General features: G+C 71.2%; 34 protein-coding genes and 3 tRNA genes (1 of these 37 only partly in view). 21 read left to right on the forward strand and 16 right to left on the reverse strand.

Features of this window, described 5'->3' with window-relative positions; genetic code table 11:
• From BLV24_RS18975 to BLV24_RS19005, 7 genes are all read left to right on the forward strand, one after another.
• Window positions 1–125, forward strand: the 3' portion of a protein-coding gene (locus tag BLV24_RS18975; protein ID WP_092684788.1) for a thiamine pyrophosphate-dependent enzyme. It extends 2,284 nt beyond the left edge of the window; only the last 125 of its 2,409 coding nucleotides appear in the window; its start codon lies beyond the left edge, outside the window; it ends in the stop codon at window positions 123–125.
• Entirely contained in the window at window positions 122–772 is a 651-nt protein-coding gene (locus BLV24_RS18980; protein ID WP_092684790.1) for an RraA family protein, read from the forward strand. Before BLV24_RS18975 ends, BLV24_RS18980 begins: the two co-directional genes overlap by 4 nt.
• A 16-nt stretch (window positions 773–788) precedes the next feature.
• On the forward strand, window positions 789–2,222 hold the full coding sequence (locus BLV24_RS18985) for an FAD-binding oxidoreductase (RefSeq protein WP_218133472.1): 1,434 nt from the start codon (window positions 789–791) through the stop codon (window positions 2,220–2,222).
• 228 nt (window positions 2,223–2,450) lie between these two features.
• Window positions 2,451–3,509, forward strand: coding sequence for a TRAP transporter substrate-binding protein DctP (gene dctP / locus BLV24_RS18990; RefSeq protein WP_092684792.1), 1,059 nt, complete (start codon window positions 2,451–2,453; stop codon window positions 3,507–3,509).
• A gap of 171 nt (window positions 3,510–3,680) precedes the next feature.
• On the forward strand, window positions 3,681–4,382 hold the full coding sequence (locus BLV24_RS18995; protein ID WP_218133473.1) for a TRAP transporter small permease: 702 nt from the start codon (window positions 3,681–3,683) through the stop codon (window positions 4,380–4,382).
• Between the two features lie 53 nt (window positions 4,383–4,435).
• Window positions 4,436–5,788 carry a TRAP transporter large permease gene (locus BLV24_RS19000; RefSeq protein WP_092684855.1) on the forward strand — a complete coding sequence of 451 codons (1,353 nt, stop codon included), beginning with the start codon at window positions 4,436–4,438 and terminating at the stop codon, window positions 5,786–5,788.
• On the forward strand, window positions 5,788–7,068 hold the full coding sequence (locus BLV24_RS19005; protein WP_092684794.1) for an MFS transporter: 1,281 nt from the start codon (window positions 5,788–5,790) through the stop codon (window positions 7,066–7,068). Before BLV24_RS19000 ends, BLV24_RS19005 begins: the two co-directional genes overlap by 1 nt.
• Before the next feature lie 98 nt (window positions 7,069–7,166).
• Here BLV24_RS19005 and BLV24_RS19010 read toward each other — a convergent pair.
• Window positions 7,167–7,241 (reverse strand) — tRNA-Thr (locus BLV24_RS19010).
• Between the two features lie 177 nt (window positions 7,242–7,418).
• On the opposite strand from BLV24_RS19010, the gene BLV24_RS19015 reads away from it, so the two are divergent.
• The 5 genes from BLV24_RS19015 (at window position 7,419) to BLV24_RS19035 (ending at window position 11,461) form a co-directional block, all read left to right on the forward strand.
• Window positions 7,419–7,661 (forward strand): hypothetical protein, encoded by a 243-nt coding sequence (locus BLV24_RS19015; RefSeq protein ID WP_092684796.1) that lies wholly within the window; start codon window positions 7,419–7,421, stop codon window positions 7,659–7,661.
• Window positions 7,662–7,909: 248 nt separating this feature from the next.
• Entirely contained in the window at window positions 7,910–8,716 is an 807-nt protein-coding gene (locus BLV24_RS19020; protein WP_092684798.1) for an SDR family oxidoreductase, read from the forward strand.
• Window positions 8,717–8,894: 178 nt separating this feature from the next.
• The gene (locus BLV24_RS19025; protein WP_245710663.1) at window positions 8,895–9,806 is read left to right on the forward strand and encodes an SDR family NAD(P)-dependent oxidoreductase; all 912 of its coding nucleotides are present in this window, start codon (window positions 8,895–8,897) and stop codon (window positions 9,804–9,806) included.
• A 98-nt stretch (window positions 9,807–9,904) separates the two neighbouring features.
• Window positions 9,905–10,282: a Zn-ribbon domain-containing OB-fold protein gene (locus tag BLV24_RS19030; protein ID WP_092684802.1), complete on the forward strand. Its 378-nt coding sequence runs from the start codon at window positions 9,905–9,907 to the stop codon at window positions 10,280–10,282.
• A gap of 3 nt (window positions 10,283–10,285) precedes the next feature.
• Window positions 10,286–11,461 carry a thiolase family protein gene (locus tag BLV24_RS19035; RefSeq protein WP_092684804.1) on the forward strand — a complete coding sequence of 392 codons (1,176 nt, stop codon included), beginning with the start codon at window positions 10,286–10,288 and terminating at the stop codon, window positions 11,459–11,461.
• Between the two features lie 88 nt (window positions 11,462–11,549).
• Here BLV24_RS19035 and BLV24_RS21760 read toward each other — a convergent pair whose 3' ends face one another.
• Window positions 11,550–12,422, reverse strand: coding sequence for an IclR family transcriptional regulator (locus tag BLV24_RS21760; protein WP_176954835.1), 873 nt, complete (start codon window positions 12,420–12,422; stop codon window positions 11,550–11,552).
• A gap of 230 nt (window positions 12,423–12,652) precedes the next feature.
• On the opposite strand from BLV24_RS21760, the gene BLV24_RS19050 reads away from it, so the two are divergent.
• The 3 genes from BLV24_RS19050 (at window position 12,653) to BLV24_RS19060 (ending at window position 17,548) form a co-directional block, all read left to right on the forward strand.
• Window positions 12,653–14,179, forward strand: a complete 1,527-nt coding sequence (locus BLV24_RS19050) for a class I adenylate-forming enzyme family protein (protein WP_176954836.1) — start codon at window positions 12,653–12,655, stop codon at window positions 14,177–14,179.
• Between the two features lie 100 nt (window positions 14,180–14,279).
• Window positions 14,280–15,452: an acyl-CoA dehydrogenase family protein gene (locus BLV24_RS19055; RefSeq protein ID WP_092684808.1), complete on the forward strand. Its 1,173-nt coding sequence runs from the start codon at window positions 14,280–14,282 to the stop codon at window positions 15,450–15,452.
• Window positions 15,453–15,757: 305 nt separating this feature from the next.
• Entirely contained in the window at window positions 15,758–17,548 is a 1,791-nt protein-coding gene (locus BLV24_RS19060) for a tetratricopeptide repeat protein (RefSeq protein ID WP_092684810.1), read from the forward strand.
• A 126-nt stretch (window positions 17,549–17,674) separates the two neighbouring features.
• On the opposite strand, the gene BLV24_RS19065 is transcribed toward BLV24_RS19060, so the two are convergent.
• From BLV24_RS19065 to BLV24_RS19110, 10 genes are all read right to left on the reverse strand, one after another.
• A complete protein-coding gene (locus BLV24_RS19065; RefSeq protein ID WP_092684812.1) occupies window positions 17,675–19,318 on the reverse strand; it encodes a CTP synthase in 1,644 nt (547 codons plus the stop codon).
• Window positions 19,319–19,495: 177 nt separating this feature from the next.
• A tRNA-Val gene (locus tag BLV24_RS19070) sits at window positions 19,496–19,571 on the reverse strand.
• A 57-nt stretch (window positions 19,572–19,628) separates the two neighbouring features.
• Complete coding sequence (locus tag BLV24_RS19075) at window positions 19,629–20,186, reverse strand: amino acid synthesis family protein (protein ID WP_092684814.1); 558 nt, start codon at window positions 20,184–20,186, stop codon at window positions 19,629–19,631.
• A 300-nt stretch (window positions 20,187–20,486) separates the two neighbouring features.
• Window positions 20,487–21,134, reverse strand: coding sequence for a mismatch-specific DNA-glycosylase (locus BLV24_RS19080; protein WP_218133474.1), 648 nt, complete (start codon window positions 21,132–21,134; stop codon window positions 20,487–20,489).
• A gap of 13 nt (window positions 21,135–21,147) precedes the next feature.
• Window positions 21,148–23,571, reverse strand: coding sequence for an endopeptidase La (gene lon / locus BLV24_RS19085; protein ID WP_092684816.1), 2,424 nt, complete (start codon window positions 23,569–23,571; stop codon window positions 21,148–21,150).
• A gap of 547 nt (window positions 23,572–24,118) precedes the next feature.
• Entirely contained in the window at window positions 24,119–25,390 is a 1,272-nt protein-coding gene (clpX, locus tag BLV24_RS19090; RefSeq protein WP_092684818.1) for an ATP-dependent Clp protease ATP-binding subunit ClpX, read from the reverse strand.
• A gap of 195 nt (window positions 25,391–25,585) precedes the next feature.
• A complete protein-coding gene (locus BLV24_RS19095) occupies window positions 25,586–26,218 on the reverse strand; it encodes an ATP-dependent Clp protease proteolytic subunit (protein WP_092684820.1) in 633 nt (210 codons plus the stop codon).
• Between the two features lie 496 nt (window positions 26,219–26,714).
• Window positions 26,715–28,064 (reverse strand): trigger factor, encoded by a 1,350-nt coding sequence (tig, locus tag BLV24_RS19100; RefSeq protein WP_092684861.1) that lies wholly within the window; start codon window positions 28,062–28,064, stop codon window positions 26,715–26,717.
• Window positions 28,065–28,190: 126 nt separating this feature from the next.
• Window positions 28,191–28,275 (reverse strand) — tRNA-Leu (locus BLV24_RS19105).
• A 262-nt stretch (window positions 28,276–28,537) separates the two neighbouring features.
• Window positions 28,538–30,145: an NAD(P)H-hydrate dehydratase gene (locus tag BLV24_RS19110; protein WP_245710664.1), complete on the reverse strand. Its 1,608-nt coding sequence runs from the start codon at window positions 30,143–30,145 to the stop codon at window positions 28,538–28,540.
• Between the two features lie 264 nt (window positions 30,146–30,409).
• Between BLV24_RS19110 and BLV24_RS19115 the strand changes: the two genes are divergently transcribed.
• The 5 genes from BLV24_RS19115 (at window position 30,410) to BLV24_RS19135 (ending at window position 36,010) form a co-directional block, all read left to right on the forward strand.
• The gene (locus BLV24_RS19115; RefSeq protein WP_092684822.1) at window positions 30,410–30,748 is read left to right on the forward strand and encodes a P-II family nitrogen regulator; all 339 of its coding nucleotides are present in this window, start codon (window positions 30,410–30,412) and stop codon (window positions 30,746–30,748) included.
• A 100-nt stretch (window positions 30,749–30,848) separates the two neighbouring features.
• Complete coding sequence (glnA, locus tag BLV24_RS19120; protein ID WP_092684824.1) at window positions 30,849–32,258, forward strand: type I glutamate--ammonia ligase; 1,410 nt, start codon at window positions 30,849–30,851, stop codon at window positions 32,256–32,258.
• Window positions 32,259–32,621: 363 nt separating this feature from the next.
• Entirely contained in the window at window positions 32,622–33,851 is a 1,230-nt protein-coding gene (locus tag BLV24_RS19125) for a S8/S53 family peptidase (protein WP_092684827.1), read from the forward strand.
• A gap of 166 nt (window positions 33,852–34,017) precedes the next feature.
• Window positions 34,018–34,302, forward strand: coding sequence for a putative quinol monooxygenase (locus BLV24_RS19130; protein ID WP_092684829.1), 285 nt, complete (start codon window positions 34,018–34,020; stop codon window positions 34,300–34,302).
• Between the two features lie 1,036 nt (window positions 34,303–35,338).
• The gene (locus tag BLV24_RS19135) at window positions 35,339–36,010 is read left to right on the forward strand and encodes a TetR/AcrR family transcriptional regulator (RefSeq protein WP_092684831.1); all 672 of its coding nucleotides are present in this window, start codon (window positions 35,339–35,341) and stop codon (window positions 36,008–36,010) included.
• An 81-nt stretch (window positions 36,011–36,091) separates the two neighbouring features.
• Here the strand turns inward: BLV24_RS19135 and BLV24_RS19140 are convergent, their stop codons facing one another.
• From BLV24_RS19140 to BLV24_RS19155, 4 genes are all read right to left on the reverse strand, one after another.
• Window positions 36,092–36,985, reverse strand: coding sequence for a haloalkane dehalogenase (locus tag BLV24_RS19140; protein ID WP_092684833.1), 894 nt, complete (start codon window positions 36,983–36,985; stop codon window positions 36,092–36,094).
• Window positions 36,986–37,359: 374 nt separating this feature from the next.
• Window positions 37,360–38,730: an HlyD family type I secretion periplasmic adaptor subunit gene (locus tag BLV24_RS19145; RefSeq protein ID WP_092684835.1), complete on the reverse strand. Its 1,371-nt coding sequence runs from the start codon at window positions 38,728–38,730 to the stop codon at window positions 37,360–37,362.
• Complete coding sequence (locus tag BLV24_RS19150) at window positions 38,727–40,910, reverse strand: peptidase domain-containing ABC transporter (RefSeq protein WP_092684837.1); 2,184 nt, start codon at window positions 40,908–40,910, stop codon at window positions 38,727–38,729. The genes BLV24_RS19145 and BLV24_RS19150 overlap by 4 nt, the downstream gene beginning before the upstream one ends.
• Window positions 40,907–43,234 carry an ABC transporter transmembrane domain-containing protein gene (locus tag BLV24_RS19155; RefSeq protein ID WP_143040365.1) on the reverse strand — a complete coding sequence of 776 codons (2,328 nt, stop codon included), beginning with the start codon at window positions 43,232–43,234 and terminating at the stop codon, window positions 40,907–40,909. The genes BLV24_RS19150 and BLV24_RS19155 overlap by 4 nt, the downstream gene beginning before the upstream one ends.
• 163 nt (window positions 43,235–43,397) lie before the next feature.
• On the opposite strand from BLV24_RS19155, the gene BLV24_RS19160 reads away from it, so the two are divergent.
• Window positions 43,398–44,257 (forward strand): cadherin repeat domain-containing protein (locus tag BLV24_RS19160; RefSeq protein ID WP_143040366.1); only part of this gene is annotated, 860 nt, incomplete at its 3' end.

Below are 44,257 nucleotides of genomic sequence, written 5' to 3' on the forward strand. Positions count from 1 at the left end.
GCCGCCCGGCCCGCCTCGTCTCGCGCCCCGCCGCCGCCTCTCCGGCGGTCGGCTGGCACGCCTGGCACGACGCCGAGGAAAAGGCGCTGATCGACGAAGCCCTGGACATGGAGACACCCCGATGAGCGTTCCCGACACGGTGCTGGAGGTCCTGCGCGGCCTCGCCACCCCCACCCTGGCCAACGCCATCGACGAGACCGGGGCGGGCGGCGTCCTGCTCGGCCTTCACGCCGCCGGGCCGGGCCTGCGATGCGTGGGCCGCGCGGTGACGGCGCGCGAAGTCACCGGGCCGTTCGGATCGTTCCCGGTGGAGGATTTCAAGGTCGGCCACATGATCGACGCCGCCGGTCCCGGCGACGTGATCGTGGTGGCCAATGGCGGCGCCCCCGTTTCCACCTGGGGCGGCATGGCGAGCTACGCCGCGAAGCTGAAGGGGATCGAGGGCCTGATCGTCGACGGCGGCGTGCGCGACCGCGAGGAGATCCAGGAATTCGGCTTCCCGGTCTTCTCCGCCCACATGGTCCCCACGCCTGGCAAGACCCGTATCCGCATCGAGGCCATCGGCGAACCCGTCGTGGCCTGCGGCATCCCGGTGAACCCGGGCGACATCATCGTCGCCGACGGCACCGGGGTCGTGGTCCTGCCCGCCGACCGGGCCGAGGAGATCGCGCGCCTCGCCGCCGGTTATGCCAAGGACGACGCGCAGGCGATGGAGGAGATGCGAGGCGGCCTCTCCTTCCGCGAGGCGCTGGCGAAATTCGCCAAGATCTGAAGGACGGACGCCCCCCATGCAGGACATGACCCCGCCCCGCCCCGTCCCCGCCGAGGTGCTCGCCCGGCTGAAAGCCGTCACCGGCCCCGCCGGCTACCTGGACGACCCGGCGGCGATCGAGCCCCATTGCCTCGCCTGGCGCGACGGCTGGCGGGGGGAGGTTCCCATCGTCATGCGCCCGATCTCCACCACCGAGGTGGCCGAGATCGTGAAGATCTGCGCCGAGACCGGGACCCCCATCGTCACCCAGTCCGGCAATACCGGCCTGACCGGGGGCGGGCAGCCGCATATGGGGGGCGCGGAGATCGTGCTGTCGCTCGACCGCATGACGAAGATCCGGGAGATCGACCCGCTGAACGACTCGATGACCGTTGAGGCGGGCGTGATCCTCAAGACCGTGCAGGAGGAGGCCGCGAAGGTCGACCGCCTGTTCCCGCTGTCGCTGGCCGCCGAGGGCTCGTGCCGGATCGGGGGGAACCTGTCGACCAACGCCGGCGGCGTGCAGGTGCTGCGCTACGGCAACGCCCGCGCGCTGGCGCTGGGGGTGGAGGTGGTGACGGCGGACGGACAGGTCTGGGACGGGCTGCGGGCGCTGCGCAAGGACAATGCGGGCTACGACCTCAAGCAGGTGTTCATCGGGGCGGAGGGCACGCTGGGGATCATCACCGCCGCGGTGCTGCGCCTTTATCCCAAGCCGGCCGATTCAGCGGTGGCGCTGGTGGCCACGCCCTCCTGCGCCGCGGCGATCGAGCTGCTGGCCGCGATGAAATCCGCGATGGGCGAGGCGGTGACGGCCTTCGAGCTGATGCACCCGATCTGCTTCTCGCTCGCGGCCGAGACCATGGGCCATGAAGACCCGCTCCCCGGCGCCGGCTGGCGGGTGCTGATGCAGCTCGACGGTCCCGGCCCGGACGGAACCCTGCGCGACGGGCTGGAAGCCGCGCTGGCCGAGGCGCTGGAAGCCGGCCTCGCCACCGACGCGATCATGGCCGCGAGCCTTGAGCAGGCCGCGCGCCTCTGGCGGATCCGCGAGGATCAGGCCGAGGTCCAGCAGCGCGCCGGGGCCGGGATCAAGCACGACATCTCGGTCCCCGTCTCCCGCATCCCGGAATTCGTGGAGGTGGCGGACGCGGCGCTCGACGCGCTCTATCCCGGTTTCCGCCCCTGCACCTTCGGCCATGCGGGCGACGGCAACCTGCATTACAACCCGATCCGGCCCGAGGACTGGACCGACGCCGCCTGGAAGGCCGAGACGCCGGCGATCAACCGGCTGGTGCATGACCTCGTGGCCAGGATGAACGGCTCGATCACCGCCGAGCACGGCGTGGGCCGGCTGCGCAAGGATGAGCTGGGGCGGCTCAAGGACCCGATCGAGCTCGACCTGATGCGGCGCCTGAAGACCGCCTTCGACCCGGAGAACCTGCTCAATCCGGGCAAGCTGCTGCCCTGACCCCGGCGCCGGTCAGGACGACCCTTTCGCCGGTCGTTTCGGGGGCTGACCTGCGCGAAACCCCCTCGGAAACGAGCGGATCCCGCCTTCGGGCGGGCGGGAAATGCGTCGGCGAACGGTTGACTATCGGGCGCCCGCCTGTCTCTGTTGATGAAGGCCCGCGCATGGGAGTGGCGGGCCGGGGAGCAAGACGCCCGCAGAGCGTCCTGGTCGAAACAGGGAGGTTTCATGATCCATCGCCGCTTCACGCGGAAGGGCGCCCGCGGCGTCCTCGCCGCCGCCCTCGCAGGTCTCATCGTTCCGGCGCTCGCGCCCGCGGCGCAGGCCGCCAATGTCGATGGACCCTCGGTCTTCTGGAAGTTCTCCTCCTGGGGGAACCCGCGCGCCTTCACCGCCGGCTTCGAGCATCTCGCCGCCCGGCTGGAGGAAGAGACCGGCGGCCAGTTCAAGATGCGCGTGTTCCACGGCGAGCAGATCTCCAAGGCCAAGGAGAACCTCGACGGGCTCAAGGCCGGCGCCTTCGAGGCGGCCGCCTTCTGCAACTTCTACCATCCGGGCAAGAACCCCGCCCTGATGGTGATGACCATGCCGTTCCTGCCGATCCCGGATTTCGACACGGCCTGGAAGGTGCGCAACGGGCTTTATGAGCACCCGATCCTGGCGGACGAAATGGCCGCCTGGAACGCGGTCTACTACGCCTCCACCAACCTGCCGCAGTATGAGTTCATGGGGGCTGGCGACGCGCCGAAGGCGCCCGAGGACTTCAGCGGTCTGCGCGTGCGCGCCGGCGGCGGCATCGGCGTCGCCATGGAGAAGATGGGCGCGATCCGCCAGTCGATGCCCGCCACGGAGGTCTACACGGCCATCCAGCGCGGCACCATCGACGCCGAGAGCCTGCCCTACACCTACGCTCACGGCGCCTACAAGATCCACGAAGTGGCGGACTGGTTCACCTCGAACATGTCGCCGGGCACCTCCGACTGCCCGATCGTGTTCTCCAAGACGGCGTACGAGGCCCTGCCCGACCAGTACAAGCAGCTGCTCGAGGACCTGAAGCCCGAGGTGAAGGACGTCTACAAGGCCGCCTACGCCGCGGCGGACGAGAAGAACCTGCCCCTGTTCCGTGAGAACCTCGAAGAGGTGGTCTACACCGACGAGCAGCTCGCCGCCTTCCGCGAAGTCGCCGGCAAGCCGGTCTGGGACGAGTGGGTGGCCGAGAACCAGGACAAGTTCGACGCGCAGGGCGTGCTCGACCTGGTGATGCAGCTGGCCGACGGCGAGAGCTGATCGCCCGAGCCCTTCCGGCCGGGCGGCGCGGCTGAAGCCGCCGCCGCCCGGCCGATCCGATTTCGTTCATCTCCAACATCGCCGGACAGGCGCGCCCGACGCCCGACCCGACTGTCGACGACAGGTCCGGCCGGCCCCGGCGTCCCCCGGCGCCGACGCGAAAGGAACCCCATGGCGGGCGTGGGAACGGCCGGGACTCATCCCGGCGGCGCAGGAGGCGGAAGCCTGCTGGGCAAGGTCTCGGACCAGCTCGCGAAGCTGGAGGACCTGCTCAATATCGTGGCCGCGATCACGATTTTCGTGCTGATGCTGGGCACGACGATCTCCATCGCCTGCCGCATCTCCGGCTTCCCGATCCCCGGCTACCTGGACATCTCCGAACAGGCCATCGCCATCTTCGCCTTCTTCGGCGCGGCCTACGGTCAGCGCCTGGGCGCCCATATCCGCATGGAACTGGTGATCGGCGCCCTGCCCGGCCGCCTGCGCTGGATGATCGAGGCGCTGGCGACCTTCGTCGGCTTCCTGCTGATCCTGGTGCTGATCCGCTATTCCTGGGACTTCTTCCTCAACGCCTATCTGATCGGCGACTCCACCGTCGACATCGAGTTCCCGACCTGGCCCGCCAAGCTGCTGGTGCCCATCGCCTTCTCGGTCTGGGCCGCGCGCCTGGCGCTGGAGACGGTCGGCTATCTGCGTCTGGCGATCTGGCCCTCGGCCGTGCCGGTGGCGGTCCCCCTTCAGCTTTCCCCCGCCGAGGAGGCCGAGCGCGAGATCCGCGAGGCCGGCATCGCCCGCGAGGAGATCGAGGCCGTGGCCCGGACCTCCGGCGGCGCCTCCGCCCACAGCCCTGACCGCAAGGAGCGCGGCGAATGAACCTCACCGCTCTGTTCAACGGCCAGCCGGACGCGATCTTCGGCATCGGCTACATGGACCCGACCGAGGTCGGCATCCTGTGCATGGGCCTGCTGCTGGTTCTGGTGATCTGCGGCGTGCGGGTGGTGTTCGCCGCCGGCATCGTCGGGCTCGTCGGGCTGGTGGAGCTGATCGGGTGGAACGGCGCGGCCTCCGCGGTCGGGCAGATCCCGTTCTCCAAGTCGGTCAGCTTCGTGCTCGGCCTGCTGCCGATGTTCATCCTGATCGGCTATCTGGCGTTCCACGCCGGCATGACCAAGCAGCTCTTCGCCGCGGCGCGGGCCTGGATCGGCTGGGTGCCCGGGGGGCTCGCGGTCGCTTCGGTCTTCGCGGCGGCGGGCTTCGCGGCGGTGTCGGGGGCCTCGGTCGCCACGGCGGCCGTGTTCTCCCGCGTCGCCATCCCCGAGATGCTGGAGGCCGGCTACAACAAGCGCCTCGCCGCCGGCGTGGTGGCGGCGGCGGGCACGCTGGCCTCGCTGATCCCGCCTTCGACCATCCTGGTGATCTACGCGGTGATCGTGGAGGAATCGGTCGGCGCGCTGCTGCTGGCGGGCTTCCTGCCCGGCATCTTCTCGGCCGTGGTCTACGCGCTGATCATCGTCGGCTGGGCGATGATCAACCCCGACGCCGGCCCCGCGGTGAAGGGCATCGGCTGGGGCGAGCGGTTCCGCACCCTGCCCGGCCTGCTGCCCATCGCCTCGGTGGTGGTGATCATCGTCTCGGCGGTCTACGGCGGCTGGGCGACGCCCACCGAGGCCGGCGCGCTCGGCGCCTTCGTGGTGCTGGTGGTGGCCTGGATGAACGGCATGCGCTGGCCCTCGCTGAAGGCCGCGCTGATGGAGACGTCGAAGCTCGTCGTCATGATCTTCTCGCTGATCTGGGGCGTGCTGATCTTCGGGCGGTTCCTGGGCTTCTCCGGCCTGCCGGAGGCCTTCGCCACCTGGATCCTGAGCTTCGACACCGACCCCTACCTGATCCTCGGCGGGATCCTGATGGGCTATGTCGTGCTGGGCATGTTCATGGACGCCATCGGGCTGCTGCTGCTGACCCTGCCGGTGGTCTACCCGGCGGTGATGGCGCTGAACGGCGGGGCCGACGTGTCGGCGGCGGACAGCGCCTTCGGGCTTTCGGGCGGGCAATGCTCGGTCTGGTTCGGGATCATCGTGGTGAAGATGGCGGAGGTCTGCCTGATCACGCCGCCGATCGGGCTGAACTGCTTCGTGGTCAACGGCGTGCGGCCCGACATCCCGCTGACGGATGTGTTCAAGGGCATCTTCCTGTTCTTCATCGCCGACGCGGCCACGATCGTGCTGCTGATCCTGTTCCCGCAGATCATCACCTGGCTGCCGGACCTGATGTACGGCTGATGGGCGATCCCGAGACGGGAGCCGGCCCCACATCCGGCCCCGCTGCGGCGGGGCCGGCGGGAACGCGGGAACTGGCGGGCGCGGGCCTCGCCGTGGTGGCGCTCTGCTTCGGCATGAACATGCTCGCCCGCGGCCTGGGCGAGAGCTTCGCGGTCTTCCTCCTCCCCGTCACCGAGGACCTGGGCTGGAGCCGCGGGGCGTTCTCTTCGGTCTATGCCATCTACATGATCTCGCAGGGGCTGGCGGCGCCGCTGGCGGGCGCGCTGTTCGACCGGTTCGGAGCGCGGGCGGTGTGGATCCCCTCGCTGATGCTGTTCGGGGCGGGGCTGATGATCGCCTCGGTCATGGACGCGCTGTGGATGGCGGTGGTGGGGCCCGGCATCATGGTGGGGATCGGCGTGGCCGGGACCGGCATGGCCATCGGCGCCGGGCTGATCGCGCGCTGGTTCCGGGCCGAGCTGACGCTGGCCATGGCGGGCGCCTATGCGGGCCTGTCGGTGGGCATGATCACCGTCGCCCCCGCCGCCGCGCTGGTGATCGAGACCGAGGGCTGGCGCATGGCCTATCGTATCATGGGGCTGGCGTTGCTCGCCGCCGGGCCGATCCTGCTGATCGCCCTGCCCTGGGCGCGGATCGGGGCCGGGCGCTGGCCGGCGCGGCGCCGGCCGGGCGGGTTGTTCCCGCCCCTGCGCATCCTGCGAGAGCGGGCGTTCCTCGGCCTGTTCGTCGCCCTGTCGATGACCGCCGTGTGCACCTGGTCGGTGCTGCTGCAACTGGTCGCCTACCTGACCGAGCTCGGCTATTCCCCGCTCGCCGCCGCCACCGCCTACGGCGTGGTCGGGGGCCTGTCCATCGTGGGGATCCTGGCGACGGGCTGGCTGGCGGACCGCTTCGGCCGGCGCCCGGTGCTGACCGCCAGCTTCGCGATGAGCGGGCTGGGGGTGGTCGTCCTGTGGGCCCTGTCGGCGGCGCCGGGCATGGCGCTGCTGGTCGCCTTCATCGCGATCTTCGGCTGCAACATGGGCTCGCGCGGGCCGGTGGTGACGGCGCTGGTGGCGCGGCTCTACCCCGACAATGTGGGCGCGGTGTTCGGGATGATCACCATCGGGCTGGGGCTGGGCTCGGCGCTCGGCGGTTTCGCCTCCGGCCTGCTGCATGACCTGACGGGCGGCTACGGGGCGAGCTTCGCGCTCGCCATCGCCGCGGCCGGGCTGGGGCTGGCGCCGTTCTGGCTGGTCCCCTCCATCGGCGAGGACCGGCGGGGCGCGCTGGAGGACTGAGCCGTCCTGCGCGGCGCGCGCGAAAACGCCTGACGGCGGTGACATCATGTCGAAGGGAGTTGCGGCCGCTGAGGGGGCGTCACGCCTCTTGAGAAGCGTGGTGCCGCAGGGGAGGATTGAACTCCCGACCTCACCCTTACCAAGGGTGCGCTCTACCACTGAGCTACTGCGGCGGCTGCGGGGCGGGTAATGCCGCGTTCGGCGGCCGAGCGCAAGCCCCCTTCGCGACCAATTCTCATCCCCGGCGCGGCGTCATCCCGCCGCCCCCTTTCCGGGCCGGGCGCGGGCGCGGGCGGCGGGCCCGCCGCGGGACGCTGGACCGCCGGGCCGGGCGGCGCTAGACCCGAAGCATGACCGATGACGCCGATCCCAGGCCCACGCCCCGGGCCAGCTCCACCCGCGCCGTGCCCGGCTCGAAACCGGACCCGAAATCCGACCGCGAGGCCCGGCTCGCCGCCGCCCTGCGCGCGAACCTGCGTCGCCGCAAGGACCAGGGCCGCGCCCGCACCGCGGCCGAGATCGCGGCGGAGACCGAGGGGGAAACCGCGGGGGAAACAGGCGATCGTCGCGAATCCGACGACGAGACCGGCTGAGAACGCCGCTCGGGCGCCGCGCCCGCGACGATCCGCCCTCCCTTCGCGATGGGTCCCGGAATCACCTCCCCTGCTCGCCTTGCGCAATGTTTGGACCGCATAGCGGAACAAATCCCGTTGCGCTGCCGCGCCCGCGCCGCGATAGTGCGCGCGAAGGCAACCGGCGGCGGCTCGCGTCCCGCACGTCCCGGACAAAAGATGGAGGAGACCCGGATGACCCCCACCCGCCCCCCGCGGAGCGCCGCCGCATGAGCGCCCCCAGCTTCGACTTCACCGGCAAGACCGTGTTCGTGGCCGGCGGCACGTCCGGCATCAACCAGGGCATCGCCGAGGCGTTCGGACGCGCCGGGGCCTCGGTCGCGGTGTTCTCCCGCTCCCAGGACAAGGTCGACGCCGCCGTGGCCCGGCTGGAGGCGCTGGGCGCCCCGGCCTTCGGCGCCGCCGGCGACGTGCGCCAGCCCGAGGCGGTGGAAGCGGCCCTGAAGGGCTGCCACGAGACATTCGGCGAGATCGACGTGGTGGTGTCGGGGGCTGCGGGCAACTTCCTCGCCCCCGCGCTGGACATGTCGCCCAACGCCTTCAAGACGGTGATCGACATCGACCTGCTGGGCACCTTCAACGTGCTGCGCCTGTCTCACGCCTATCTGCGCAAGCCGGGCGCGTCGCTGATCACCATCTCGGCCCCCCAGTCCACCGCGCCCACCGCCATGCAGGCCCATGCCTGCGCCGCCAAGGCCGGCATCGACATGCTGACCAAGGTGCTGGCGCTGGAATGGGGTGAGCATGGCATCCGGGTCAACGCCATCGTCCCCGGCCCCATCGGCGGCACGGAGGGCCTGGACCGGCTGGCGAACTCGCCCGAGGCGATGGAGCTGATGCTGTCGCGCACGCCGCTGGGCCGGGTCGGCACGCTGGATGACTGCGCCAACATGGCGATGATGCTCGCCGCCGACCTGACCTCCTACGTCACCGGGGCGATCATCCCGGTCGATGGCGGGCGCACCATGACCGGCGGCGGCTCCTACGGGTCGAAGGTTCCTCCGCGCAACGCCTGACGGCGACGCGCGGACCACGCGGGCGCGGCCGGTCCCCGGCCCCGCCCGCCCGACGGGGACCCCGGTCCCCGCGTTGACGCAAGGGGCGCTCAGATGTCGCCGAGCCCGGATATTCTCCCTGCCGGCCGGTTATGACAGAGTGCCCGACACACCCCATCCAGGGAGCATGGAGAGACACGTGAGCGGAATGGTCGAGGGCAAGGTCGTCGTGGTCACCGGCGCCGGCGGCGGCATCGGGCGCGATATCGCGCTGGCGATGGGCAAGAGCGGCGCCAAGGTCGTGGTCAACGACATCGGCGCCTCGCTGACCGGCGAGGGGCATGACGCGGGTCCGGCCCAGCAGGTGGTGGAAGAGATCAAGGCCGCCGGCGGCGAGGCCGCGGCCAACACGGATTCGGTGTCCGACCCCAAGGGCGCGGCCGGCATCATCCAGACCGCGGTCGACGCCTTCGGGCGCGTCGACGGCGTGGTCAACAACGCCGGCATCCTGCGCGACCGCTTCTTCCACAAGATGTCGGAGCCGGAATTCGACGCGGTGATCAAGGTGCATCTCTACGGCGCCTATTACGTCTCGCGCGCCGCGGCGAACCTGTTCAAGGACCAGGAATCGGGGGCCATGGTGCACATGACCTCGACCTCCGGCCTGATCGGCAATTTCGGGCAGGCCAACTACTCGGCCGCCAAGCTCGGCGTCGCCGCCCTGTCGAAGTCCATCGCGCTCGACATGCAGAAGTTCAACGTGCGGTCCAACTGCATCGCGCCCTTCGCCTGGAGCCGGATGCTGGACTCGATCCCCGCCAAGAACCCCGAGGAGGAGGCCCGGATCGAGCGCATGAAGAAGATGACCACGGCCAAGATCGCGCCGCTGGCCGTCGCCCTGCTGTCGGACAAGTCCGACGTCAACGGCCAGATCTTCGCCGTGCGCTCCAACGAGATCTTCCTGATGAGCCAGCCGCGGCCCATCCGCTCGATCCACAACGCCGAGGGCTGGACCCCGGAGACGGTGCTCGAGCATGCGATCCCCGCGCTGAAGGGCAGCTTCTTCCCGCTGGACCGTTCGGGCGACATCTTCACCTGGGACCCGGTCTGACCCCGAGCCCCCGCCGGGCGCGTCCCGGCCAATGACAAGGGACGCCCGCCGCATCGACGGCGGGCGCCGCAAGACAAATGCCTGGAGGAGACCGGCAGATGAGCGAAATCGGAAAAGAGAAGGAATTCCGGGAGGCGATGGCCGCCGGCAAGTGGCGGATCCAGAAGTCCCCCTCGACCGACGCCTATGTCTATTACCCGCGCGAGATCGCGCCGGGCACCGGCGCCGACGACCTGGAATGGGTCGAGCCCTCGGGCCTGGGCACGATCTACACCTACACCGTGGTCAACCGGCGCGCCGAACAGGGCGGGCCCTACAACGTGATCATGGTCGATCTGGACGAAGGCCCGCGGATGATGTCGCGGCTGGAGGGCGTCGAGAACGACGCCATCGAGATCGGCGCGCGGGTCAAGGCGCGCCTGTCCGAGATCGGCGGCCAGCCCGCCGTTGTGTTCGACCTGGCGACGGGAGCCTGATCCATGGCCAAACCCTCTGATCTGCGCGGCAAGGCCGCGGTCGTCGGCGTCGCCACCTACGGGTCGGGCGAAGCGCCGGGCAACACCGAGATGGACCTGGCTATCAAGGCCTCCAAGCTCGCCATCGAGGACGCCGGCCTGACGCTGGCCGATATCGACGGCATCGCCACCTGCTCGACCTCCAACGCCATGTGGCCCCTGTCGGTTATCGAGCATCTGGGGATCAAGCCGTCCTTCATCGAGGGCACCTGCATCGGCGGGTCGTCCTTCGTGGAGCACATGCTGCCCGCCGCGATGGCGCTGGAATACGGCATCTGCAACGCGGTGCTGGTCTGCTACGGCTCGGTCCAGCGCACCGGCGAGATGGACCGCAAGGCGATGGCCAAGGCCCGCGCCACCATGGCCGCCTATGACTACGAGACGGTCTATTCCCCGCCCATGCCCGTGGGCGCCTACGCCATGGCGGCCCAGCGCCACATGCACCAGTACGGCACGACGCGCGAGAACCTGGCCGAGGTCGCGGTGGCCGCCCGCAAATGGGCGAACCTGAACCCCGAGGCCTTCATGCAGGGCGACCTGTCGGTGCAGGACGTGCTGGACGCGCGCCCGGTGTCGAGCCCCTTCACGGTGCGCGACTGCTGCCTGGTGACGGATGGCGGCGGCGCCTTCGTGATGACCCGGGCGGATCGCGCCAAGGACCTGAAGAAGAAGCCGGTCTACATGCTGGGCGCCGGAACCGCGGCCTGGCATCAGAAGATCACCAACCTGCCCGACCTGACCGTGACCTGCGCGTCGCAGTCGGGCAAGGAGGCCTTCGCCATGGCCGGGATGACCCCGGCCGAGGTGCAGCACCTGATGCTCTACGACGCCTTCACCATCAACCCGGTGCTGTTCCTCGAAGATCTCGGCTTCTGCCCCAAGGGCGAGGGCGGGCGGTTCGTGTCGGACGGCAGGATCGCGCCGGGCGGCTCGCTGCCGCTCAACACCAATGGCGGCGGCCTGAGCTGCGTGCATCCGGGGATGTACGGCGTCTACACGGTGATCGAGTCCGTGCAGCAGCTGCGCGGCGAGGGCGGCGCCCGTCAGGCCGGCCAGATCGACGTGTCGCTGGCCCATGGCAACGGCGGCGTGCTGTCGAGCCAGTGCACCGCGATCCTGGGCACCGACGCGGCGCTCTGATCCCGCGGGACGACCTCCGAAACGCGAAGGGGCGGGCCGCATGGCCCGCCCCTTTTTCGTGGGCGCTCATGCTTCGGCACGCGCCGCCCTAGCGCATCGGCGCGCGGCTGAGCCCGCGGGCGAGGTGCACAAGGCGGGGGCCGAAATCCTCGACCATCTGCTCGGGCGCCAATGCGAAGGCCGGGCCGCCCACGGTCAGCGCCATGCGCGTGGTCCCGTCCAGGTCCGCGATCGGCGTCGCCACCGCGCGCACGTCCTCGCGCCATTCCCGGTCCACGTAGCAGAAGCCGCGTTCCCGGATCTCGGCGATGGAATCGAGGATGCGGGGCTTGAGATCCGCCCAATCCGGCCCCAGCCGCCCGGCGAAATGCTCGAACATCGCCTCGCGCTCATCGTCTTCGAGCGAGGACAGGTAGGCCCGCCCCGCCGCCGATTGCGTCATCCCCACCCGGCTGCCGATGTCCAGCAGCAGCGCGTCCAGCGCCGAGGACGAGCAGGCCGAGACGTAGATCATCATGTCTCCGTCCGGGCTCGACAGCGCCACCGAGGCGCCGGTGTGGTCGGCCAGCCGCTGCATCCGCTCCTGCGCCATCTGGCGGATGCCGATATTGGCCAGCACCGGATAGGCGATGGCCAGCAGCGCCGGGCTGGGCTGATAGCGCCCGTCGAGCTCCGACTGGCGGAGATAGCCGAGCTGGGTCAGCGTGTAGGTCAGCCGGGTCACGGTGGCCTTGGGCAGGCCGGTGCGGGCCGAAAGCTCGGCGTTGCCCAGCGGCCCCTGCCCCGGCCGGAACGCGTGCAGCAGCTCGAAGGCGCGGGCCAGCGACCAGACGAACTTGCGGTCCTCGCCATGGCGCGCGGCCAGCTCGGCGTCGTTCAGGCGCAGCGGAATCCGCCGCGACGCCAGCCCCGGCCGCCGCAGGCCCCTGCGCGTCGCGCCGCTGTCGGTTTCGGTCGCCATTCCCTCGCCTCCCCTTTTCTGCCGGCCGGCTTGTTCGACGCCGCCGCCGGTCGGTTTTCTTGCCGCATGCCACCGCCCCGCCCCGCGTCGACGGCCAGCCGCCGGCGCGGATGCGGACAGGACGCGACGACGCGCCTCCCTGCGCGCCATGCGTTTCGCATAGCGGAACCTTAACGGCTCTGCTAATCGGATGCGAAAGAAATATTCGGCGCGGGAGGCGCAACGCAGACATGACCATGGCCACAACCTCCATCGCCGCCGAGGTCGAACGGCCCGGCGAATTCCCCCGGATCTGGGCGGAGCGGCGCCCCGACGCGCTGGCGCTGGTCAGCTCACGCGGGTCGCTGACCTGGGCGGGGCTCGAAACCGCCATCGAGCGGCTGCGCGCCGATCTCGCGGGGCGCGGCGTCGGCCCGGGCGACCGGGTGATGATGGTCACCGAGAACTGCGCCGCCACGGCCGGGGCGCTCTGCGCGCTCAACCGGCTCGACGCCTGGACGACGCTGGTCAACGCCCGCATGTCGGCGGCCGAGGTCGACGCGCTGATCGACTTCGCCGAGCCGCGGCTGGTGCTGTTCGCCTCCGGCGATTCCCCCGCCGCCGCCGCCCATGCCGCCCGGCTGGGCGCCGCGGAATGGACCGATCCCGACCTGGGCGGGATCGCCGCCTTCGCCACCGGCGGCGACCCGAAGCCCGAACCGCTGGGCCCGGTGGGCGAGCGCGTGGCGCTGATGATGTTCACCTCGGGCACCACCGGCACCCCCAAGGGCGTGATGCTGTCCAACGCCGCCCTGATCTACCAGGCCCATTCGCAGGGACTGGCCCGCGGGCTGAACACCGCGGACGAGGTGTGGTGCATCGCGCCGCTCAGCCACATGACCGGCCTCGCCTCCAACCTTCTGGCCGCCTTCGCCTGCGGCGCCGTCCTGCGCCTTCCCGACCGGTTCGAGGCGCAGTCCACGGCCGAGGCGCTGCGCGCCGGCCAGGTCACTTTCATGGTCGCCGTCCCCCAGGCCTTCGTGCGCCTGCTCGACTGGGCCAGGGAGAACGGCGTCGACCTGCGCGAGGGCTCGCGCCTGCGCGTCCTCGGCTCGGGCGGCGCGCCGCTGGAGCCGTCGCTGCAGCGGCGCGTGAAGGCGGAGCTCGGCGTCACCGTCGGCAACGGCTACGGCTGCTCGGAGATCGTGCCCATCGCCCGCGTCCCCCCGGGCGTGGAGACCGAGGCCAACGTGGTCGGCCAGCCCGCCCCGGAGATCGAGGTGCGCCTGGTCGGCGAGGACGGCGGGGACGTGCCCGACGGCGCGCCCGGAGAGCTCTGGGCCCGCGGCCCGGCGCGCATGATCGGCTATTTCCGCAATCCCCAAGCCACCGCCGAGGTGATCCGGGACGGCGGCTGGCTCGCCACCGGCGACATCGCCAGCCGCGACCCCGACGGCATGATCCGCATCGTCGGGCGCAAGAAGGAGCTGATCATCCGCTCCGGCTTCAACGTCTACCCCTCCGACGTGGAGGCGGTGATCGCCGACCATCCCGCGGTGGCCATGGTCGCCGTGCTCGGCCGCCCGGTGGAGGGCAACGAGGAAGTGGTGGCCTTCGTCCAGCTCAAGCCGGGCGAGACGCTCGACGAGGCCGGCATGAAAGCCTGGCTGCGCGAGCGGCTGAGCCCCTACAAGCTGCCCGCCGAGATAAGGGCGATGGAGCTGCCGATCGGTCCGACCGGCAAGATCCTGAAGAACGCACTGAAATCAGAGCTCTGAGTCCCCCCGCCTCCCCGACGGCGCCCGGATGCGATTGCCGGCGGGGGGCGGACTTACTATACGGACGGTCAATGACCGACAAAAGGCGAGGAGAACGCTCATGAGCGTCGGAGTCGACGACGACATTTTCGAGGCCCTGCTGGACGTGGTGACCCGCTTCACCCGCGAGCGGCTGATCCCCAACGAAGGCCGCGTCGAGGCCGAGGACGAGATCCCGCCCGAGATCGTCAAGGAAATGGCGGAGATGGGCCTCTACGGCATGTCCATCTCCGAGGAATACGGCGGGCTCGGCCTGTCGACCCTGCAGGAGGCCCGGCTGGTCGAGGCGCTGTGCTACGCCTCGCTGTCCTACCGCTCGCTGATCGGCACCAATGTCGGCATCGGCTCCCAGGGCATCCAGATGCACGGGACCGAGGCGCAGAAGCGCGAATGGCTGCCCAAGCTCGCCACCGGCGAGGCCTCGGCCTCCTTCGCGCTGACCGAGCCGGACGTCGGCTCCGACGCCGCGCATATCAAGACCACGGCGCGGCGCGAGGGCGATCACTTCGTCATCAACGGCTCCAAGCGCTACATCACCAACGCGCTGCGCGCCTCGGTGTTCACGCTGATGGCCCGCACCAATCCCGATATCGACGGCGCCGGCGGCGTGACCGCCTTCATCGTGCCCGCCGACACGCCGGGCCTGACGGTGGCCAAGGCCGACCGCAAGCTGGGCCAGAAGGGCACCAAGACCTCGGACGTGTTCCTGGAGAACGTGCGGGTCCCGGTGGAGAACATCATCGGCGGGCCCGAGCGCGAGGGCATGGGCTTCAAGACCGCCATGCGGGTGCTGGACCGCGGCCGGGTGCATATCTCGGCCATGGCCACGGGCACCTCGCAGCGGATGCTGGACATCGCCACCGACTACGCGATCGAGCGCAAGCAGTTCGGCAAGCCCATCGCCGAGCATCAGCTGGTCCAGGGCCTGCTCGCCGACTGCCAGACCGAGATCGCCGCGGCCCGCGCCCTGACCCACGCGACCGCGACGCTTTACGACGCCGTGGGCGCGGCGCCGATGGAGGCCGCCTGCTCCAAGTATTTCTGCTCGGAGATGGCCGGCCGCGTCGCCGACCGCTGCCTGCAGATCCATGGCGGCGCCGGCTACATGGCCGAATACGATATCGAGCGGCTCTATCGCGACGTGCGCCTGCTGCGGATCTACGAGGGCACGTCCCAGATCCAGCAGATCGTCATCGCGCGCGGCGTGGTGAAGAACCGCATGGGCGTCAACTGAGCCGCGCGCTCGGCCAGCCCCGACATGGAGGGGGCCGCCCATGCCGGGCGGCCCCCTTTTTTCTTGCGCGGCCGACGCCCACGCTTCGGACGGGCCGCGTCGTCGCGTTCATCGCGCGCGCGTGACCCCGGCGACGTTGAAATCCCCGCCCCGCAAGGCCATTCTGGCGTCGGTTTACATCTCGACAGCCTGGCGTCGCTTGTTCAGCCGGCCGGCCGCGATATAGTCCGCGGGAACCGGACCGGCGATACGCCCGCCCCGGCCAACGCCTCGAACCGACGCAACGGACTTACAGGACTCAGCCCATGCGCAAACCGCTCCTCTCCCTGCTCGCCGCGGCCGCCGCCGCCGGCCTTGCCGGGGTCGCGGACAGCCCGGCCCGGGCCGCCTCCATGGACCCTTTCACCGAGCAGCAGCAGACGGACGAAGCGCTGAACCACGCCATCCGGCTCTATCGCGAAGGCGATTACGCCGAGGCGGAGAAGATCACGCGCACCTTCCTGCGCTTCAACCCGGGCTCGGCCCAGGCGCATGAGGTGCTCGGCGCCATCCTCGGCCGCATGGATCGGGACGAGGAGGCGCTGGCCGAGATCGAGCTCTCGATCCGCATGAACCCCGCCATCGCCTCGGCGCATGTGAACCGGGCGGTGCTGCTGGTCGGCAATGGCGATCTCGACGGCGCGCGCGAGGCGCTTGAGGCGGCGGTGGAACTCGACCCCAAGCTCTACGGCGCCCATGCCCGCCTGGGCCGGGTCTACGAGGCGCTCGGCCGCCCCGGCGACGCGCTGACCCATTACGAGATCGCGGCCCAGGAGCCGGCGGGCCTGGAACCGGGGATCCGGGTCAATCTCGGCGCGCTCTACAACGCGCGCGGCGAATTCGACAAGACCGTCTCCCTGCTGTCGCTGTGGCAGCGCGACCGGGATGTCGGCGTCGCCGTCCACCGGGTGCTGGCCGAGGCGATCCTGGGCCAGCGTCGCTATGAGGAGGCGGTGCGCCAGTACGAATTCGCCCTGGCCATCGACGAGAAGGACCTTCAGACGCGGCTCGGCCACGGCGTCGCCCTGCGCGCCCTGGGCGTGCCCAACCAGGCGATGGAGATCTTCGAGGCCCTGGCCGAGGAAGCGCCCGACAGCCCCGCGCCCATCGTCCAGATCGCCGAGACCCAGCTTTCCCTCGGCGAAGCCGACGCGGCGGGCGAGACCTTCCTGAAGGCCATCTCGATGGCCGCCTCGCCGGCGCCGATCGAGGCCCGCTACGCCGCCGTCCTGCTGCAGAACGGCAAGCCGGAAGAGGCCGTGGCGCTCTACAACCAGGTCATCGACCGCGACGGCGCCAGCTCCGGCGCGCTGGCGGCCCTGGCCGGCGCCCAGCGCGCCGCCAACCGCGCGGACGACGCCCGCGCCACGTTGGACCGCGCGGTGAGGCTGTTCCCGGACGATCCGAACAACTACGTCCGGCTCGCCCTGTTCCAGCGCGACATACTGGATCTGGAGGGCGCGCTGGACAGCGCCGCGGCGGGGCTCGAAAAACATCCCGACGACCTGACCCTGCTGCGCATCGCCGCCACCGTCGCCCGCGACCTCGACCGCATCGACACCGCGGTGAAATACGGCGAGCGGATCCTGGCGCAGAGCCCCGACAGCGCGCAGGACCGGTTCATCTACGCCACCCTGCTCGACCGGGCGCGGATGGACGGGCCGGCGGCCGAGCTTTATCGCGACGTGGTCGAAAAGCAGCGCGACAACTGGGCGGCGATGAACAACCTCGCCCTGGTGCTGGTGCGCCTGAAGCAGGAGCAGCAGGCCCTGACCTACGCCCGCCGCGCCCTGCAGCTTCAGCCCGAGAACCCCGCGGTGATGCACACGCTGGGCTTCGTGCTCTACAAGGTCGGCTCGCTGGGCGAGGCCGAGCGCCTGCTGACCCGCTCCGTGAGCATGCTGCCCGAAGAGGCCGAGATCCGCTATCACCTCGGCTATGTGATGCTGGCCCGGTCCCGCAACGCCGAGGCGAAGGCGGAGTTCGAGAAGGCGCTGGAGCTCAACCCCAACCACGAGGAAGCCCCCAAGGTTCGGGACATGCTCAACGAACTCTGACGGGCGGGCCTTGCGGACCGCCCCCGGGGCGCGGACATGAAAAGGGCGGCGGCGCGGGATACGCGCCGCCGCCCTTTTCCGTTGCGCCCCCGCGCCGCGCCGCGCCCGCAGGCGAGGCGCGCGGGATCAGACCAGGCGCGAGTGGCGCAAGGCCGCCTCGACGAAGCTGCGGAACAGGGGATGCGGGTCGAAAGGCTTGGACTTCAGCTCCGGGTGGAACTGCACGCCGACATACCAGGGGTGGTCGGGCAGCTCCATGATCTCCGGCAGGCGCCCGTCGGGCGACAGGCCCGAGAAGCTCAGCCCGCAGCCCTCCAGCCGCTCGCGATAGGCGATGTCGACCTCGTAGCGGTGGCGGTGACGCTCCGAGATCTCGGTCCCGCCATAGATCTCCGACACCCGGCTGCCCGGCGTCAGCACCGCGTCATAGGCGCCCAGACGCATGGTGCCGCCCTTGTCGTCGCCGACCTCTCGGGTGACGGTGCGGTTGCCCTCCACCCATTCGGACATGTGGAAGATCACCGGCTCGAACCGCGCGTCTCCGGCCTCGTGGTCGAATTCCTGGGACCCGGCGTTGGCGATGCCCACCAGGTTCCGCGCCGCCTCGATCACCGCCATCTGCATGCCGAGGCAGATGCCGAGATAGGGCACCTGCCGCTCGCGCGCGAAGCGGGCGGCGTTGATCTTGCCCTCGGTCCCGCGCTCTCCGAAGCCACCGGGGACGATGATGCCGTGGAACCGCTCCAGATGGGGCGAGGAATCGGAGCCCTCGAAGATCTCGGCGTCCAGCCACTCGACCTTCACCCGCACCCGGTTGGCGATGCCGCCATGGGTCAGGGCCTCGTTGATCGACTTGTAGGCGTCTTCGAGCTGCGTGTACTTGCCGACGATGGCGATACGCACTTCGCCGTCGGGGCTATGCACGGCGTCCGAGACGTCCTTCCACTTGGTCAGGTCCGGCTTCGGCGCCGGCGAGATCCGGAAGGCGTCGAGCACCGCCTGATCCAGCCCTTCCTCGTGATAGACCAGCGGCGCGTCGTAGATGCTGTCGAGATCGCGCGCGGCGATCACCCGCTCGGGCCGCACATTGCAGAACAGCGCCAGCTTCTCGCGCTCCTTCTCCGGAATCGGCCGGCCGGAGCGGCAGACCAGCACATCGGGCGCGAGACCGATGGAGCGCAGCTCCTTCACCGAGTGCTGGGTCGGCTTGGTCTTCAGCTCGCCCGAAGCGGAGATGTAGGGCAGCAGGGTCAGATGCACGAAGATGCAGTCGCCCTGCGGCTTCTCCTGCGCGAACTGGCGGATGGCCTCGAAGAAGGGCAGCCCCTCGATATCGCCGACCGTGCCGCCGATCTCGCAGAGCATGAAGTCCACTTCATCCTCGCCGATGCGGATGAAGTCCTTGATCTCGTTGGTGACGTGCGGAATCACCTGGATGGTCTTGCCCAGGTAGTCGCCGCGCCGCTCCCGCTCCAGCACGTTGGAATAGACCCGGCCGGAGGAGATCGAGTCGGTCTTGCGGGCCGGAACGCCGGTGAAACGCTCGTAATGGCCGAGGTCGAGATCGGTCTCGGCGCCGTCGTCGGTGACGAAGACCTCCCCATGCTCGAAGGGCGACATCGTGCCCGGATCGACGTTGAGATAGGGGTCGAGCTTGCGCAGCCGCACCGAGAAGCCGCGCGCCTGCAGCAGCGAGCCCAGCGCGGCGGAGGCCAGGCCCTTGCCGAGGCTGGAGACCACGCCGCCGGTGATGAAGATGAAGCGCGCCATGGAAGGTGTGTTCCCGTGATCGGATCGAAAGCGACCGGGGCGGGCGCCGACTGCGCCCGACCATCTGCACGGGAGTCACGAACTACAGGATTTCGTGGCCCGAAACAAGCCGGACGCTAGTTGAGGTAGGGCGAAGCGTGAGTGCGACGGACCGGCCTTTCGGGGCCGGCGGCGGGATGGTGGGCGGTGACGGGATCGAACCGCCGACATCCTCGGTGTAAACGAGGCGCTCTGCCAGCTGAGCTAACCGCCCGGGTCGGGGCGTTGGATAGGTCAGCGGGCGCGGGGCGTCAACGGGGGCCGCGGGGACTCAGCCCGCGACAGGGCCGGCGCCGACGCGGGGATGCGGGCGGGGGCCGTCGGCATAGGCGACGCAGACCACGATCTCGTCCGGGCGGGGGGCGTCGGCGACCATCACCGTGAGCGTGTCGAAATGCGGGAAGGACCAGGCGTCGTCCTTGTGACCCAGCGGGATGTCGATGGGCGCGCCCAGGGCGGCGAGCTTGGCGTTGGAGGGGATCAGCGCGGCGCCGCCCCCCACCGCCGCCCGCATCGGGGCGCCGAGGCGCGGGTGAATGCAGGCGCCGCCATGCTCCAGATCGCCGTTCACGCCCACCAGCGCGGCCTTGCCGTAGGAGATCGCGGGTCCCGGCAGCGCCGCCGCGGCCTCGGCCGCGAGGCGTTCGCCCAGCGCGGCGCCGATCTCGAACAACGGGGTCAGGTCCGCGTGGAAGCGCCCGGCGAGCGGATTCGCCACCACGGCCAGCGCGGCGATGCGGGTGATGGGCGCGCAGGGCTCGCCGAACGCGTCGGAGGTCACGGTCTCGCGGATCAGCAGGGTCTTTCGGACGAGGGGCGAGGCGGGCATGGGCGCGGGCTCCGGATGCGGCGGGCGAGGGGGCGCGGTGGCGAGGTGGCGAGGTGGCGAGGTGGCGAGGTGGCGAGGTGGCGCGAGCCTGCCCCGCCACGGCCCTTGCGGCAAGCGTGGGGAGCCGCGCGTGAACCGGCGCGCTGGCGGCGCCCGCTCGCCCGCGCGGCGTTGCGCGGGGGGCGCCGTCGTCGCGGGCGCCCCGCCATAGGCGGTCGTCTCCACCCTCGACCCCGGCGCCAGGCCGCGCGGGCGCAGGGGCGCCGCCAGCGCGACGGCGGACGCGCGGCTTCCGCCGGTTCAGCCCCGCGCCGCCGCCGCGAGGTCGCGCCACGGAGCCGGATCCCACCAGCGCACGGCGAGGCCCGATGTGCTCGGAAGCACCCAGCAGGCGGCGCCGGCCCAGTCCTCCGCCTGCCTGCCGAAGCGCAGGCCGCGGCTGGGGCGTCCCAGCGCCGCCGCGGCCGGGCGCTTGCCGTTGAAGGCGACGATGGCCGGCCGGGCCGCCCGCAGCCTCGCCTCCAGCCCGGACGGGTCATCCGCGGCGGGGTCGAGGCTGGAATCCGCGCCGCTCTGCCGGGCGTTCACGTCGCTCAACCCGATGCCCAACGGCAGAAGCGCGGGAAACGCCTCGGGCGCGAACAGGCGCGGGGTCAGCCCGGTCTCGGCGAGGATCGGCCAGAAGCGATTGCCCGGTCCCGCATAATACGCGCCGCGCCGGGCCGAGACGCGCCCCGCCGCCGAGCCCACGAAGACAACCCGAAGCCCCGGCGCCAGCAATTCCGGCAGCACCCGGCCCGGCGCGTCGAGGCCGCCATCTTCCTCGCCCCGGCCCTCGCTCTCGCCCTCGCCCTCGCCCTCGCCCGGCCTCGCAACGGAACCGGAAATGGAAACGGGGCGGGCGGATATGCTCCGCCCGCCCCGCTTGTCATATCCGCCAGGGCTCATGCCCGGGCCGGGATCAATGCGCCCGGATCTCGGCCGCGGCCGCCGTCTCCGCGCTGCCACGGGCCGCGGCCTCGGCATCCGCCGCGGTCCACTCCACCGGCTCCGGCTTGCGGACCAGGGCGTGCGCCAGCACCTCGGTGACGTTCTCCACCGGGATGATCTCCAGCCCCTGCTTCACGTTGTCGGGAATGTCGGGCAGGTCCTTCACGTTCTCCTTGGGGATCATCACCACCTTGATGCCCCCGCGCAGCGCCGCGAGCAGCTTTTCCTTCAGGCCGCCGATGGCCAGCACATTGCCGCGCAGCGTGACCTCGCCGGTCATGGCGATGTCCTTGCGCACCGGGATGTCGGTCAGCACCGAGACGATCGAGGTCACCATGCCGACGCCGGCCGAGGGCCCGTCCTTGGGCGTCGCGCCCTCGGGGACGTGGACGTGAATGTCCAGCTTCTCGAATTCCGGCGGCTTCACGCCCAGGCTCGGCGACTTCGACCGGACCCAGGAGGCGGCCGCGTCGATCGACTCCTTCATCACGTCGCCCAGCTTGCCGGTGGTCTTCATCCGGCCCTTGCCCGGCAGCTTCAGCGCCTCGATCTGCAGCAGGTCGCCGCCGACCTCGGTCCAGGCGAGGCCGGTGACCACGCCGACCTGATCGGTCTCCTCGGCCAGGCCGAAGCGGAACCGGGGCACGCCGAGATGGTCGTGGATCTTGGCCACGTCGACATGCACCGACTTGGCGCCGTCCTTGACGATCTCGGTGATCGCCTTGCGGCAGGTCTTGGCCAGCTCGCGCTCCAGGTTCCGGACGCCGGCCTCGCGGGTGTAGCGCCGGATGATCTCGAGGATCGCGGCGTCGTCCACCTTGTACTCGGCGTCCTTCAGGCCGTGGCCCTTCATCTGCTTGGGCAGCAGGTGACGCTTGGCGATCTCCAGCTTCTCGTCCTCGGTGTAGCCCGAGATCGAGATGATCTCCATCCGGTCCAGAAGCGGACGCGGCATGTTGTAGGAGTTGGCCGTGGTCAGGAACAGCACGTTCGAGAGGTCGTACTCGACCTCCAGATAGTGGTCCATGAAAGTGGAGTTCTGCTCCGGATCCAGAACCTCCAGCATCGCCGAGGCCGGGTCGCCGCGGAAATCCTGGCCCATCTTGTCGATCTCGTCGAGCAGGATGAGCGGGTTCACGGTCTTGGCCTTCTTCATCGACTGGATGACCTTGCCGGGCATCGAGCCGATATAGGTGCGCCGATGGCCGCGGATCTCCGCCTCGTCCCGGACGCCGCCGAGCGAGATTCGGATGAACTCGCGCCCCGTCGACTTGGCGATGGAGCGGCCAAGCGAGGTCTTGCCGACGCCCGGAGGGCCGACGAGGCACAGGATCGGGCCGCGCAGCTTGGTCGAGCGCTTCTGGACGGCCAGGAACTCGATGATCCGCTCCTTGACCTTCTCAAGCCCGAAATGGTCGTCGTCGAGGATCTTCTCGGCGTTGGCGAGGTCCTTCTTGACGCGCGAGCGCTTGGACCACGGGATCGACAGCATCCAGTCCAGGTAGTTGCGCACCACCGTGGCTTCGGCCGACATCGGCGCCATGTTGCGCAGCTTCTTCAGCTCCGCCAGCGCCTTGTCATGGGCTTCCTTGGTGAGCTTGGCGGCGTCGATGCGGTCCTCGTAGTCGCCGATCTCGTCGCGGCCGTCATCGCCTTCGCCCAGCTCGCGCTGGATCGCCTTCATCTGCTCGTTCAGGTAGTATTCGCGCTGGGTCTTCTCCATCTGGGTCTTGACCCGGCTCTTGATCTTCTTCTCGACCTTGAGCACCGAGATCTCGCCCTGGATCAGGCCATAGATCCGCTCCAGCCGCGCTTCGACCGACAGCGTCTCCAGCAGCGACTGCTTTTCCGAGAGCTTGACCGAGAGATGGCCGGCGATGGTGTCGGCGAGCCGCGAGGGGCTGTCCACATCGGCGATCGAGCCCAGCGCCTCATCGGGCACGGACTTGTTGAGCTTGACGTATTTCTCGAACTCGTCGGCGAGGGTGCGGGTCATCGCCTCAACCGCGTCGGGGGCGCCGATCTCCTCTTCCAGCAGCTCGGCCTCGGCCTCGAAATAGGGCTCGGGAGAGATGAAGCCGGAGATCCGGGCGCGGCGCTGGCCCTCGACCAGCACCTTGACGGTGCCGTCGGGAAGCTTGAGCAGCTGCAGCACGTTGGCGACGACGCCGGTGCGGTAGATGTCCTTCTCGGACGGATTGTCCTCGCCCGCGTCGGTCTGCGAGGCGAGCAGGATCTGCTTGTCGGCGCGCATCACTTCTTCGAGCGCGCGCACCGATTTCTCACGCCCGACGAAGAGCGGCACGATCATGTGGGGGAACACGACGATGTCGCGCAGGGGGAGGACCGGCAGGGTGACGGTCGGGTTGGCTTCGCTCGGCGTGGAGTCGGTCATGGGTCTTCCTTTTCGGCGGAGCGCCGCGCCCCTGATCGAGGCGACGCGGGCGCCCCCGCAGGATTATCGGTCGGGCCGTCCTCGCGGCCGTGTCCGATATCAAGTTGGCTCCCCCGAGGCCGGGTTTCAAGTCGCGACGGGAGCGCGGGGGCAGTTTGACGGGGTGAAGATTTAGGAAATGTGACTGCGCGACGGATCAGGGACGGAAGCCGCGCGTCAACTGGAGCTTGCGTTGCCGGCGCGCCGCCCGCGCGGCGTTGCGATGCAGCGCTCACGGGACCGTCTCGTGATTGCGACCGCCGGGCTCAGGGAAGGACAAGGCCGAGCGCCTTGGCGACCGAGGGCCTTCGCGTCGACGCCACCGGCGCGACCCATGAAGCGCCGCGCGGGCGCGACGGCGCCGCCGGAGGGACCGTCGACGCGCGGCCTCGCTCGGGGGTGGGACGCGACGGGACCGGCGAGCGACCCCACCCCGAAACACAGACGCGCCGCCCCCTTCCAGGGACGGCGCGTCCGATGTTCCGCGGCGGAGTCGCGCCCCCGGGCCTCAGGAGGCCGAGGCGTTGGCCGGCTCGCCCTTCTTCTCCGCGTAGATCATCAGCGGCTGGGCGCGGCCCTCGACCACCTCGTCGTTGACCACCACTTCCTCGACGCCCTCGGAACCGGGCAGGTCGAACATGGTGTCCAGCAGCACGTTCTCGAGGATCGAACGCAGGCCGCGGGCGCCGGTCTTGCGCTCGATCGCCTTGCGGGCGACGGCGCGCAGCGCGGACTCGGTGAAGTTGAGCTTCACCTCCTCCATCTCGAACAGGCGCTGGTACTGCTTGACCAGGGCGTTCTTCGGCTCCGACAGGATCTGGACCAGCGCGGGTTCGTCCAGGTCCTTGAGCGTCGCGATCACCGGCAGGCGGCCGACGAACTCGGGGATCAGGCCGAATTTCAGCAGATCCTCGGGCTCCAGCTCCGCCAGCACGTCGCCGATGCGGCGGTCGTCCGTGGAGCGCACCTCCGCCCCGAAGCCCATGGCCGAGCCCTTGCCCCGCTGCGAGATGATCCGGTCGATGCCCGCGAAGGCGCCGCCGCAGATGAACAGGATATTGGTCGTGTCCACCTGCAGGAATTCCTGCTGGGGATGCTTGCGCCCGCCCTGCGGCGGCACGGAGGCCACGGTGCCCTCCATGATTTTCAGAAGCGCCTGCTGCACGCCCTCGCCCGACACGTCGCGGGTGATCGAGGGATTGTCCGACTTGCGGCTGATCTTGTCGACCTCGTCGATGTAGACGATGCCGCGCTGCGCCCGCTCCACGTTGTAATCGGCGGCCTGCAGGAGCTTGAGGATGATGTTCTCCACATCCTCGCCCACATAGCCGGCCTCGGTCAGCGTGGTGGCGTCGGCCATGGTGAAGGGCACGTCCAGGATCCGCGCCAGCGTCTGCGCCAGCAGGGTCTTGCCGCAGCCCGTCGGGCCGATCAGCAGGATGTTGGACTTGTTGAGCTCCACGTCCTGCTGCTTGGCGGCGTGATTGAGCCGCTTGTAATGGTTGTGCACCGCCACCGAGAGCACGCGCTTGGCGGTTTTCTGCCCGATCACGTAATCGTCGAGAACCTGGCAGATCTCGGTCGGCGTGGGCACGCCGTCGGAGGACTTCACCAGGGAGGTCTTGGTCTCCTCCCGAATGATGTCCATGCACAGCTCGACGCATTCGTCGCAGATGAACACGGTCGGGCCCGCGATCAGCTTGCGCACCTCATGCTGGCTCTTTCCGCAGAAAGAACAGTAGAGGGTGTTCTTCGAGTCCGATCCGGTCTGCTTGGTCATCCAGTTCTCCCGCCCGCGGTCGCCGCCGCAGGGCCACCCTAAGGTCGCGACCCTTAAGGGAACGCTAGCCCGGGGGCCGCGAATCCCGGCCTGAGGGCCATTGGTGCATGTCGTCGCTGCGGGCGCAAGGTCGAAACCCTGACGATCCCGCGCGTTCCGCGCGCCGCCCCGAACGGGCGGCGCAGGATTTTTTCGTTACGCCGTGGGCTCTTCCGGCGTCTCACGAGTCGTCACGATGGTGTCGATCAGGCCCCAGTCGCGAGCCTTCTCCGCCGTCATGAAGTTGTCGCGTTCGAGCGCGGCTTCAACCGTGTCGTAGTCCTGGCCGGTATGCTGGACGTAGATTTCGTTGAGCCGACGCTTCAGCGCCTCGGTCTCCCGCGCATGGATCAGGATGTCCGTGGCCTGGCCCTGGTAGCCGCCCGAAGGCTGGTGAACCATGATCCGGCTGTTGGGCAGCGAGAAGCGCATGTCCTTGGCCCCCGCGGTCAGCAGCAGCGAGCCCATCGAGGCCGCCTGCCCCACGCAGAGCGTGGAGACCTTGGGCCGGATGTACTGCATCGTGTCGTAGATCGAGAGCCCCGACGTCACCACCCCGCCCGGCGAGTTGATGTACATGGAGATCTCTTTCTTCGGATTCTCCGCTTCCAGGAACAGCAGCTGCGCCACGATCAGCGTGGACATGCCGTCATGCACCGGACCGGAGACGAAGATGATCCGCTCCTTCAGAAGGCGCGAGAAGATGTCGTAGGCCCGTTCGCCCCGGGCGGTCTGCTCGACCACCATGGGGACGAGCGTGTTCATGTAGAATTCGGTCGGGTCCTGCATGGGGACGGGCCTTTCGCTGAGCGGGGCGCGGCCGGCGCCGAAGGGGCGGCGCGGCGGCGCTTGAAACGGGACGTGCCACCTGAGTCCTATGCCGTCGTCGGGGGGGCTTCAAGGGCGGGCGGCGCGACGCCTGCGCAGCCTCGCCTCCGGATCGATAAGGAAAGATTAACGCCACGGCGGCTCGCAGGGCTTTTCCGAAAGCCGCCGCCCTGTCCCGGAAGGGCGCGGATGCGCGCCGGGCGCGAGAGGCCGCCCCGGGACCGGGACCGAATGTCGCCACGCCCGGAGCCGATCGCGCCGGGCCCCTCGGCTCCCCGCCTCCGCTCCGGACCTCCGCTCCCCCGGCGCATCCCGCGCGCCGTGACCGCGCAAGGGCCGGCCGGCCGCGCGCGCGCCGGACGCGCGCCCCGGAAAGGCGCACGGCCCGCCCCGGACTATCCGGGACGGGCCGCGTTTCCGCCCCCCTCTCAGGGGGCGCGCATCGGTCGGGGCGGGATCAGGCGGAGACCGCCTCCTCCTCGGCGTCCAGGGCCTCGAGCTGGGCCTGAAGCTCGTCCTTGCTCACCTCGGTCTCGGTGACCGTGGCGAGTTCCAGGATGTAGTCGACGACCTTGTCCTCGAACAGCGGGGCGCGGATCTGCTGCATCGCCTGCTCGTTCTGCTGCACATAGTCGAAGAAGGCCTTCGGCGGCACGTTCATCTGCTGGGCCTGACGCACGATCGCCTGGACGATCTCGTTCTCGGACACCTGGATGTCGTTGGCCGAGCCGGTCTCCGCCAGCAGCAGGCCGAGGCGCACGCGGCGCTCAGCGAGCTTGCGGTGCTCGTCCGTGGTCTCGATGTCGCCGTGGTCGTGGCCCTGCACCTCGGGGTGCTCCTCGTGCCACAGCTGGTGCGCGATCTGGTTGGCCTCGATCTCCAGCAGCGCCGGCGGCAGGTCGAAGGACACGGCCTCATCGAGCGCGTCGAGCAGCTTGCGCTTGACCAGCGCGCGGGAGGCGACGCCGTACTCGGCTTCGAGCTTCTCGCGAATCTGGCCCTTGAGATCCTCGAGGTTCTCGGCGCCGAACTTCTCCGCCATCGCGTCGTCGATCGCGGAGTCCACCGGGTAGCCGATGCCCTTGATCGTGCAGGTGAACACGGCTTCCTTGCCGGCCAGATGCTCGGCCTGGTAGTCGGCGGGGAAGGTCACCGTCACGTCGCGCACGTCGCCGACCTTGGCGCCGTTGAGCTGCTCTTCGAAGCCGGGGATGAAGGAGCCCGAGCCGATCTCCAGCGGGAAATCCTCGCCCGAGCCGCCCTCGAAGGCCTCGCCGTCGACGCGGCCCACGAAGTCGATCGTGGCCTGGTCGCCGTTCTCGATATAGCCGCCCTCGTCGCGCGGCTCGAAGGCCTTGGCGTTCTTGGCCAGGCTCTCGAGCGCCTCCTGGATGGCGGCGTCCTCGACGGTCGCGACCGGCTTGTCGAGCGTGATCGCCGCGAAATCCGGGGTCGGGACGTCGGGCAGCTTGTCATAGGCCAGCTCGACCTGGAGGTCGTCGCCCTCGTCGAAATCCTCGTTGGTGATCTTGATGTCGGGCTGCAGGGCCGGGCGGTCGCCGGTCTGCTCGAAATGCTCGCGCACGGCGCCGTCGACCGACTCCTGCACGATTTCGCCCAGCAGGGACTTGCCGAACATCTTCTTGAGCAGCGGCAGCGGCGCCTTGCCCTTGCGGAAGCCCTTCATCTGGACTTCGGCGCGGGCGGCGACGAGCTTCTCGTTCATCTTCTCGGCCAGCTCCGACGCGGGGAGCGTCATGGCATAGGCCCGGCTGAGCCCCTCGGACTTGGTTTCGACGACCTGCATCTGCGTTTCCTGCTCCAGCATCTCGGCTTCGGGCGACGCCAGCGCCCCTGGACGGGGGGCGGCGGCCCGGAATCTGCGTCTCCCCTCCCGGCGGCCGCGCGTGGCGCGGACGGCGGGACCGGAGACTGGTGCGGGCGGAGGGACTCGAACCCCCACGCCTTGCGGCACGAGGACCTAAACCTCGCGTGTCTACCAATTCCACCACGCCCGCAGCGGCCGGCGCCGGGCGGGACCCGGCGCGGATTCCGCGGGGAAGTAGCAGGGTTGCGCGGCGGGTGCGAGTCGAAAAAGGCGCCGCCGGGGGCTCGCCCCGGGTCGGGCGCGCGGCCGGCGGCCCCGGAAACCGGCGCGCCTTGGAAACCGCTCCACCGGCGCGACGGCCGCGTCGCCGCGCGGGCGGGACCGCGCCAGGGGCGCGCGGGTCGACGCGCGGCGCCCCCCCCACCGGCGGGATCAGGCGGGATCAGGCGGGATCAGGCGGCGCGGGCGATCAGCGCGCGGAACACCGCCGGCAGCGCCTCCGGCAGGTCCTCGGCGATCAGGCCGGGGCCGAAGACGCGCGCGGCCTCCACATGCAGCCAGGCGCCGGCCTGCGCGGCCTCGAACGCGCCGAGCCCCCGCGCCATCAGCCCGCAGATCAGCCCGGCCAGCACGTCGCCGGACCCCGCGGTGGCGAGCCAGGGCGCCTCGCGCCCATAGGCGGCCGAAGCCACCGCCGCGCGCCCGTCCGGCGCCGCGATCACCGTATCCGGCCCCTTGAGCAGCAGCACCGCCCCGGCCCGCGCCGCCCCGGCCCGCGCGGCGTCCAGGCGCGACGCCGCCGGTCCGCGCGCGGCCGGCGCGGCCAGCGGCCCGGCGAGGTCGGGGAACAGCCGCCGGAACTCGCCCATATGCGGGGTCAGCACGCAGTCGGGGCCAAGCTCCGCGAACAGCTCCCCCGGCCGCCCCTCGAACACCGTCAGCGCGTCCGCATCCAGCACGCAGGGCCGTTCCAGCCGCCGCGCCGCCGCGACCAGGCCCAGAGTCCGCTCCCCCAGCCCCAGCCCCGGCCCGAGACAGAGGGCGGAGACCTTCCCGATCCCCTCCATCTCCAGCAGCCCCGGCCCGTCCGCGACCCGTCGCAGCATGATGGCGTCGAGCCGGGCCGCGTTCTCGATCAGCGCCGACGGAGGCGCGCCGACGGTGACCAGCCCGGCCCCCGCCCGCAGCGCCGCCCGCGCCGCCAGCCGCGCCGCCCCGCCCCGCCCGACGCCGCCGGAGAGCACCAGCGCGTGCCCGTGCGAATACTTGTGACCGCCCGCGCCCTTCAGCAGCGCCGCGCGGGAGGGCGGGCCGACCAGATGCGCGGCGCGGGGCGCGGCGGCGGCGGTCTCGGCCGCGCTCAGCCCGATATCGACGACCTCGAGCTGACCGCAGGCCTCCGGCCCCTCGGCCAGGTGATGCCCCAGCCGGGGCCGGTGAAACGTCACGGTCAGCCAGGCCGGCGCCGGCGCGGACCCGAGCCCCCGCCCGCTGTCGAGGCAAAGCCCGCTCGGCCCATCCACCGCCACGACCCGCGCCCGGTCGCCCAGCGCGGCCAGCGGGCCTGAGACCTCCGCCGGCAAGGGCCGGGTCAGCCCGCCGCCGAACAGCGCGTCGACCACCAGGTCCGGCGCCCGATCCGGGGCCAGATCCGGGGCGCCGGACGCGCCGCCGCGCCCGACCGCGGAAAGGATCGCCGCGGCGTCCCAGGGCCGGGTCTCGCCCACCGCTTCCCAATCCGCGGCGGCCGAAGCCGCGTCGGGCGGGCGCCGCGCCGGGTCGCCCCAGGCGAAGACCGTCACCGCCCAGCCCCGCGCCGCCAGCAGCCGCGCGACGACGAATCCGTCGCCGCCATTGTTCCCCGGCCCGCACAGCGCCACCGCCGCGCGCGCCCCATGCGCCAGTTCCGGCGCCCGCGCCAGAACCGCCGCGACCACGCCGGCGCCGGCCCGTTCCATCAGAACGCGCCCCGTCACCCGGCCGGAGCCCCCCGACACCTGGCCGGAGCCCATCGCCAGGTCCTCGACGGCCTTCATCTCGCCCGCGGTCAGCAGTTCCATCGCACGTTCTCCTTCGCCGAAGCCCCGTCGCGCCCGTCCGCCGAGCCCGCCCCGCTCAGCCCTCATTCATCGCCCACGTCTTGAGCAGTTTGCCCTATGATTGGGCGCCGGCGCGCGATTCCCGTCCCGCCGCCGACCTGCGGACGCGCCCCCCATTGCATCCGCCGGGTCTAGATGCTTGGCATGAGCCCTGCATAACATCTTGCGAACACGGCGGCGGGGGCGGCCGTCCGGACGCGCAGCAACCGAGGGAGCCCGAGGTCCATGAAGAAGATCGAGGCCGTCATCAAGCCGTTCAAGCTCGACGAGGTGAAGGAGGCGCTGCAGGAGATCGGGGTCCAGGGCCTCAGCGTGATCGAAGCCAAGGGCTTCGGCCGCCAGAAAGGTCACACGGAGCTCTATCGCGGCGCCGAATACGTGGTCGATTTCCTGCCCAAGATGAAGCTGGAGGTCGTGCTCGAGGACGACATGGTCGAACGCGCCGTGGAGGCCATCGTCGCCGCCGCGCGCACCGGCAAGATCGGCGACGGCAAGATCTTCGTGACCAATGTCGAGCAGGCCATCCGCATCCGCACCGGGGAAGAGGGCGCCGACGCGCTCTGACCCCCGGGCCAGACCCATCCCGCCGGATCACACGGGTTCCGGCGGCCCAGCGACGCGCCCGCGGCAGCCGGCGCCCGAACACTCCAGGAGAGGATCACGCATGACCGACGCAAGTTCCGTTCTCAAGACCATGAAAGACGAAGACGTCGAATATCTCGACCTGCGCTTCGTCGATCCGCGCGGCAAGCTGCAGCACGTGACGGTCATCAAGGACGAGATCGACGAGGACTTTCTTGCCGAAGGCATGATGTTCGACGGCTCCTCCATCGCCGGCTGGAAGTCCATCGACAAGTCCGACATGAAGCTGATGCCCGACGCTTCGTCGATCTACATGGATCCGTTCTTCGCCGAGAAGACCCTGTGCGTGCATTGCGACGTGCTGGAGCCGGACACCAACGAATCCTATGAGCGCGACCCGCGCGGCACCGCCAAGAAGGCCGAGGAGTTCCTCAAGACCTCCGGCGTCGGCGACAACTCCTTCTGGGGCCCGGAAGCCGAGTTCTTCATCTTCGACGACGTCAAGTTCTCGGTCGAGATGAACAAGGTGTCCTACGAAGTCGACGCCGTCGACGGCGCCTGGAACACCGACGCCGACTACGAGATGGGCAACTCCGGCATGCGCCCGGGCGTCAAGGGCGGCTACTTCCCCCTGCCCCCGGTCGACCACATGCAGGATCTCCGCGCCGAGATGCTGTCGACCATGAAGCGCATCGGCATGAAGGTCGACAAGCACCACCACGAGGTCGCCTCGTGCCAGCATGAGCTGGGCCTGGTGTTCGGCTCGCTCTGCGGGCAGGCCGACAACATCCTGAAGTACAAGTACGTCATCCAGCAGGTCTGCTCGGCCTACGGCAAGTCGGCCACGTTCATGCCCAAGCCGATCGCCGGCGACAACGGCACCGGCATGCACGTCAACCAGTCGATCTGGAAGGACGGCAAGCCGCTCTTCGCGGGCGACCAGTACGCCGACCTCTCCAAGGAGGCGCTGTGGTATATCGGCGGCATCCTGAAGCACGCCAAGGCGCTGAACGCCTTCACCAACCCGTCGACCAACTCCTACAAGCGCCTGATCCCCGGCTTCGAGGCCCCGGTGCTGCTGGCCTACTCCGCCCGCAACCGGTCGGCGTCGATCCGCATCCCCTGGTCCGAGTCGCCGAAGGCCAAGCGCGTCGAGACCCGCTTCCCCGATCCGTCCGCGAACCCCTACCTGGCGTTCTCGGCGCTCCTGATGGCCGGCATCGACGGCATCAAGAACAAGATCGATCCGGGCGAGGCCGCCGACAAGGACCTCTACGACCTGCCCCCCGAGGAGCTGGCCGGCATCCCGACCGTCTGCGGCTCGCTGCGCGAAGCCCTGACCTCGCTGGAGGACGATTACGAGTTCCTCACCGCGGGCGACGTGTTCACCCGCGACCAGATCGAGGGCTACGCCGAGCTGAAGTGGGAGGAGGTCTACGCCTTCGAGCACTGCCCGCACCCGGTCGAGTACAAGATGTACTACAACCTCTGATCCTGCCGGATCGGACGGAAATCAGGGGGCGGCGCCGCAAGGCGCCGCCCTTTTTCGCGGGCGGCCTCCGCCCGAATGCCCCCGAGGCGCGCGCGTTCCGGCCCGGGCCCGCCCCGCGCGCCGGCGCCGGCGCCGGACGGACCGTCTGGGTCGCGCCCCCGCGCCACCCGGCGCCCCCGTCGCAACGCCGCGCGGGCGCCCCCGCCCCAACCCGCGCCACGGCTGACGCGCGGCCCCGCTATCCGTTTGTTTTCACGTGCGTTTCATCACATCCCGACCGGGATTCGCTTCCCCGCGCCCGCGGCCTGTGCCAAGCTTTCCCCAACGACAAGCCCAAGCCGCGCCAGGGGAGGCCCGCCCGCCATGTCCGATCTGATCCGCCGCCTGCCGACGCCCGACCGGGGCTCCTACGCCCAGGCGCTCAACCTGCTGGCGGTGGCCGAGGGCCCCGACGGCGGCCCTCCCGGTCACGCCATCATCGCCCATATCGACAGCGGCGTGGCCCCGCATGAGGGCATCGGCTGGCCCCCCGGAACCCCCGCCCCCGCCTGGCTGCTGCTCTCGCGCGGGCGCAACTTCGTCGACGGTCCCTGCGACCAGTTCCCGCCGCCCCCACCCGGCATCGATGCCACCGCCGTCTGCGGGATGGAGCGCACCGCCTCCCCCCAGGCCGGGCTGATCGAATATCCCGATCACGGGGTCAAAACGCTCTCCGCGCTCTGCGGTCCCATCGGCGCGCCGCTGCAGGGCGCGGCGCCCGGCGTGCGGGTGATCCCCTACCGGGTCTCCAACGGCCCGCTGTTCTACGAGGCCGAAGGCGACATCGCCGGCCCCGCCATGCAGTCCCGCGCCACCGAGCGGCTGGGCTGGGCCATCGAGCACGCGCTGGCCCAGGACCCCCAGCCCGGGGTCATGTCGATCTCCATGGGCAATCCCGGCTTCGCGGGGATCTTCGAGCCGATCCGCGCCATGCTGGGCGGGGAGATGGGCATGGCCCCCAACGTCGCCCCCGCCGTCAACCGCACCTACGAGGCCGGGGTGATCCTGTGCTGCGCCGCCGGTCAGGTCATCGACGGGGTGATCTTCCCGGCCCGCTGGGACCGCACCATCGGCGTCTCGGGCTACGACATCCAGGGCACGGGCGGGCAATGCCGCCACTACCCGCCGGGCGGCTATCGCGACCGCGACGCCGAACGCTGGGTGGACATCCACGCCCAGGCCATGCGCATCAACCGCGCCGGCTTCGACATGCGCACGACCCCGCCCCGCCCCGACTGGGCCGAGGACACCGAGGAGGACGAACCCTCCGGCACCTCCTACGCCACGCCGCAGGTCGCGGCCGCCGCCGCGCTGTGGCGCACCTGGCATGCGGCGGAGCTGGAGCGGCTGTTCGGCGCGCCGGATGCGCGCTGGAAGATCGTCGAGGCCTTCCGCTGGGCCCTGAAGGACTCGGCCGCCGAGATGCAGGCCGACATGACCCCCGCCCGTGACGGGCGGCGATGGAAGCCGATCCCCACGCTCGACATCCCCGCCCTGCTGACCCGCGCCCCCTCCGCCGCCCCGACGCTGGAGAAACGCCCTCCCGCCGGCTGACCCGGCGCCCGTCCCGCGGTGCGATCCGCCCCGTGATGATCGGCATGGCGGCGGGGCGCCCTCTTGCCATTGTCCGACATACGCGCTCGTATGCCCGCCGCAGAGAGCCCCGCCGCCAGGAGCGGGGCCGGATGATCGGGCCCCAGCGGTCCGGGAGGAGAGACGCATGCTGTTCACCATCGCCACCATCAAGGCGAAAGCCGGCTCCGAGGCCGAATTCGAGGCCGCCGCGCAGGAGCTCGCCAAGGCGGTCAACGCCAACGAGCCCGGCTGCCTGCAATACGTGCTGTGCAAGGGCGAGGAGCCTTCGACCTTCGTCTTCGTGGAATCCTACAAGGACGCCGAGGCCGTCGAGGCCCACCGCAAGTCCGACCATTTCCGCACGCTGGGCCGCGCCATGGGCGCCTTCATGGACGGCCCGCCCTCGATCCAGCGACTGACCGCAGCCTGATCGGGGGGCCTGATCGGGCGGCGCCGCGCCGGGACCTCCGGCGCGGCGCGCTTCCCAGGGGTCAGCGACCGCCCGCCACGGCGGCGGCGCCCGCGAACCGGCGCAGCATCAGCGCCACCGCCGGCGCCCTGTCGATCGCCGCCAACCCGAAAGCCCCACGCCGGGAACGACGATCCGCGCCGCGCCGATGGTGAAGCCGCGCTCACGACAGGCCTTCCGATCCACGATCGGCGCAGGCTCGGCGCTCCGGGCGGAGGGCCCCCCGGCCGCGCCCCCCATGAAAGAAGGCGCCCGATCCGCGCCATGAGGGGGGTGGCGGGATCGGGCTGGGACCGTCCGCGTCCGGGCGGGGCGCGGGCGGTTTCTCCTGGGGTCGCGGCGCAGGCGCACGCCCCCGGTTCGTTCGGCCCCGGCTCAGTCGGCGCCGGCGGCCATCGGCTCAGGCGCGGGCTCGCCCCCTGCCCAAGGCGTCGAGCGCGCCCCGCGCGCGCATCTCCTCCGCCGCCCGGCTGTCCAGCGCGGCGATCACTGACATGCTCGGCCGCGATCCGCCTTCGGCCGCAACCTCCGCAGGGGCGGGACGCGGACCGGCGGACGCTGCGCCACCTTGGACAGGGCGCCCGTCGCGTTTTCCGGCGGCAGCAGGCCGAACACCGCGTCCGAGCCTGGCGTCACCACCTCCACCCGCCCCGTGATAGCGCGGTCGGGATCATGCCACCTTGGCCGTGCGCCTTCCGGGCGGCGGGGGCGGCGTCCGCCTCGGCGGCGGCGTTTGCGTGAAGGCCCGCGCCGCCCCGGCCCTCGTCGATGCGGTCTTCGTCGATGCGGTCGCGGTCGCGGTCGCGGCGCGACTCAGATAGTGACCGAACCGTTCGGTCACTTCTTGACTTGGCGCCTCCGCAGCTCGAAATCAAGCGAACGCGCCCCCCCTGACGACGCAGGCGCGAAAAGCGCCGTCGGTTGCGGCGCGGGCGCGCCCGGCGTGCTATGCGGTGACTGACCGCCCCGAACGACGTTTCCGGAGTCCCCGAACCAGATGGCCAGCCCCGTCGCGCCCCACGCCGCCAAGGACCCCGCGTCCGGCCCGGAAACCGACGCGGCCGAAACCGGCGCCAAGCGCGCCCAGGTCCTCGCCGGCGCCCGGCGGGTGTTCCTGTCCCACGGGTTCGACGCCGCTTCGATGGGGCGGATCGCGCGGGAAGCAGGCGTGTCCAAGGGCACGCTCTACGTCTATTTCGACAGCAAGGAGGCGCTGTTCCGCGCCCTGATCGTCGACCTGCAACGCAGCACGGCCGAGCGTCTGACCGACCTCGACCGGCGCCACGACGGGCTTGAGACGGCGCTGTCCAGTTTCGCCGCCCGCCTGCTCGCGGAGGTGCTGGAGCCCGAGCATGTGGCGCTGCTCCGCATGGTGGTCGCGGTTTCGGAACGGTTTCCGGATATCGGCCGCACCTTCTACGAGGCCGGCCCGCTCTACGGCGCCCAGCGGCTGGCCGAGCATCTGGCCCTGCGCGCGACCCGGGGCGAGATCGCGCTGGACGGCGTCGATCCGCAGGACGCCGCCTGGCATTTCCTGGGGTTGATCAAGAACCCGCTTTCGCTCTGCGCGCTGATGTCGGCGGCCCCCCGTCCGCCGGAAGCGGAGCTCGCCCGCATCGGGCGCGAGGCCGCACGCGTGTTCATGCGCGCCTACGCCCCCCGGCCTTGAGCCGGAACGCGCAGGCCGCGCGTCAGCGAATGACCAACCGGTCAATGGCCTCGCACGCGTCGCGAAGGCCGGCCGCTCGGGTCAGCCGAGCCCCTTCACGAAGGCCGCCACCGCGTCGCCGATGGCCGCCGGCGAATCCTCCTGGATGAAATGGGAGCCGGGGACGGTGACCTCGGTCTGCGCCGGCCAGGTCCGGCAGAAGTCCCGCGCCCTGCCCCGCAGAATGGACCCCGGCTCGGCGTTGACGAAAAGCTTGGGAACCGGGCTGGCCGCGAGCCAGGCGCCGTAGCGCTCGACCACCGCCGTGACGTCGGCCGGCGTCCCCTCGATGGGAATCTGCCGCGGCCAGGTCAGGGTCGGGCGCCGGTCCTCCCCCGGGGTCTCGAAGGGGCGGCGGTATTCGGCCATCTCGGCCTCCGTCAGGCCCCGCAGCACCGAGTTCGGCAGCACGCCCTCCACGAAAATGTTCTTCTCCAGCACCATGGTCTCGCCGGCGTCCGAGCGGAAGCCGCCGAACACCTTGCGCGCCTCCTCCGGCCAGTCGTCCCAGGTCAGCGGCGTGACGATGGCCTCCATGTAGGCGATGCCGCGCAGCTTTTCGGGATGGCGCGCCGCCCAGTCGAACCCCAGCGCGGAGCCCCAGTCATGCAGCACCAGAACGGCGCGGTCGATCCCCAGCTCCTCCCACAGGGCGAAGAGGAATTCCCGTTGTTCGGCAAAGGTGTAGCGGTCGGGCCCGGAGTCCGGGAGCTTGTCGGAATCGCCCATGCCGATCAGGTCGCAGGCGATCAGCCGGCCCAGCCCTTCGCAGCGGCGCATGACGTTGCGCCACAGGTAGGACGAGGTCGGGTTGCCGTGCTGGAAGACGATCGGGTCGCCGCGCCCCTCGTCGATATAGGCCATGCGGCGGCCCTTGATCTCGAGATGTTTCTTCGCGGCGAAGGGGGTCGGGTCGATGTCGGTCTCGGGGGTCATGTCGGGCTCCTCCCTGGAGGTGGGCGCCCGGGTCGGCCAGCGCGGCGTCCCGGGTCATCTGGTCTCGGCCCGCGGCGGCCTTCCGGCCGGATGGCGGAGGCGGGCGGGCCTGGGCGGCGCCGAAAGCATGGGGCGCCTTCGGCCTGTCGTCCGGGACGCCGGCCGAGGCCGTGGTCCGGCCCGGTATCCCGCGTCGCCGGCATGCCGCCCCGCCCGCTTCAAGCGCGTGCCGCAAGGGCGATGCCGGGGGCCGGGCATCGACGCGGAGAGGCGCGGGCGAATGGTCCCCGCGACAGGCGGGACCATGCACGCGGCGGCGCCTCCGCTGCAAGCGGCTTGTCGGAGGCGGCGTTTCCTGCGGGATCGCCGCGCGATCACCGTTCGTGAAAGGCGCTCCCGAAGGTCCTTTCCACCGGTTTGAGCAGGTAGGTCAGGACCGTGCGGCTCGCGGTCCGGATCTCGGCCCGGGCCTCCATCCCCGCGCGGAGCGGGCGCGTGTCGTCGCCGGCGCCGATGGTCTGGGCGTCCAGCGCCACGACCACCCGGAAATAGGTGCGCCCCTCCTCGTCCTCGCTGGAGGTCGGGGCGATATCGACGACCTCGCCCTGCACCGAGCCGAAGCGTTTCTCGTCGAAGGTGGTCAGCTTCAGCTCGACCGGGGCGCCCGGCGCGACATGGCCGATGTCGAGCGGCGAGAGCCGCGCCTCGGCCGCCAGCGAAAGCTCGGTCGGCAGGATTTCGGCCACCGCGCCGCCGGGCTCGATCACCTCCCCGGGGGCGCGGACCCCGAGGGACTGGATGCGCCCGGCGACCGGGGCGCGCAGCTCCAGCCGGGCGCGCCGCGCGGCGTTGTCGGCCAGCGCCTCGCGGGCCAGTCCAAGCGCCTCATCGGCCTCGGTCAGTTCGGCCAGCCAACCCTCCCGCGCGCTCAGCGACAGGTCCAGCGCGGCGCGGCGCGCCTCACGCTCGGACACCAGGGCGGCATGCAGGTCGGCCTCCGCCTCCATCCGGTCGCCGCGGATCTCCGAGAGGCTGATCCCCAGTTCCATTTCCGTGGCGCGGCTGACCCGGCCGCTGCGCGCCAGAGTTTGCGACATCGCGTGCCGCGCCTCCATCAGCTTCTGACGCTCCGCCAGGCTGTCGCGGCGTTCCTCGGCCAGAGCCGCCGCCCGCGCGGCCTCGTGGCGCCGCGCCTGCAGCGCCTCGGCCTGGGCGCGCCAGGCGGCGAGCTGCGCGCGGTAGAGCCCCGCGGCCTCCGCCGCCACTTTCGGCGCGCGCAGCGCCAGGGCCGCGGCCTCGGGCGCCAGGGCGCCGGGGATCGTCCCGCCCTCGGGCGGCGCGGAGGCGTCCAGCGCCGCGAGCAGCGCCCGCAGGCGCGTGGCGTCGCCCAGCGCGCGGGCCTCCCGCAGGGCGAGGCTGTTGCGCTCCAGGTCCAGCGCCTCCGAGGACAGGCGGGCGATCACCTGGCCGGCGGCGACGGGGTCGCCCTCGGCCGCCAGGATCTCCTGCAGGATGCCGCCCTCGAGATGCTCGACCACCCGCAATTCGCCCAGCGGCACGATCCGGGCTTCGGCGCGCGACAGCTCGGTGATCTCGGTCCGGGCGGCCCAGACCAGGCCGACGCCGATCAGCGCCACGATGGTCAGGATCAGCGCGCGGGCCAGCCGCGGCGCCGCGTCGCGGTCCCGGCTGCGGCGACGCTCGAAGACGCCGGAGCGGCGAGGCCGGTTCAACAGGCCGCTCATGGCCGGGGCTCCAGCCGCAGGGCGTTGAGGGCCGCGACCTTGCGCACCATGCTCTCTCCGGCGCCATCCAGCGCCACCCGCCCCTGATCGAGATAGATGATGCGGTCGGCCAGCGCGAGATGCGACGGCCGGTTCGTCACCATCAGCACCGTGCGTCGCCCCTGCAAACCGCGGAGCTTGTCGAGCAGCAGCGCGTCGCGGGCCTCGTCCAGCCCGTTGGCGGGTTCGTCCAGAAGAACCACCGGCGCATCCTTCAGCCAGGCGCGGGCCAGCGTAAGGCCCTGCAAGAGCGACGGGGGGAGACTGCGGCGCAGGCCCTCGGTCATTCGGGTGTCGAGCCCTTCCGGCAGGGCGGCGATCTCGTCCTCGATCCCCGCTTCGCGCAGGGCGCGCATCATCGCGGGCCCATCGGCCAGCGGCTCGGCCAGGGCCAGGTTCTGGCGCACCGTGCCGTGGAAGAATTCCGGCGACTGGCCGACATAGGCGAGGCTGGCGCGCAGGTCGTCCACGGCCACCTGCCGCAGGTCGATTCCGCCGATCGAGATCGACCCGGCCGCGGGACGCCACAGGGCCGCGGCCAGCCGCAGCAGCGTGGACTTTCCGGCGCCGTTCCGGCCGGGGATCATCAGGATCTCGCCATCCCGCGCGGCGGCGGAGACCCCGGCCAGCACCGGGTCCGCCCCCGGCTCGTATCGGAAGACGACGGCGTTGAAGCGCAGCTCTCCCCGAAGCCCGCCATGGCGGACGCGCGCGGCGCCGCGCATGTGCTCGCCCGGCTGGGAGAGCATGGCGTCGGCCTGCTTGCCGCCCCGGTGCTGGCTGTCGAGCTGCGGGGCCGCGACGAACAGCGCCTGGAACGGAGCGAGGACGCGCCAGACCAGGGTCATCGTCGCGATCAGCGCGCCGAGGGTCATTTCGCCCCGCATCGCGGCCTCCGCCCCCCAGACCACCGCGCCGACGCCGGCCACGGTCATCAGCATCTGCCCGAAGGCCTGCAGCGCCCCGGCGAGTTGGCGGGAGCGGCGCGCGGTCGCCGCCGCCTCCGCCGCCAGGGGGCGGGCCCGTGCGCGCCAGGCGTCCTGCGCGCCCAGCCTGCGGATCTCGCGCTGGTTGGCGGCGATCTCCATCATCAGGCGCTGATGGGCGGCGCGGGCGGCGCCGGCCTCCCGCGCCAGGCGGCGGGACAGGGGCAATGCGCCGAAGCCGACCGCCACGAAGGTCGCGACCAGCGCCAGGATCAGCCACCCCACGGCCGGGGCGAAGGCGAAGATGGCGGCCAGGAAGATCACCGCGAAAGGCAGATCCAGCACCGCCGCCACCGCCGGCCCGACGAAAGCGTCGCGCAGGCTCTCGAACTGCCGGAACCGGGCGATGTGCTGGCCGAGGTCCGCGCGCGACAGCGTGGACATGGGCAGGGTGCAGAGCTTGGCGAACAGCCCCAGCACCAGCCCGCGTTCGATCCGCGCGCCGGCATGAACCAGGGCCTTGGTGCGGATCATGCGGAACACCGCGTCGAAGGCGAAGGCCAGAACGAGCCCGATGACCAGGGCCCCCAGCAAGGATTCGGAGCGCGTCGGGATCACGTGGTCATATAGCGTCATCACGAACATCGGCGTGGCGAAGGCCATGAGGTTGATCATCAGCGAGGCCACCACGAGCCCGCCGATAACCCCCCCATGGGCCCGCAGGAAGGCGCTGAGCGAGAAGGCCGGGCCCGCGGTCCCGTCCTCGCCCGGCCGCTCGGCCCGGCCGACCCTGACCGCCGTGCCCGTATTCCGGACCGGCGCGACCCAGTGCGGCGCGTCGTAGCCGGGGGCGAGCACCTGGATCCGGTCGTCCCTGCGGGCCAGCACGGCGAGCGGGGGCGAATCGTCGGCGAGGAACAGGCAGGGGCAGTCGGCGGCCTGAATGTCGTCGAGGCTCGCCTCCGCCGTTTCCAGCCGGATGCCGAGATTTCCGAGCGCGCGCATCAGGTCATGCGCCCGCATCGCCGGCCGTTCATGGGGCAGCGCGTCGGCGACGGCGCGGGCGTCGCCCTGCCAGCCGGCGGCGCGGACCAGCCCGGCGAGCAGATCCCGCGCCGCCGCGGGGGACAGGTGGGCGCGCCGCGGAACGGCCGCGCCGGGCTCGCCATCGGCCGCCGGGCCGGCGGTCTCCGGGCGGGTCGCGACGGCGGTCACGAGGCGTGCTCCGCCGCATCGCCCCAACGCTCGCCGCCCCGCCTGGGGGCGAGCGTCGCGGCCAGCTCCTCGGCGAGATCACGCGTCCAGGCGTCGAGCTCCGCGCGCGAAACCGCCTTCGCCGCGCCCGCGGGCGGTTCCCGAAATACGTTGAACATGTCGGGCTCCGCAGGCTGCGGCGAGGCGGACAGGATGGGACGATTGCGGGCGCGCTCCGGGCCGACGGCCTGGCGGGGCGGATCGCCGGGTTCGCCGAGCCGGGCGCCGGCGGGGCGCGCAGCCGGCGCCGAATCCCCATGCGCAGACGGGGACGCCTGCAGGCCGCCCGCCATCCAGGCCGAGGCGGCGACCGATTTCGACGGACGCCGCGCCTCCGGGCGGATGGAGGGCGACGCGGCGCCGGCGGCCGCGCGCCTTGACGCGGCCGAGCGAATTTCGGGGGGCGCAGCAATTTTCGGAACGGCCGATCGCACCGACGCCGGGCGCCCGGGACGCCCGGCGGGGGGCGGCGCCGGCTCGGGCCCGGAAACCTCCCCCGACGCGCCGACCGCGGCCCGTGCGCCGGAGGCGGCCTGCCCCCGCTCCTCCGCGAGATCATCCGACCACCGCTCCGCTTCCGCCGAAGGCGCGGCCGGCGACGGTGCGGCGGACGCCTCCGCCGGGGTCGCATCGAGATCATGGCCGGACAGGTCGATCACCTCGTCGGCGAGCGCCAGGTAGGAGGGGCGGCGGGTCGAGAGGATCAGCGTCGTGCGTCCGCGCAGCGCCTCCAACGCCGCCATCAGCTGGCGATCCGCGACCAGGTCCAGCGCCGTGTTGGCCTCGTCGAACAGCAGGATCCGGGGATCGCAGGCGATCGCGCGGGCGATCGCGATGCGCTGCGCGAAACCCAGAGTGCCCGCCAGACGCCCGCGAATCAGCGCCGGAGTGTCGAAGCCCAGCGGCAGGCGATCGATCTGCTCGCCCAGGCCGATCCGGCGCGCCGCCTCCATCCCCGCGTCCCTCGCTTCGGCGTCCCCGAACATGGAGAGGTTGTCCAGCAAGGTCCCCTCGAACAGCGCCGCGCGCCCGTCGACCAGCACCACGCCGCGTCGCCCGCGCATATGCGCGAACCGCTGCGCGGGCTGGCCGTCGATGCGCACCGCGCCGGCGCCCGGCGCGACCTCCCCCGCCACCATGCGCAGCAGGGTCGAGCCCTCGTCGCCCGACGCCCCGGTCAGCGCCACGCAACCTCCAGGCCGGGCGATGAAGCTCACGTTCCGCGCGCCGGCCTCGCCTCCCATGCCGAGCCTGACGCCCTCCACCGAGACCCGCCCGAACATCGCGCCCGGTCGTTCCGACGCCATCAGCGCCGCGTCGGGAGCCAGCGATTCGACCTCCTTCAGGCGCGCCTCCGCGGCCTGCAGATGCGCGCGCTGGACCCACAGCCCCACCACCCGGCTCATCGGCTGCATCGCGCGTCCGTTGAGCAGCATGCAGGCGGCGATCTCGGCGATGCCGAGGCGCCCCTGCACCGCCAGAAGCCCGCCCGTCGCCGCCATCGCCGCGATCCCGACCTGGGAGAGCACCGCGGACACCGCCTGGGTCATGCCCGAGGCCCAGATCAGCCGCCGGCTCGCCCGCTCGGCCTGGCTTTGCAGGAGCTCGTAGCGGCGCATCATCCGCGGCTCCATCGCGTGGGCCTTCATCGTTTCGATCTGGCCCAGGGACTCCATCAGGAAGGAGTAGCGGCGTCGGTCGACCGATTCCCGCCCGGCCAGCGCCGGCGCCTGCAACCGCCGCAGCCCCGCGCTCGCCAGCGCCAGCGCGCAGATGCAGCCCAGCGGCGCCAGCGCCAGCGGACCGCCGATCAACCCGATCAACCCCACGAAGACCGCGGCGAAGGGGATGTCGAGCGCCAGCAGCCGCCCCTGCCCGCCGTAATGATCCCGAAGCTGGGCGATGGCGTTGATTCGGTCAAGATGCGCGCCGCCGGTCACCGCCTCGAAAGCGGCGGGGTCGGCGTCGAGCATCCGGGCGGTCACCGCGTCGGTCAGCCGAAGCTCGTACCGTTCCCCGGTGTCGCCGAGCAGACCGAGCCGCGCCAGCCGCAAGGCGAAATCCAGCGCCGCGGCCACCAGCAGCGCGCCGAACAGCACCATTAGCGTCGAGTCCGACTGGTTCGGCAGAACCCGGTCGAAAACCTGCAGCAGCGCCAGCGGCAGGGCCAGCGCCAGCAGGTTGATGCCCAGCGACGCCGCGGCCACCGCCCCCCCCATGGGAGGCGGCGTCGGCAAGGCCTGCCCGGCCTGGAGCCGGAGCTGCTGACTCTGCGTTGCGGTCAAGACTTCACCTGTTCGTATCACGGCGCTTCATGCAGAAGCCCTCATGTGCCGCGATGATGCTTAACATTCGATTTCGCCGCGACGGCGTCGCCACAGGTCTCCGCGTTCGCAATTTCTTTCCGTTTTCGTCGTCTTCTGCGCCCGGGTGACGGGTGAGGATGCGATGAGCGACAGTTTCGACAAGACGACGGGGGCGGTTCCGGGCGCCGGTTCCATGGACACGGCGCAGCGGCGCAAGGCGCTGGAGCAGGAGCTCGCCCCGAAGATGGAAGGCGAGACCCGCGATCGCGGGGAGGCCACGCTGCACTATGGCGGCGACCAGGCGGTGGAGAGCGGGCTGGATGCGCGACCTTCGGACCGCGGCGCGGGCGCGACTAGCAGCGCCGGGTCAGGCCCCGCGCCCCAGGCCGCGGGGCTGTCGCCGCTGGAGGACTGGACGCCCTCCCCGGTCTCGAGCTTCGCGGCGACGTCGATTCCGTCGACGGACGCAGCGGCGCCGGATGTCGCGCCGTCGGCTCTCAACCTGTTTCTCGCGCCTCCGGGCCGGATGGACGTGTCGGCGCCGGACCCGATCAACCTCTTCGGCGAGGCTGATCGGGCGAGACCCGCCGCGGCGTTCGCGGCGCCGCCGACGGTCGACTCCGCGCCTGGGGAACAAGACGGGGACGAGACGCCGCGCCGCGACACCCCTGACCGGGACAAGGAGGACGGCGCATCGTCCGAGGAGGGCGACGAGGATGAGCAGACGGATCCGGGGTCCGATCTGGACGAGGCCCCGACCGGCCTCGCCCTGACCGGAACCGCCGTGGCCGAGAACGCCCCCGGCGCCGTCATCGGGACCGTCGCGGGGACCGACCCGGAGGGCGCGCCCCTGACCTGGAGCGTCGACGATCCCCGCTTCGAGGTCGTCGGCGACACGCTCAAGCTCAAGGACGGCGTGGCGCTGGATCACGAGGCCGGCGGCGAGGTCGACCTGGTCCTCACCGCCACCGACCCGGCGGGGAACGCCACGCCCCATGCCGC

This window comes from Albimonas donghaensis, from assembly GCF_900106695.1.
Lineage (GTDB): Bacteria > Pseudomonadota > Alphaproteobacteria > Rhodobacterales > Rhodobacteraceae > Albimonas > Albimonas donghaensis.

Excerpts from the sequence above, each read along its gene's own strand:
- BLV24_RS18980 (WP_092684790.1), top strand. The coding sequence starts at position 122 with ATGAGCGTTCCCGACACGGTGCTGGAGGTCCTGCGCGGCCTCGCCACC.
- BLV24_RS18985 (WP_218133472.1), top strand. The coding sequence starts at position 789 with ATGCAGGACATGACCCCGCCCCGCCCCGTCCCCGCCGAGGTGCTCGCC.
- dctP (WP_092684792.1), top strand. The coding sequence starts at position 2,451 with ATGATCCATCGCCGCTTCACGCGGAAGGGCGCCCGCGGCGTCCTCGCC.
- BLV24_RS18995 (WP_218133473.1), top strand. The coding sequence starts at position 3,681 with ATGGCGGGCGTGGGAACGGCCGGGACTCATCCCGGCGGCGCAGGAGGC.
- BLV24_RS19000 (WP_092684855.1), top strand. The coding sequence starts at position 4,436 with ATGGACCCGACCGAGGTCGGCATCCTGTGCATGGGCCTGCTGCTGGTT.
- BLV24_RS19005 (WP_092684794.1), top strand. The coding sequence starts at position 5,788 with ATGGGCGATCCCGAGACGGGAGCCGGCCCCACATCCGGCCCCGCTGCG.
- BLV24_RS19015 (WP_092684796.1), top strand. The coding sequence starts at position 7,419 with ATGACCGATGACGCCGATCCCAGGCCCACGCCCCGGGCCAGCTCCACC.
- BLV24_RS19020 (WP_092684798.1), top strand. The coding sequence starts at position 7,910 with ATGAGCGCCCCCAGCTTCGACTTCACCGGCAAGACCGTGTTCGTGGCC.
- BLV24_RS19030 (WP_092684802.1), top strand. The coding sequence starts at position 9,905 with ATGAGCGAAATCGGAAAAGAGAAGGAATTCCGGGAGGCGATGGCCGCC.
- BLV24_RS19035 (WP_092684804.1), top strand. The coding sequence starts at position 10,286 with ATGGCCAAACCCTCTGATCTGCGCGGCAAGGCCGCGGTCGTCGGCGTC.
- BLV24_RS21760 (WP_176954835.1), bottom strand. The coding sequence starts at position 12,422 with ATGGCGACCGAAACCGACAGCGGCGCGACGCGCAGGGGCCTGCGGCGG.
- BLV24_RS19050 (WP_176954836.1), top strand. The coding sequence starts at position 12,653 with ATGACCATGGCCACAACCTCCATCGCCGCCGAGGTCGAACGGCCCGGC.
- BLV24_RS19055 (WP_092684808.1), top strand. The coding sequence starts at position 14,280 with ATGAGCGTCGGAGTCGACGACGACATTTTCGAGGCCCTGCTGGACGTG.
- BLV24_RS19060 (WP_092684810.1), top strand. The coding sequence starts at position 15,758 with ATGCGCAAACCGCTCCTCTCCCTGCTCGCCGCGGCCGCCGCCGCCGGC.
- BLV24_RS19065 (WP_092684812.1), bottom strand. The coding sequence starts at position 19,318 with ATGGCGCGCTTCATCTTCATCACCGGCGGCGTGGTCTCCAGCCTCGGC.
- BLV24_RS19075 (WP_092684814.1), bottom strand. The coding sequence starts at position 20,186 with ATGCCCGCCTCGCCCCTCGTCCGAAAGACCCTGCTGATCCGCGAGACC.
- BLV24_RS19080 (WP_218133474.1), bottom strand. The coding sequence starts at position 21,134 with ATGAGCCCTGGCGGATATGACAAGCGGGGCGGGCGGAGCATATCCGCC.
- lon (WP_092684816.1), bottom strand. The coding sequence starts at position 23,571 with ATGACCGACTCCACGCCGAGCGAAGCCAACCCGACCGTCACCCTGCCG.
- clpX (WP_092684818.1), bottom strand. The coding sequence starts at position 25,390 with ATGACCAAGCAGACCGGATCGGACTCGAAGAACACCCTCTACTGTTCT.
- BLV24_RS19095 (WP_092684820.1), bottom strand. The coding sequence starts at position 26,218 with ATGCAGGACCCGACCGAATTCTACATGAACACGCTCGTCCCCATGGTG.
- tig (WP_092684861.1), bottom strand. The coding sequence starts at position 28,064 with ATGCAGGTCGTCGAAACCAAGTCCGAGGGGCTCAGCCGGGCCTATGCC.
- BLV24_RS19110 (WP_245710664.1), bottom strand. The coding sequence starts at position 30,145 with ATGGAACTGCTGACCGCGGGCGAGATGAAGGCCGTCGAGGACCTGGCG.
- BLV24_RS19115 (WP_092684822.1), top strand. The coding sequence starts at position 30,410 with ATGAAGAAGATCGAGGCCGTCATCAAGCCGTTCAAGCTCGACGAGGTG.
- glnA (WP_092684824.1), top strand. The coding sequence starts at position 30,849 with ATGACCGACGCAAGTTCCGTTCTCAAGACCATGAAAGACGAAGACGTC.
- BLV24_RS19125 (WP_092684827.1), top strand. The coding sequence starts at position 32,622 with ATGTCCGATCTGATCCGCCGCCTGCCGACGCCCGACCGGGGCTCCTAC.
- BLV24_RS19130 (WP_092684829.1), top strand. The coding sequence starts at position 34,018 with ATGCTGTTCACCATCGCCACCATCAAGGCGAAAGCCGGCTCCGAGGCC.
- BLV24_RS19135 (WP_092684831.1), top strand. The coding sequence starts at position 35,339 with ATGGCCAGCCCCGTCGCGCCCCACGCCGCCAAGGACCCCGCGTCCGGC.
- BLV24_RS19140 (WP_092684833.1), bottom strand. The coding sequence starts at position 36,985 with ATGACCCCCGAGACCGACATCGACCCGACCCCCTTCGCCGCGAAGAAA.
- BLV24_RS19145 (WP_092684835.1), bottom strand. The coding sequence starts at position 38,730 with ATGAGCGGCCTGTTGAACCGGCCTCGCCGCTCCGGCGTCTTCGAGCGT.